Genomic DNA, 57,671 nt, shown 5'->3' on the forward strand with positions numbered 1-57,671 from the left:
ACCGGCGACTCCGCCCGCCGCCTGGGCAACGAACCCCTCTTCCAGCAACTCGGCCAGGAAAACGTCATGTCACTGAACATGGCGTTCGGCGAGGAGCTCGACGACGACGGCAAGGCCACCCCGGAATCCGCCAAGCCGAAGTCGGCGAAGAAGATCGTGGCGACCTGCCCGCACTGCCTCAACACGCTCGGCAACGAGTACCCGCAGCTGGGCGGTGACTACGAGGTCATCCACCACACCCAGCTCCTCCAGCACCTCATCGACGAGGGCAAGCTCATCCCGGTGACACCGGTCGAGGGCCTGATCACCTACCACGACCCCTGCTACCTGGGCCGCCACAACAAGATCTACACCCCGCCCCGCGAGATCATGACCGCCGTCCCCGGCCTGCGCCAGCAGGAAATGCACCGCCACAAGGAACGCGGCTTCTGCTGCGGCGCCGGCGGCGCCCGCATGTGGATGGAAGAACGCATCGGCAAGCGCATCAACAACGAACGCGTGGACGAGGCCCTCAGCCTCAACCCCGACATCGTCTCCACCGCCTGCCCGTTCTGCCTCGTCATGCTCACCGACTCCGTCAACGGCAAGAAGAACGACGGCCAGGCCAAGGAATCCGTCCAAGTCGTCGACGTCGCACAACTCCTCCTCGACTCCGTGAAGACACCGACCGACCCGGCGAGTGAGCCGGACGCCGAAGAGGCCACGGAGCCCGAACCCGCCAAGTAGCGGCACGTCGGACGCACCGACGCGAGAGAGGGCCGGAACCGCGACATGCGGTTCCGGCCCTCTTCGTCTGTGTCCGGACGTCTGTGTCCGGACGTCTGTGTCCGGCCCAGTGCCTGTGGCCCGGCTACGCGTCGAAGTCCAGCCGTACGTGGGCCGAGGCCGGACGCGCCTGGCACGGCAGCGTGTAGCCGGCGTCCTCTTCCTCCTGGGTGAGCGCGTAGCGCCGGGCCAGGACGACCTTGCCGTCGACCACCCGCGCGCGGCACGAGCCGCACAGGCCGTCGCGGCACGAGTACGGGGTCTCCGGCCGGTGCCGCAGGACCGCCGCGAGCAGGGAGGGGTCCTGCGGGGTCATCTCGGCCTCGGTGCTGCGGCCGTGCAGCGTGGCCGTGATCCGGGCCCCGCCGTCGCCCGCGGCCGTGCCCCGGCGGTCCGTCCGGGCGTCGCGCGCGTCCGGCTCCGTCGTGAACAGTTCCCGGCGTACGCGGGACGGGTCGGCGCCCAGCTCCCGCAGGACGTGCTCCACCGATTCCACCAGGCCCCACGGGCCACAGAGGTAGAAGTGCGTGCGGGCGTCGTGCGGCCCCGCGCCGAGACCGGCCAGCAGGCGCGGCAGCTTCGCGGCGTCGATCCGGCCCGACAGCACCTCGGACTCGCGCTCCTCCCCGGACAGCACGTGCAGCACGAAGAACCGGCTGGTGTAGCGGTCCTTGAGGTCCGCCACCTCCTCGGCGAGGAGGATCGAGCGCGCCGTGCGGTTGGCGTGGACGAGCGAGACCTTGCACCCCGGGTCGTCGCGCAGCGCGGCGGTCGCCATGCTCAGCAGCGGGGTGATGCCGCTGCCCCCGCCGATCAGCACGTGGTGCGCGCCGGGCCGGTCCGCGAGCGTGAAACTGCCCTTCGGCGGGCCTGCTTCGAGGGTGTCGCCCGCGCTGAGCCGCGTGACGGCGTACTCGCCGAAGCCGCCGGGGCCCAGCTGTTTGACGACGATGCGCAACGTCCCGGGTGGCGCGGAGACGGGCGGCCCGCAGATCGAGTAGCTGCGCCGGATCTCCGCGCCCTCACCCCCGTCCGCGCCCGCGAGCCGGTGGCGTACCGCGATGTGCTGGCCGGGGCGGTGGGCGAAGGTGGCGGCCAGTTCGCCGGGGACCCCGAGCGTGACGGCCACGGCCGTGTCGGTGAGCCGGTCCACCCGGCGCACCGGCAGCGCGTGGAAGCCGGGTCCGGCCGGGGCCGGGCCGGGCGGGTCGGGGCTCTGCGTTCGCTCCATGAGGGTACGGACAGCTCCGTCTCGTGGTGTCATATCGCCTTCATGTGGCCGAAGGTCTCCCGGCAGGAGAGGCAGACCAGCACGGACTGGCAGCGCGTCGCCCCGAAGGGGCTCTGCGGCCGGGTGGCCGTCGAGCCGCAGTGCGGGCAGCCCACGCCGGTGCCGAGCCGCAGGTGGAGCGGCGCGGTCCGGCTGCCCGGTGGTGAGATGCCGTTCTCGGCGAGCTTGCGGCGGCCGTCCGCGGTGATCCAGTCGGTGGTCCAGGCGGGCGCGAGGACGGTCCGCACCCGCCCGTCCGGATGCCCGCAGCGGGCGAGTTCGGCCCGGATGTCCGCCACGATGGTGTCCATGGCGGGGCAGCCGGTGTAGGTGGGCGTGACGGTGACCTCCACGGTCCCGTCGGGGCCCGCCGTCACCTGGCGCACCACCCCCAGTTCCCCGAGGGTGATCAACGGCAGCTCGGGGTCGGCCACCGCGCCGACCCGTTCTCGGACCCGCTCGGGGGACAACCGCTCGCGTACCGCCGTCACCACGTGCCCCCGGGGTACTGCCGGTGCACCGCCTGGAGTTCGGCGACCAGCGGCCCGAACCCCTCGGTGTGCAGGCCGTCCCGGCCGCCGCGGGCATGCCAGTTCGGCACGGGCAGGGTCAGCCCGGCCTTCTCCAGCACACCGCCGACGGCCGCGTCCCACGGGGCCCGCAGGCCCGCCGGGTCCACGGCGACACCGTCCGCCACGAGCCGTGCGGTCACCGGGTCCGAGGCGAACAGCTCGGCGGTGTACGGCCAGACCTGTTCGAGCCCCGCCTGCATCCGGCGGTGGCTCTCCTCCGTTCCGGTGCCGAGCCGGACCGTCCACTGCTCGGCGTGCGTGCAGTGGTACGCGGACTCCTGGACCGCCTTTCCGGCGAACGCGGCGAGTGCCGGGTCCGCGGAGTCGGTGAGCGCGGTGTACAGGAGCCTGGTGTGGTGCGTGAGGCAGAGCTGACGCGCGAGGGTGAGCGCGTAGTCCCCGTTGGGGATCTCGGCGAGCAGGACGTTGCGGAACTGCCGCTCGGTGCGGGTGAACGCGAGGGTGTCCTCGTCGCCGTGGCCGGTCAGCTCGGCGGAGTACGCGAGCAGGGTGCGGGCGTGGCCCAGGAGGTCGAGGGCGATGTTCGACAGCGCCAGGTCCTCCTCGATGGAGGGCGCCCTGGTCACCCAGGCGGAGATCCGCTGGCAGAGGATCAGGGCGTCGTCGCCCAGGGCGAGGGCGTACCGCGCGGTGTCGTCCTCCAGCGCGGCGGTGTCCCGCGGCGCGATGGTGTCCCGCGGCGCGGACGGGGCGGGCGCGGTCACGGTCTCAGTGCCCATGGTCGCTGCCGCCCGCCGGCGCCGCGTACTGCTCGGAGAGCCGGTACGGCTTGCCCGTGCCGCTGCTGAACAGCGGCTCCTTCTCGTCCGGCGCGGTGGCGCGGATGTCCGAGGAGCGGACCACCCAGATCGACGACGGTTCCCCGCGCCGCGTGTACAGGTCGCGCGCGTTGGCCATCGCCAGGTCGGCGTCGGCGCCGAGTACCGAGCCGACGTGCTGGTGGCCCAGGCCGCGGCGGGTTCTGACGAAGACCTCCCAGGGCGTCTCGGCCCTCGTGGTCGGGTACGTACTCATCACGGTGTCCCTCTGCTCTGGTCGGCGGCCGGTGCGCTCGCACGGGCCGCCTCGTGTGCCTCGTCCCGGGCGGCGGCCGCGAGCGCGGCCTCCCGTACCCAGGCCCCGTCCTCGTGCGCGGCGACCCGGTGCGCGAGGCGCTGCCGCGCGCACTGGGAGTCGTCCGCGAGCACCTCGCGGTACTGGTCCCAGCTGACGGGCGTGAAGTCGTGGTGGCCGCGTTCGGGGTTCCAGGCGATGGCCGGGTCGGGCAGGCTCAGGCCGAGCTCCTCGGCCTGGGGCACGCAGATGTCGACGAACCGCTGGCGCAGCTCGTCATTGGGGTGCCGCTTGATGCCCCAGGCGATGGCCCGCGCGGTGTGCTTCGCCCCGAAGGCAGCCGCGCGGTCCTTGCTGGCCGGGGTGTCCGGCGGCCCGAACATCAGCGCTACGGCCGGCAGCCACCAGCGGTTCACCGCGTCCTGCGCCATCTGCCGCTGCTCGGGCGTGCCCTGGCACAGCGCGCGCAGGGAGTCGAAGCCCTGGCGTACGTGGAAGGTCTCCTCCTGGCAGATGCGCAGCATGGCGCGGGCGTACGGGCCGTACGACGTGCGGCACAGCGGCACCTGGTTGATGACGGCGGCGCCGTCGGTGAGCCAGGCGATGGCCCCGGTGTCCGCCCAGGTGAGCGCCGGGTGGTTGAACGTGCCCGCGTAGCGCTGGCGGCCGCTGTGCAGGGCGTCGAGCAGTTCGCCGCGGCTGACGCCGAGGGTCTGCGCCGCCGCGTAGAGGTAGAGCCCGTGCCCCGCCTCGTCCTGCACCTTCGCGAGGAGTACGGCCTTGCGGCGCAGCGAGGGCGCGCGGGCGATCCAGGCGCCCTCGGGCTGCATGCCGATGATCTCCGAGTGGGCGTGCTGGCCGATCTGCCGTACGAGCATGCGCCGGTAGCCGTCGGGCATCCAGTCGTGCGGCTCGACCCGTTCGTCGTTGCGGAGCAGTTCGTCGAAGCGCTCCTGAAGGCGCTCGGGGAGCGCGGTGTCAGCGGTCAAGTCAGGCCTCCCGTCCGGTGCCTGCGGGCTCGCGTCCGGCGACCGCCGCCGGGGGCGCGGCGGGCTCGTCCCGCTCCTGGAGTCCGCTGAGGAAGCGCGTGTGGAAGCGGCGCAGCGGACCGGGCGCCCACCAGTTGGCCTTGCCGAACAGTGCCATCAGCGACGGCACGAGCAGGGCGCGTACGAGGGTGGCGTCGATGATCACCGAGACGGCCGTGCCGAAGCCGAGCTGCTTGATGAAGATCAGCCGGGACAGTATGAGGGCGCCCATCGGGATGCAGAAGAGCACCGCGGCCAGCGTGACCGTGCGGCCGACCTTCTCCAGGCCGCCCGCGATGGCCTCACGGTCCGGGAGCCCCTGGTCGACGCCTTCCTTGATGCGGGAGAACAGGAAGACGGTGTAGTCGGTGGACATCGCGAGGGCCACGGCGAGCAGGATGATGAGCATCGTCGGCTGGAGCGCGTCCTGGCCGGTGAAGTCGAAGGCGCCCGCCAAGTGCCCGTCCTGGAAGGCGAGGACGAGCAGGCCGAGGGTGCCCGCGAGGGTGAGCAGGTTGGTGATGACCGCCTTCAGCGGGAGCACCACCGAGCCGGTCATCGCGAAGAGGATGAGCAGCGTGGTGAGCGACATCAGGATGATGCTCAGCGGCAGGTGGTCGCCGAGGCTGCTCATCATCGCGTCGTAGAGCGCGGTGTTGCCGGTGGACACCGTCGGGTACGGGGCGTCGACGGCCTTGACCGCGTCCAGGGTGTCCTGGGCCTCCAGCGACAACGGCGCGTCCTTGAGCGCCAGTTGGGTCTCCCACATGCCGTCGCCGATCGGGCGGGGCGCGGTCACGGCGGCGACGCCGTCGAGTTCCGAGAGCTGCTCGCGGTAGTCGGCCAGCTTGGCCCCCGCGTCCTTCGGCGCCTCGGAGATGAGGTGGACCGGCGACTGGAGCGAGCCGGGGAAGTCCTTCTCCAGCGTCGCGTACACCCGGCCCGCGTCGGAGTCGGCGGGCATCGAGGCGGAGTCGATGCCGGTGAACTTGGTGCCGAAGGCGGGCAGCGCGAGGACCACGAGCACCGCGCTCGCGGCCACCGCGGCACTCACCGGGCGGCGCATCACGCCGTGCGAGAAGCGGTACCAGCGGCCGCCGGACTCGTTGCCCGCGCTCAGCTCCTGGGAGCGCTGCCAGCTCTTGGGCGCCCACTTGTTGATGCGCCCGCCGAGCGCGGTGAGCAGCGCGGGAAGGCCGAGCAGCGCGAAGATCAGCGCACCGAGGGAGGTGGCGATGCCTGCGATGCCCATCGTGTAGAGGAAGCGCTGCGGGAAGACGAGCAGCGAGGCCAGCGCCACGGCGACGGTCAGGCCGCTGAACAGGACGGTGCGGCCGGCCGTGCGCATGGTCCTGCCGACGGCGTCGCGGGTGTCGTGGCCCGCCCGAAGCTCCTCGCGGAAGCGGGAGATGATCAGCAGGCTGAAGTCGATGGACAGGCCGATGCCGAGCGCCATCACGAGGTTGAGGGCGAAGATCGAGAGGTCGAGCACGGTCATCACCGCGCCGAGCACGCCGAGCGCCACGGCGATGGCGACGAGGGCGCCGCCGAGCGGGATCAGCGCCGCGATCACGCCGCGGAAGATGAAGAGCAGCAGGATCAGCAGGATCGGGAAGGCCAGTGCCTCGGCCTTCCCGAGGTCCTCGCTGGAGATCGCGCTGGCCTCGACGTTGGACGCGGTCGGGCCGCCGAGGGTGACGCTGTCGCGCAGCTGCTTGTCCGCGTCGAGGGCGTCCTGGGTGGCGGTGACGGCCTTGGTGACGGCGTCGCCCGGCGCGAAGCCCTTCACGGAGGCGACGAAGTACGTGCTCCGGTGGTCCTCGCGCACCATCGCGGGGTTCTTGGCGGAGACGAAGTCCGCGACGTCCGTGACCTCGGGGCGCTTCTTGATCAGGTCGATCGCGCGCCGCAGCCGCTCCGGGCGCTCGGCGGACCGGGGGTCCACGGGCTTGTCGAGATCGACGAGGACGACGTAGCCCTGTTCGAGGCTGGCGCCGGTGGCCTTCTCCACGTCGCCGAGGACCTTGACCGCGGCCGACCCGGAGTCGTCGTAGTCGTCCACGCCCATGGTCATGGACTTCATCTGGGATCCGCCGGCCGCCAGACAGACGAGCGCGAGAAGTCCGACCGTCCAGAGCAGACGCCGCGGTCCCCTCTCCAGCAGGTGCAACAGCCTTTCGAACACTTCTCAAACTCCCTTTCGCGGAGGGGGGCGTGACAGGGCTGAGGGCGGGACACCCCCGTCGGTGATGAGGTCGCGGAACGGCCGTGCAATCCACGGCGGGGCTATGGGGTACGCCACACCGTCTTTTCCGGCCGGCGAGGGATAGCCGGGGCGGTGCGGCGGACTCTTCTGTGGTGCGTGCCGCTTCGGCGCGCAGGCCCTGTGCCCGTTTGCGGGCCACTTCCTTACGTACCGCTTCCGCATCGCCCGAGCGCCCCACCGCTCCCGTACCGCTTCCGTACCGCCCGAGCGCCCCGCCGCGCGCTCGTGGCCCTCGCTCGCCCCGCCTGCCAGGAAGGACCGCGCCACCATGTCTTCTGACGTCCGCGCACGCGCCGCCGCGCCGCCCCCCGAGGGGGACGACGGCGCGGATCCCGCGCTGCGGCCCTGGCTCTCGGCGCTGCGCGAACTGGTGCCGATGCCGGAGCGGTTCCGGGAGCTGCGGGTGGGGCGGGACGAGGCGCGTGCCCTGCTCGGCTGCGACGACGCGCTCCTCGACCGGCTCGCGGCGGGCGGCCTCGCCCACGCGGGGTCCGGCGCCGGCCTCCGCTTCGACTACCACGACCTGGCCAACACGGCCCTCTACTCCGGCGCCGTGAGCAGCGTCCCGCTGGCCGGGCAGCGGATGATGCTCCGGTTCGCCTCTGGCGCCCCCGAGACCTGGACCCCGCCACGCCACTGGACGCTGGACTGGCGGCTGCGCTGCCGCGAACCCCGCTGCCCGGGTGGCGGCTGGCGGATCGCGCTGCCCACGCCCGAGGTCTTCGGCGGCAGCGTCGACGCGCTGGAGTGCGAGCAGCCCGCCGTGCGCGAGGGCGGCGAACTCGTCGTCGAGAACGCCGCGGCACTGCGCCTGACCGGCCGGGTCACCACCTCCGGCCGGCGCGCCCCGCTGCTCTCGGCGACCGCCAGGCGCCACTTCGACACGCTGGTAAGCGTGTTGCGCGACGGGCCCTACCGCTTCCAGTGGATGCATCCGGCTCTGCGCACCGACCCGGCCGAGACCGAGCGGCTCGGGATCATGGACTGCACGGTCTGCTCCCTGGAGCTCCGGCGCCGGGCGGAGGCGGACGGGCTCACCGCCCGTACCCGCCGCGGCCGCTACCTGGGGGTGCTCGACGCCGAGCACGCCTGGTGCGAAGTCCTTGACGAGGACGGCGTGTTCAAGCCCGTCGACCCGGTCTTCGCCGTCCTCTCCGAGCGGCACAGACCGCCCCACGAGGAGTTCTCCGATTTCTGCGCCGGCTCCGTCCCGAGCCGGTTCCTGCCCTGGTCCGTGCCGGCCGGTGAACCGCTGGCCGTGCACGACTGCCCCGTCGGCGACGGGTCCTGGGACAACACCTTCAGCGGCACCACAGCGAAAGGCAACGCATGAGCACCGTACGGGAGATGCTCGTCGAACTGACCGGCCTGACGGAGTTCGGCGGCGAGATCACGGACGACGCCAACCTCAGCGCGAGCGGCGTCGACTCCGGCGACCTGGTCCGCCTGGTCCTGCTCATCGAGGAGCGCACCGGCGTGGAGGTCACCGCGGAGGACATGGACGACCTGTCCTCCATCGCCGACTACGAGCGCATGATCGCCGCGCGCCGCCCGGCAGCGGGAGCCGCCTGATGTGGCTCGGCCAGGTCCTGCACCGCAACCGGCAGTGCTTCGGGGACCGCACGGCGCTGATCGACGCCGAACGCTCGGTGACCTGGACCGAGTTGGATGAGCGCACGGCGAGGCTCGCGCGCGCTCTCGCGGCGCGCGGCGTCTCCAAGGGCGACCGGGTCGCCGTCCTCTCGCTCGACCGCGTCGAGGTCATCGAGTCGTACTTCGCGCTGGCCAGGCTCGGCGCCCTCTTCGTACCGCTGAACCACAGCCTCACGGCGACCGAGGTCACCGGCATGGTGCGGCGCACCGGCGTCAGCGTGATCCTCGGCGAGGCCGCGCTCCTCGACCGCCACCCCGGGCTGCCGGTGCGGATGCGCCTCGCGGTGGACGGCCCGGAGTACGCGGAGCTGACCGCTCCGCAGGCCGGGGACGCCGCGGACGCCGATGACGCCGCCCCGGACGACGGGGACCTCTTCCGGTTCCCGCACGTGGCCGACAGCGACCTCGCCGCGATCCTGCACACCTCGGCCACCACGGGCCGGGCCAAGGGCGTCACCGTCGACCACGGTTCGTTCCGCGGCATCTCGCTCGGCTGGCTCGCCGTGGCGGCGCCGTCCGACGACATGGTGCTGGTCAACTGCTGCCCGCTCTACCACGGCAGCATGACCGTCATCCTGACCTACCTGGCGGCGGGCGCCACCGTCGTACTGCTGCCGGGCTTCACGCCGCAGCGGGCGCTCGCGGCGATGGAACGCCACCGTGCCACGCACGTCTGGCTCGTCCCGCAGATGCTCCGCTTCCTGCTGCAGAGCAAGGGCATGGCGAGCGCCGACCTCGGCTCCCTGCGCGAGGTGATGTACGGGGCGGCGCCGATGCCCGTCGAGGTGCACGCCGAGGCCGCCGAGCGGCTCGACTGCGGCTTCCGGCAGGTGTACGGCATGACCGAGGTGGGCGGCCCGTTCGCCACGCTCGGCCCGGCCGACCACCTCGCCGCCACCACCGACGCGCCGCTGCCCGCGGGACGGGTCATCCCCGGCATGTCGGTACGCGTACTCGACGAGGCCGGCGAGGAACTGCCGGTCGGCACCGTCGGCGAGATCACCGTGCGCGGCCCCGGCCTGATGCGCGGCTACTGGAACAATTCGGCCGCCACCGAGGAGATCACCGTCGACGGGTGGATCCGCACCGGCGACCTCGGCCGCGTCGACGGGAGCGGACTCATCCACCTCGTCGACCGGCGCAAGGACCTGATCCTGCGCGCCGGGCAGAACGTGTACCCCGCCGAGATCGAACGCGCGCTGCTCACGCACCCGCTGGTGCGCGACGCGGCCGTGGTCGGCGTCCCGGACGCGGACTACGGCGAGGTCCCGAAGGCGTACATCGTGACCGGCCCCGCCGGGGCGGGCGACAGCGCCCCGGACGACGGCACCGCGCCGGACGACACCGCACCGCCCGTCACCCGGGCCGAGCTGACGGCCCACCTCGCCGAGCGCCTCGCGCCGTACAAGCGCCCCCGGCATCTGGAGTTCATCGACCACGTGCCGCGCAGCCCCGCGGGCAAGATCCTCAAGCGGCTGCTGCGCGCCTGAGCCGGAAGGAAGGCAAGGCCATGACCAGCGCACCTACGCTCGACCTGCGCTACACCGCGGAGCGCACGCTCCGCGTCTCGGACGACACCGAGCTCTACTACGAGATCCAGGGGGACGAGGGCCCGCACCTCACCCTGGTGAACAACTTCTTCATCATCGCCCCGATGTGGCGCAACTTCACCGCCGAGCTGGCCAAGCGGAACCGGGTCCTCACCTACGACCTGCGCAACCAGGGCGCCTCGTCGGTCTCCCCGGACATGACCTGGGACGACCACGTCGAGGACCTGCGGGTGCTGCTCGACGGTCTCGGCATCGAGCGCACCCATCTGCTCGGTACCTCCGCCTCCGGCTTCATCTGCCGGGACTTCGCGGCCCGTTACCCCGAGCGCGTGGACGGCCTCATCCTCACCGGCCCGTCCTGCACGCCCTCGGACGGCATCCGGCGCAGGGCCACCGAGCGCGCCTGCATCAACTCCCTCGAACTGGGCGGGACGCAGGCCCTCTGGGACCACCTGTACTCGGTCGTCTTCAGCGAGGCGGCGATGCGCGAGATGGGCGCCACCGGCTACCTCGGACTGCGCTCGGCGTTCACGGCCATCCACCCGCCGGACCCGATGCTCACCAACCTCAAGTGCGCCACGCAGGTCACCGACGGGCCCGAACTCCTCGCCGCCATCAAGCAGCCGACGCTGCTGCTGCTCGGCGACAAGGACGACATGTGGAACGAGGCGCTCGGGGCGGAGGCCGGGCGGCTCATCGAGGACTCCGAGGTCGAGTGGATGCACGACGTCGGCCACCTCCCGTACATGGAGGACGGCGACGGTTTCCAGGCCCGCGTCCAGCGCTTCCTCGACTCGCTGGCGGCCCGCGAGGCGGCCGTCGCCCCGCAGACCGGTGACGAGCGGGTTCCGGACACCGCCGGTGGCGCGGCCGAATCGCCCGGTGCGGCGGCCACCGCGCCGGCCACCGTCCCCGAGGGCGGCGACGCGCTGCTCGCCGTGCTCTGCACACTGCTGCGCGAGGTCGTCGCCGACCGGGCCGACCTGCCCGCGACGGGCCTCGCCGAGACCCCGCTGAACAGCATCGGCCTGGAGTCCTGGGCGTTCACCCTGCTCCTCGGCCGGATCGAGGAGCGGCTGGCCGTCGAGTGGGACATGGACGTCCCGCCGGAGGTCTTCGAAAGCCTCGCCTCCATCGCGGCCCACCTGCGCGCCCACCACAGCCCCACCCTGCCCGACACCTCCCAGGAGTCCGCACAGTGACCGCCACCACGACTTCCGTCACGCCCGTCACACCCGCCGTACACGTCATCACCGGGGCGACCGGGTTCGTCGGCGGCGCCTTCGCGCTGGAACTGCTCCAGCAGACCTCCGACCACCTGGTGTGCCTGGTGCGCGGCGCCGACGACGAGGCCGCGACCCGCCGCCTGCACGACGCCCTCGGCCACGCGGCCGAGATGTACGACGTCCCCGGCCTGCTGCCCGCGATCCTTGAGCGCACCCGCGCGATAGCCGGGGACATCACGGACGAGGCGCTGCCCGGCTCCGCCGACCGGTTCCTGGCCGCCGCGGGAGGCACCGCGCCCGGCACGTTCTGGCACGTCGCCGCCTCCCTCAAGTACGAGGACCGGCACGCCGACGAGATCAATCTGATGAACGTCACCGGCACGCGCAACGTGCTGGCGCTCGCCAAGGCCCTCGGCGAGCCGGTGTTCAACCACGTCAGCACCGCGTACGTGGCGGGCAGGCGCACCGGCCTGATGCACGAGGAGTTCCCCGGCGACACCGAGTCGGCCAACAACGTCTACGAGGCCACCAAGACCATCGGCGAGCAGGAGGTCGCGGGCTCCGGCCTGCCGTGGCGCGTGCTGCGCCCCTCCATCGTCATCGGCCACTCCGGCACCGGCGCCGCCACCAGCTTCACCGGCATGTACGGCTTCGTCTCGTCCGCGCTGCGCTTCCGCCGCGCCGTGGAGAAGGAGTTCGGCAACCTGCTCCAGCACCGGCGGGTGCCGATCATCGCCGACCCGGACATCGAGTGCGACCTCGTCCCCGTCGACCTGGTGGCGAGGAACGCCGTCGCCATCGGCCGCGAGGGCGCGCTGAGCACCGTCTACCACCTCAACAACGGCGGCTCTCCGACGGTCGGCGAGGTCATCGAGGAGGTCTTCGCCCTCGCCGGACTGCGCGAGCCCCGCTTCGTCTCCAACCGGGGCCTGCTCACCGCGATCGACCTGAAGCTCGACGAGGGCATCCAGTTCTACGCCTCGTACATGATCAACGGAAAGCGCTTCGACCAGACGAACACCGAGTCCGTCTGCGGCGTCGGCGCCCAGCGCTTCGACCTGGACCGCGCGGAGGTGCGCCGCTTCGTGCAGTGGTACCTGGACCGCATCGAGGCCGACGGCCGCAGCTCGGCGCCGGCCCGTGCCGCCTTCGCCTTCAAGCCCACGCGCCGACTGGCCACCACGGGCTGAGCCACTGATCACCGACCGCGCCGACGGTGTCCCCCACCGCCGTCGGCGCCCGGTGCCCTCGCTCCGCCGCACGCCGCCGTACGCCGCCACCCACGCCCGAGACGCCGCACCCGTCTCCCGTCCCCTCCAGGAGAGGAGACCGCGCATGCACCTGCCCGACGATCTGCCGAAGCCCGGGAAGCTGTTCACGCTGGGTCTGATCACCCAGCAGGCCGCGAAGAAGTACCCCGACTCGCTGTTCTACCTGGATCGGCCCTTCGACCTCGCGCCCGGGCTCGGCCTGCGGCCGACCTACGCGCAGGCCGCCGGGCTCGTCGAGGAGACGGCCGCCCGGCTGTACGCCGCGGGCGTGCGCCCCGGCGACACCGTGGCCGTCTTCAAGAGCCACAACGCCGACATCCTCTTCCTCGCCTGCGCCATCGGCCGGGTGGGCGCGGTCCCCGCGATGCTCGCGCCGTTCCTTGAGTGGCCGACGGTGGTGACGATGATGAGCCGGCTGCGGCCGGACCACTTCCTCACCGATCCGGCCGTCCTTGCGCGCGCCGGGGAGCACGCCGACGCGCTGCGCGAGCACACCCCGTCCGTCCTGCTCACCCACGGCGAGCAGGACGGGTTCGACTCGCTGGCCGCGATCGCGCCGGGCGAGGCACCGCCGTACCCCGACATCCCCGAGGACGCGCCCGCACTGATCACCCACACCTCCGGTACGACCGGGGTGCCCAAGCTGGTCGCCGCCGCGCGCCGGGGCACGCAGCTGCCCATCAACACCCAGGCGAAGATGGCGAAGCTGCTGCGCTACCGCGAGACGTTCGCCATGTGCATCTCCTTCGTGCACGCCCGCACCTACGCGGCCCTCGCCACCGCGCTCCAGCTCGGCATCGGCATCGCGCCGCTCGCGAGCGCGGACGTGGACAGCGTGCGCGAGGTGCTCTCCGAGTGCAGGCCGGGCTGTGTCGAGGCGCACCCCAACATGTACCTGCACTGGGAGGAGCTGGCCGGCATCCCGGACGGGCCCTTCGAGCGCGTACGCATCTTCATGAGCACGTTCGACGCCATCCACCCGCGCAGCATCCGCACCCTGCTCGGGGCGAGCAGGCGGCGCTCCCCGCTCTTCATCCAGACCTACGGGCAGACCGAGACCGGCCCGGTCACCATGCGCATCTACACCCGCCGCAACATCGAGAAGGCGGACGGACGTTGCGTCGGCTTCGTCTTCCCCGGCATGACCAAGGCCCGCATCCGGCCCCGCCCGCAGGACGAGGGCACCCGCAACGGCTACATCCAGGCCAGGTCATCCGGCGTCGCCCTCACCTACGTGGGCCAGCAGGAGCTGTACGACGAGCGGTGTGACGACGGCTGGTGGAACCTCCAGGACATCGGCTACAAGACCCGCTGGGGCTGTGTGCACCTGATGGACCGTGAGTTCGACCAGACCGACGGCCTGGAGAGCCTGCTGGCCGCCGAGGACTCCCTCATCGAGGCGCTGCCCGAGCTGACCGAGGCCGTCTTCGTCCGGGTCGGCGACACCGTACGGCCCGTGGTGAGCACCCGCAGGGACCAGCCGCTGGACCGCGCCGCGTGGAAGGCCGCCGTCGCGCACCTGCCCGAGTTCCCGGATCCGGTGCACGTGGCCTGGGAGCACATGCCGCACACCGCCACCTGGAAGGTGCAGCGGAACGTCCTCGCCGCCGGTCTGACGGACGGTTCCATTCCGGCTCTGGACGGGGTGCTGAACTGAGATGACCACCCATCCTCTGCCCGTTCCGCTCCCGCAGGAGTGGACCACCGGCGCCGGGGTGTGCGTCGAGCGCGCCCGCACCGCCGTCGACGGCGAGTCCGCCCTGCGGGAGCTGGAGAACGCGCTGGACACCCGCAGGGGCGCCGTCCTGCGCTCCGACTACGAATCCCCCGGCCGCTACCGTCGCCACGCCGTCGGCTACGTCGACCCGCCCGTCGAGATCGTGCTGCGCGGCCTGCGCACGGTGGAGGTCCGCGCGCTCAACGGGCGCGGCGAGGTGCTGCTTCCCGTGCTGCGCGCGGCGGCGCGGCGGACCTTGCGTGACGTCCGTGAGCTCGGTGGCGCCGACGAGCCGGGCTTCACCGGCCTGGTGCGCGCCACGCCCGGCCAGGACATGTTCAGCGAGGAGGACCGGTCGCGCAGGCCCGGCGCCTTCGACTTCGTGCGCGCCGTACGCGACGCGCTGTCCGGCCCCGCGGGTGACTTCCTCGGTCTCTACGGCGCCTTCGGCTACGACCTCGTGCTCGCCTTCGACCCCGTACCGCCACGGCAGCCCGGACGCTCGGCGCACGACCGCGACCTGGTCCTCCACCTGCCGGACGAGGTGACCGTCACCGACCGGGCCGCGGGCACCGCCTGGCGCCACCGCTACGAGTTCACCGCCCACGGCCGCTCCACGCACGGGCTGCCGCGGACCACACCCGCGCGGCCGTTCCGCGCCGGGAACCCCGCGGAAGGACCGGTCGGCGACCACGCCCCGGGCGAGTACGCCGCGCTGGTCGACGTCGCGCGTGAGCGGTTCCGCGCGGGCGACATGTTCGAGGTCGTGGCCAGCCGTACGTTCGACCGGCCCGTGCCCTGCCCGCCCTCCGAGCTGTTCCGCGCCCTGCGCGCCCGCAACCCCTCGCCGTACCAGATGCTGGTGAACCTCGGCGAGGGCGAGCACCTGGTGGGCACCTCGCCGGAGATGTTCGTACGGGTCCACGCGCGGCACACCGCCGACGGCACCGGCTGGCGCGTGGAGTCGGCGCCCATCAGCGGCACCGCCGCCCGCGGGCGCGACGCCATCGAGGACGCCGAACAGGTCAAGGCCCTGCTCGCCTCCGAGAAGGAGGAGGCCGAGCTGACCATGTGCACCGACGTGGACCGCAACGACAAGTCCCGGGTGTGCGAGCCCGGCACCGTCCGCGTCATCGGCCGCCGCCAGCTGGAGATGTACTCGACACTGATCCACACCGTCGACCACGTCGAGGGTGTGCTGCGCCCCGAGCGCGACGCGCTGGACGCCTTCCTCAGCCATATGTGGGCCGTGACGGTCACCGGCGCGCCCAAGCACGCGGCCGTCGCGTTCCTGGAGGAGCACGAACGCTCCCCGCGCCGCTGGTACGGCGGCGCCGTCGGCCGCGTCGGCTTCGACGGCACCCTGGACACCGGCCTCACCCTGCGCACCGTGCAGGTGCGCGACGGCCGCGCCCGGGTGCGCACCGGGGCGACCCTGCTCTACGACTCGGTGCCCGAGGCCGAGGAGCGGGAGACGGAGCTGAAGGCGAAGGCGCTGCTCGACGTGCTCACGGATCTGTCGGTCTCGGAGGCGGGGCGGGGCTCCGGGGTCGGGGAGGCCCGTGGGGCTGTCGGGGCGGGCGAGGTGACTGCGGCGACTGGGGTAGCTGGGGTGGCTGGCCGGGTCGCCTGCGGGGTGGCGGCTGTCGGGGCGGGTGGGGACGGGGCGGGTGGGGACGGCGGCTCCGCGTACCGTCCGCGCGTGCTGCTCGTGGACCACCAGGACTCCTTCGTGCACACCCTGGCCGGTTACCTCCGACAGGCGGGCGCCCGCGTCTCGACGTACCGCAGCGGCTTCGACAAGTCCCTGGTCGCGGACGTCGCTCCGGACCTGCTCGTCCTCTCGCCCGGACCCGGCCGCCCCGACGACCACGACACGGCGGGCACCCTGCGCGTCGCCGAGGACCACGGCATCCCGGTGTTCGGCGTCTGCCTCGGCATGCAGGCCATCGTGGAGTACCTGGGCGGGCGCCTCGCCGTGCTCGACCGCCCCTTCCACGGCAGACCGTCGCCGGTCTCGGTGGTGGACGGCGGCGGCGAGCTGCTGCGCGGTCTGCCGCCGCGCTTCACCGCGGGCCGCTACCACTCCCTGTACGCCGACGCCGGGTCCCTGCCGCCCGGCCTGCGGGTCACCGCCCGCTGCCCGGACGGGGTGGCCATGGCCGTCGAGCACGAGAGCCGGCCGCTCGCGGGCGTGCAGTTCCACCCCGAGTCCCTGATGACCCAGTTCGACGACCACGGACAGCTGCTGATCGGCAATGTCCTCGCGCGACTCGCACGACGGCCGCAGCCCGTCGGCGGCGTGCCCCGTGTGTGAGATGGAGAGAGGTTCCACGAGCATGACCGACACCATTGCCCCGGCCGTCGTCGATGCGGCCTCCGCCGAACTCCGGCGGACCTGGCTGGCCCCCGGCGAGCTGCACCCCGACGACCGCCGCGAGTTCGCCGCGATGCTGCGCTACTGCCTGGACGGCACCGAGGACGCCCGGATCCACCTGGAGTCCGTGCCCCGGGTCGAGTTCGGCGCCGCCGACGACGCGCACGCCGACCGTGTCGAGCGGTTCCTCGGCGAGGCGTTCAAGCGGTTCGCGGGCGCCCCGCAACGGGCCGACCGCACCCGCCTCGACCGCTGGGACCTGCCCGCCGAACCCGCGGCGCCCGCCGCCCCTGGCCCGCTCGGCGACACCCCCGCCGACGGCCGCATCGGCCCCGGCCTGTTCGTCAGCGGCCCCCGCAACGCGCTCCTCATCCGCACCCTGGAACGGCTCCTCGGACAGCGAGCCGCACGGCTCGGCGCCGCCGAGTACACGGTGCCCGCACTGCTGCCCTGGACCACGCTGGAGAAGGCCGGCTACACCGGCAACTTCCCGCAGCACATCACCGCCGCCGGCGTCGTCCGCCCCGACCTGGACGCCCTCGACCGCTTCGGCACCGCCACCGACCCGGCGGCCCGCGCGGCCGAGCTGGAGTTCACCCCGGTCGCCCTCGCGCCCGCCACCTGCCTGGGCCTCTTCGAGCGCTTCCAGGGCGCGCGCCTCGACGAGCCCCTGACCGTCACGGCCACCGGCCAGTGCAGCCGCTACGAGGGCAAGGCCACCGCCGACACCTCGCCGACCCGCCGCTGGTCGTTCAGCATGCGCGAGATCGTGTACGTCGGTGACCGACCCGGCGCCCGCGCCTTCCACGCCCAGGTCCTCGAGGAACTTCTCTCCCTCGCCGAGAGCCTCGGCCTGCCGTGCAAGGTGCAGCCCGCGTCGGACCCGTTCTTCACCAGCGCCCGCCCGCAGCTGGCCCAGTACCAGGCGGCGATGGACGTCAAGTACGAGCTGGTGGGGCGGATGGCGCACGACGGCTCCGGCGTCGCGATCTCCTCGCTCAACTACCACAACCAGCACTTCGGCAAGGGCTTCGACATCGCCTTCGCCGGGCAGCCGGGCTTCTCCGTCTGCTGGGCCTTCGGCCTGGAACGCTGGGCGGAGTGGCTCGGCGGCTACCTCGGCGACGACCCGGCGCAGTGGCCGACCCCGCTGCGCGAGCAGCTCTGACCTCGGGCGCCGGGGGGGCGTCGCTTTGGCAGCGGCGCCCCCCCGCCCCGCCGTCACACAGCGCGCCGGGTCAGCTCCAGGCGTCCTGGAAGTTCCGCCGGGCACGGTGCAGCCGGGAGCGAACCGTGCCGACCGGCAGCGAAAGGACGCGCGCCGTCTCCCGCTCCTCCAGGCCGTAGACCGCGCGCAGCGTGAGGATGTCCCGCTGGTGCGAGGGCAGCCGCTCCAGTACGTCCGCGATGGCGACGCCGAGCGAGGGGTCGGCCGGGGACGGCTGGTCGACCAGCTCCGCCGTCGCGACCTGCCCCGCGCGCCGTGCGGTACGCGCGGCCTCCCGTACCGTCACGGCACGCACCCAGCCGTAGAACGCCGCGGGTTCCTTGAGGGTGCGCAGCCCGCGGTACACGGCGAGCAGCGATTCCTGGACCGCCTCGGGCCGGTGGCCCGCGTCCACCGAGGAGCAGAGCCGCCGTACGAACGGCGTGATGTGGAGCAGCAGATCGTTCACCGCGCGGTGGTTCCCCGCCTGCGCGCTACGGATCAGGTTGGCGATTGGTTGGGCCATGGCCGTCTCGTTCATTCCCCCGCCTTGCATACTTGTCGCAATTACCGGTGAATTCGCGGGGGAGCACACTTACCGAAGGCAGCCGGAATGCCCGGCTCCCTTCTGTCCATCCCCCGTGCGTTCGAGGCTAGTGACGGAGATTCACAGAACAAGTGGGTGGCGCTGGCTGGATTCCGCCATGGCAAATCTTCGCCATCGAGTGGCGCGGAGCGAGGGGCGAGAGGCGAGGGCGGCGATAGGGGGCCGCAAAGGTGATGGTCCATACCGATAGTCACAAGCCCCGCGCCCGAAGCGTGATCTGACTCTCACTTACCGCCCTCACCTGCGAGGCCGCCTTAGAGTGACCACCTACGCGTCGGTAGCCGCTGGACAGTGCACAGCTCATTCACCGCGGGGGGCCGCTCTGTGAAAAACCGTGTAACCGGCATCAATGCACAGGTCTCCGAAGCCTCTCGGCTCGCCGTCTATATGGAGCTGCGCGAACGCGGAGGTTCCGATCCGGAAGAGCTGGCGGAAAGTTTCGGATTGTCACCCGCGGAAGCGCGGGCGACCTGGGATTCTCTGCGCCGCCTCGGATTGGTGAGCTGGCCCGCCGAGACGGGGGACCGGGTCGTACCGGTGGATCCGGAATTCGCCCTGATGCGCATGCTCCGGCAGCAGCAGGACATGGCGCAGCGCAGCCTGGAGGAATCCCTGCGGATGCACGAGGCGATGGAGTCGCTGCTCGAGGTGTACCTCCCGGCGACCGGCTCCTCCCAGTCGCGCGTCGAGGTCAGCGCCGCCGGCACCCTCGACGAGATGGTGCAGGCGCTGTACGACGTCACCGACTCGGCGCGCTCCACCCTGCGCACCGCCTACGCGGAGAGCAGCCTTCCGGCCCGGCTGCGCCGCAGGCTCGGCCCGCTCCGCCAGCAGATGTTCGACCGGGGCATTCAGATCCGCTCCATCAGGCTCCGCCGCGACTCGATGTCACCCGGCACCTACGACTCCTTCAGCCGCCTGGTGTCGGCGGGCGTGGAGCTGCGGCTCGCCTCGGTCATCCCGATCAACATGGTGATCATCGATTCCGACTACGCCGTGCTGCCCGCCTCCGCCGACGGTGAGGGGCGCGGCTGCCAGCTCACGATCCGCGGAGCGCCCCTGGTCAACGCGTTCTCCGCGGTGTTCGAGCACATCTGGCGCGAAGCGCCGCCACTCGCCCCTGAGGGCGAGCACTACCCCTCCGGTCACCCCTCCGGCCTCTCCAACGAACAGCGCACCCTGGTCCAGTTGCTGGCCGACGGCATGAAGGACGAGGCCATCGCCCGCACCCTCGGGGTCTCACCGCGCACCGCCAGCCGGCTCATCGCCGATCTGATGCAACGCCTGGGCGTCACCAGCCGCTTCGCCGCGGGCGCCCGCGCCGCCCAGTACGGCCTCCTCACCGACGCCCACCCCATGCAGCTGCCCCCGGTCCCCCGACCGGACCCGGAACCGGAACCGGCACTCGGCGGCTGACCGACCATCAGGGCAGCTGGCTCTCACTTGGAGCCAACTGGCCCTCACTTAGAGCCAGCTGACTCCGCTTAGAGCCAGCCGACTCTCACGCTGGTCACCACTCCTGAATCCGGGCCACCCGCGCCCGGACCGTCCACATCCGAGCCCACCGGGTCCGGACCCACCGGATCAACCTGTCGTCGGCCGAGTTCGCCGGCCCACACCCGCTCCAGCATCCGGCGGACGGTGCCCACGATGTCGGGCGCCGCTGCGCGCAGACCGTCCGCGTCCGCCGCCGAGATGTCGTCCGGGGAGATACCGGCCTCGTGCAGCAGGCTGGAGATGTCCGTGAGCCTGCTCGTCAGCCATGCCAGGGGATCGTCGGACAGTTCCTCGACGAAAGTCCGCGGACCGGGTTCCCAGCCGACGATGCCGGGGTGATGGTGCGTGCGGTCGAAGGTGTTCGGTGCGGCGTTCGCGTCCTGGAGGAGATCCAACCGCCACAGCGGGCGACCAATCGTGATGGGGCGCGCCGAATACATGGAACCGGGCAGCTCGCCACTTTCGAAGACTCGTAGCTCCAGCCGTACGCCGCGCTCGGCGGACTCCTGGCCGTCCAGCGGGTACGGGTTCAGGAAGTAGAGGTCGCTCACCACGACACCGACCCGCTCGAAGGCGAATGCGCACAGCACGCCGACCCCCTGGGCTTTTCGTGAACATGCGAATCCTGTGCTGCCGAGCCTACGGAAGCCTGCCGCTGCCACGCGGGCCAGAACCGGCCAAGACGAACTTCACTTCCACGCGACTCCGTATGCGTTCCTCTATACGCGTGGTGTGAAGCGCTGTTCGGGTGAGCTTGCGGCCGGCTCCGGCTCAGCCGGTCGCCGACGGGCAAGACGATCTCGACAGCGTCTTCCGAACAGAATGAGGACTCCCCATGCGTCTGCGTACCACCGTCGCCGCGACCGCCCTGGCCGTCGTCTCCGTCCTTGGCATGGCGAGCGCCGCGGCCGCCCATGACAACCCGTACCACGACGGGGCCACCGACCAGACCGGTGCCGCCATCGCCGGCTCCAACGGAAGTGGCCTGGCCTACCACCACAACCAGTCCTGGGACTCCGACCGCTGATCTGACAGCGGACGGAAGCGGCCGGAGCGGCCGGATCGCACGAGCGTGCGGCCCGGCCGCTCAGCGCTGTCTGGGCGCTCTCCCCGTCTGCGGGGCCCGGGTTCGGGCGGGGGCCTGGGTTCGGGCGAGGGCCCGGGTTCGGGCGCAGGCCTGGGTTCGGGCGCAGGCCCGGTGGTCAGCCGGTGCCGCCGAGGAGACCACCGTTCCCGCCGGTGGCTCCTGTCCCGACGGGCGGCGTGGACGGCTGGAGGGTGACGCCGCCGGAGCCATCACCGGCCTGGCATTCGAAGTCGTACAGCAGGCAGCTCGCTTCCGGCGTGGGACTGGCGGCCGGGCCGCTCGTCGGCTCGCCGGTGGGCCCTCTGGTGTGCTCGCTGGTGGGCCCGCCGGTGTGCTCGACCGGTTGAGCGGTCGGCCGGCGGAGCGGTTCAGGGCCGGGTCGGGGGCTCCCACCGAACACGGCGACGGCGATCGAGACGACCACGGCGCCGACGATGACCAGGACGACGGCGACGACGAGTCCGCCCGTGCGGCGGGAGGGCGCGGGAGCGCTCACTGACGGTTCCTTCCGGGCCGGGGCGCAGAGCCGGACAGTCGTCCTGAACGAAACATGCGTCGCCGTGCAGGCTCCTACCCGCAACCCCGCGCTATTCCACCTCCGGCACCACCGTCGCCTGCCATGCGCCCGGGCGCATACCTGTCGCCTTCCGGAAGAACGCCGAGAAATTGGACGCGTCGGGAAAACCGAGCGCGCCGGCGCAGCGGGCCGAGGTGAGGCGGTCGTGTGCGAGGAGCCGCTTGGCTTCCAGGACGAGCCGCTCGACGATGTACGCCTTCGCGGTCCGGCCGGTGACCTGCTGCACCGCCCTTGAAAGGGTGCGGGGCGCGTATCCGAGGGCCTGGGCGTAGTAACCGGCGTCGTGATGCTCCCGGAAGTGCGCCTCGACACTGGCCCTGAACATGCGGAACACCGGATGCGTCGCCCGCGCCTCGGTGTGCGGCGGCCGGAGCCGGGCGATGAGGGCGGAGAGCAGAATCCCGGGCAGCTCCGCCGAGGCACCACCGGGCGGGGCGGACGCTTCGAGAAGGAGATGGTCTCGCGCGGTGTCGACGAACGGCCAGTCGGCGTCGGAAATGCTCCAGTGCGCGACCAGGTCGGGGGCCGCGACGAGGTCCCGGGTGGCGGAGGTGACCGGCGCCGTCGGCACGAAAAGCACGACGTGCCCTGCCACACCGGCGATGTCATCCCATCGATGCACCGCTCCTGGGGCCACCCACACCGCGGACCGCTCCCGGAGCGGATGCCGGACGAAGTCCACCGTGACGGATCCGTGCCCGGCATCGACGACCGCCAGGACATGGAAGTCGGCACGCTGTGTCCCGCCGTCGTTGATCTCGCGGAGGCGGTCGAACGTCATCGTCTCGACAGCGGCGGCATCGCACCCGACGGGCTGGTAGGTCATCTGCCTGATCACGGCCATGAGTCCAGTTTTCACCATCGAGCGACCGCTCACGCCGATGCCCTGGCACAACCGCAGGCATTCAATGAGGACACGGAAAAACCGCCCCGCAATGCCGTGCCGATGGGCGCCGATGGGCGCCGATGAATGCCGAACGGAAGAGCCACGATGAACACGACACAGCAGCCGCTCCTGCCCGCTTATGACCACCGGCCGGGAACCGGACCCACCCTCGTGTTCCTGCACTACTGGGGTGGCTCCGCCCGCACCTGGGACCTCGTCGTCGACCGTCTTGTGGGTCGCGACATCCTCACCGTCGACTTCCGCGGCTGGGGTCGCTCCAGCGACATGACAGGCCCCTACACCCTCCGCCGGTTCGCCGACGACACACTCGCCGTGATCGCCGACGCGGGCCTCACCGACTACCTGCTCGTCGGCCACTCCATGGGCGGCAAGGTCGCGCAGCTCATCGCGGCGACCCGTCCCGCCGCCCTGCGCGGGATCATCCTCGTCGGCTCCGGCCCGGCGAAACCGGCCGCGCAGATCACCCCGGAGTACCGGGAAACCCTTTCCCACGCCTACGACTCCGAGGAGTCCGTCGCCTACGCACGGGACAACATCCTCACCGCGACCGCCCTGCCCGAACCGATCAAGGCACAGGTCGTGACCGATTCACGCACCGGCACCGACGCCGCCCGCACGGAGTGGCCGCTGCGCGGCATCGCGGAGGACGTCTCCGAGTACACCCGCATGATCGACGTCCCCGCCCTCGTCATCGCTGGAGAGAACGACCATGTCGAGCCAGTCCACGTCCTCGTCGACCACCTGCTCCCCTACCTCCCCGAAGCCGACTTCACGGTGCTCCCGGACACGGGCCACCTGATCCCCCTGGAAGCTCCAGCCGCCCTAACCAAGGCCATCACGGCTTTCGCCCCGACCACCTGACCATCCGATCGGCCTGCCCGTCGCCATGCACCAACTCCCCGAACCACTCGGCAGTGCCCTCACCGTCGAAGATCTCCGACCGCTCCTTGCCCCCACGACTGCCCCGGCCGCCACCGGACCATCCACGAGACCTGACCACCCTTGCGCCCACGCGCCACCACCCGCGCCAGAGTGGGCACACAGGGCACGAAAAAGCCCCTCCGACCTACGTTTCCGCAGGTCAGAGGGGCTTTCCGATTGTGGAGCCTAGGGGAGTCGAACCCCTGACATCTGCCATGCAAAGACAGCGCTCTACCAACTGAGCTAAGGCCCCAAGACGACACCTCGACCGGAAGAAGCGCCTCCCGCCGTGCATCGCAGACCAGAGTACCGGGTCACCCCCCGGATCCCGCAAAAGGATTGGGGCTCCCGGTCGACGACCACGCTCCGTAAGATGCACGACGTGGTTCGCGGCAGCGAACCGCGGTCTTAGGGGAAGCGATGGGGAGACGCAAATGGACGCCGCACAGCAAGATACGACCGCGAGAGCACGAGAGCTCCAGCGGAACTGGTACGGGGAGCCGCTGGGGGCGCTCTTCCGTCGCCTCATCGACGACCTCGGCCTGAACCAGGCACGCCTCGCCGGAGTCCTCGGCCTGTCCGCGCCCATGCTGTCCCAGCTGATGAGCGGGCAGCGCGCCAAGATCGGCAACCCCGCCGTGGTCCAGCGCGTCCAGCTCCTGCAGGAACTGGCGGGCCAAGTCGCGGACGGCAGCGTGAGCGCCGCCGAGGCCACCGACCGCATGGACGAGATCAAGAAGTCCCAGGGCGGCTCCGTCCTCACCAACACCTCGTCGACGGCGACGAGTTCCGGTGCCCCCACGGTCAAGCGCGTCGTGCGCGAGATCCAGTCGCTGCTGCGCTCCGTCGCGGCCGCCGGTGACATCATCGATGCCGCCGACTCCCTCGCCCCCACCCACCCGGAACTGGCAGAGTTCCTCCGGGTGTACGGCGCCGGGCGCACCGCGGACGCGGTCGCCCACTACGAGGCGCACCAGAGCTGAGCCGTCGACCGGGTCGCCGCCCGGCCCGGAAGGGGAGCGGAGCGCGACCATGGGTGAGGTCTTCGCCGGTCGGTACGAACTGGTCGACCCGATCGGACACGGGGGAGTCGGAGCGGTCTGGCGCGCCTGGGACCACCGGCGACACAGGTACGTGGCCGCCAAGGTGCTCCAACAGAGCGACGCACACTCCCTGTTGAGGTTCGTACGGGAACAAGCCCTGCGAATCGATCACCCCCATGTACTCGCGCCCGCCAGCTGGGCCGCCGACGACGACAAGGTCCTGTTCACCATGGACCTGGTCGGCGGCGGCTCGCTGGCGCATGTCATCGGGGACTACGGCCCGCTGCCGCCCCACTTCGTCTGCGCCCTCCTCGACCAGCTCCTCTCCGCACTCGCGGCCGTCCACGCCGAAGGCGTCGTACACCGTGACATCAAGCCGGCCAACATCCTGCTCGACGCCACCGGCGCCGGCCGCCCGCATCTGCGCCTGTCCGACTTCGGCATCTCGATGCGCAAGGGCGAGCCCCGGCTGACCGAGACCGACTACGTGGTGGGAACGCCCGGCTACTTCGCCCCCGAGCAACTACTGGGCTGCGAGCCGGATTTCACCGCCGACCTCTTCGCCGTCGGCCTCGTCGCCCTGTACCTCCTGGAGGGCGCCAAGCCGGACAGCAAGGCGCTGATCGAGTACTTCACCGAGCACGGCACACCACGGGCCCCGCAGGGTATGCCCGAACCTCTCTGGCAGGTCATCGCCACCCTTCTCCAACCGGATCCCCAGACGCGCTTCCGTACCGCCACGGGTGCGCGCAAGGCGCTTGCCTCTGCCGTGGAGATGCTGCCCGAGCCGGGCCCCGACGACGAGCTCATCGAGATCTTCGACCAACTCCCTCCCCTACCTGCCGGTTTCGGCCCCGCCGGCCCGGGCCCTCTCGCCCCCACGCCACGCACGGGCTCCCGCCCCCGCCATGCGCGCCCCACACCTGGGTCCACACGGCCCGGCACGTCGGCCGCGCCACCTTTGGCACCACCTTCTTCGGCCCCGCCTCCTTCAGCGCCGCCGTCTCCCGCCCCGCCGTCTTCAGTCCCGCCTTCCTCAACGCCGCCGTCTTCAGCCCCGCTTCCCTCGGCGCCACTGTCGTCCGTCCCGCTTCCCTCGGCGTCGCTGTCTTCGGCACCGCCTCCCTCGGCGCCACTGTCGTCCGCCCCGCCTCCCTCAGCCCCGCTGTCTTCGGCCCCGTCCCCTTTCACACCACCACCTTTCGCTGAGGCACCTTTCACCTCACCGTCTCTGACCCCACCGGACGTGGCGCCGCAACCGCTAGCCCCAGCGCCCATGGCCCCGCCGCCTCCACAGTCACCGGCTCCCATGCCACCGGCTCCGATACCACCAGCTCCGATGCCACCGATGCCATCGCCCTCGGCATCAGCTCCCACGCCCCCTCCGACGCCGGCCCCCACCGCCACCTCGACGCCGACTCTGATTCCCCTCGCCGACGACTCGCCTGAGCAGCCATCAGGTCTCGGGCCAGGCGCCCGACCGCCCTCCCGCTCGGGCACGGACGGCTTCCACTTGCCCCCGCCTCTGCTGCCCCCTCAGCCGTCCACTCCCCCCACTCCGATGCCGTTGCCTTTACAGGTGACGCCCGCGCCCGCGCCCGATCCCACGCAAGTCCCCTCCTCCCATCGGAACGCGCCCCCGCCCCCGCCCGCACCCCAAGACCCCGCACAAGCCCCGACGTCCTCGGCACACCGCGATCCCGCTCTCGCTCCTGCTCCCGCTCTCCCTTCTACTTATCGATACACCGCTCAAGCCGTCCAGGTTCCACCTCTGAACCACCCAATTTCCCGGCCCCACACCGCGGCTCGTCCCGGCCCACCGGAGCGTTTCGGGCCGCCCGCGAAAGTGGCGATCCCGATGCTGTTCGTCGCCCTGACCTGCCTCACCGTGGGGTTTTGGGCCCTCGCGCAGCTCTGACGGGCCCGACGGTGTCGCCGGATCCGAGCCGACAGCTTCACCAGCCTCGCGACGGCCCGAACTCCACGGACTCAGGAGCATCCGCTCCCCCGGCTCCGGCTCCGGCCCCGGTTCCCGTTCCGGCTCCGGGCCCAGCCGACGCCCCAGCCCCAGCCCTCGCCAAGGCCGCCGCAACAACCGCAGCCGACGCCCTGCGCCGCCCGATGAGCGTCCACATGCCAAGGACCCCCAGCAGCACCGCCCCGCCCCCGATCCCACCGGCGGCGACCATCACCAGCAGCCCGTCGGTCTCGGCATCCGCGTCTCTCCCGACCGCCGTCTCGCCGCGCTTCGCGGCCTCCGTGTCCCGCTCAGTGACGCCGAAGTCCTCGGCGGGGACGGGCGATCCCGCGTAGGCAGGACCCGGCTGCGGCGAACCGTCGACGTCCACCCGCAGCGTCAGTTCCAACGGAGCGTCACCGAACCTCTCCGCGACTTGCGGGCTGAGGTGGACCGACAGGTAGTACCAACCGGCGAACCTCATCGCGGACACCTTGTCGGCCAGGGCGAAGCGGTTCTCGTACGCCACCGGTGGCAGTGGATCCAGGGCAACGGACTTCTGTCGGCCGTCATACGCCGTATCGGCGTCACCGGCCTCGGCGCGCACCGGGTTGGACAGCGACATGACGAGAGCAGAGGAGACATACCCCGCACTCCGGCCCAGCCCGCGCCCCATCCGGTCTGAGCCACTCTCCGTCGCGCCCGCTCCGCCCCCCGCCCCGTCCCTCTCCGGAGCCACCCCGTTCGTACTGCCGAGCTCCGCAGCGACCGAGATTTGCTGCCCCCAGTCGACCGGCACTCTGTAGAAGAGGGTCTCGCCAGGCTCTATGCCGGATCCCCAGACACCTTTTGCCAGCCCTCGCGCCGTACTGAAGCTCGTGCCGCCCTCACGCGTCCTCCGCTCGCCCGACGGTGGTACAGGGGTCGCGGAGTCCCACGTCCTCGGTGGTTCCGACGTACTGCCCATTCTCAGCGCGGGTTCTGACGCCACGTGAAGTTCCAGGTCCCAGTCCTCCTGGACGGAACGCCGCACCGAACCCGAGGCTCTGGCCCGCTCGACGAGCACGTAGTAGGTACCGGCCTGGGCACACGTCCTCTCGTCTGGTCCGACCCTGCGTACCGCCGTGGCCGTGATCGGACGCGGGCTCTCCGAAGAGCCGAACCGTGCCTCTTCCGTCTCCATAGGGCTGCAGTTGTTGCCGTCGGCGTCCTGGACGGACACCTCGACCCCGTCGGCGTAGGAGACCTGGCTGCCGGGCTTCGGAACAGCGGTGACGGAGACGTACGCGCTGTCTCGTGCCTTGAGCTCAAGACGGTAGAAGCGCTGTCCCACGCGCGGGAGGGTGCTTTTGTACGTCTTCCCGGGCGCGAGTCGGGGCCCCTCGACATTATTCATCGCACCCTCGACCGTCTCGGCGTCGGCAGCGAAGGCGTAAGGGCGGGGTGTGCCCGCAGCGGCCCCGGCCTGTCCCGGGCACCCGGCCACCCCCCACAACGCGGCGACGGCCAACGCGGCCACGGCAGGCACGGCTCGACGGCGGCCCCGTCCTGTCGCCCCCGCCCCCCGGCACTCGCTCAGCCGCCGCCCCATCTCACGCCACCCCTTGCCGCTCGCGAACACCCAGCCGTCCCGCCCGTCCCGACGGTCCTGCCCGCCCGGCGCCACGCGGACACCCACACGAACTCGCCACCGGCGCGACCGCCGCGTCCCTTACGTTCGCTTACGCAAGCACCTCGTTCACGCATGCGAATCGACGGCGAATCGGCGACGGCTCCGCCATCCGTGATCCACCACCCCGGAGCCACGACCACAGACATGCCCGTCCCACCCGGCTCCACAGCCACTCCAGCCCCACCCGACCCCAAGCACCACAAAGCCCCGGCCGCAAATGCGACCGGGGCTTGTGAAGTGACTGTCGTCGATACTCACGAACCCGTGGGCACGGAGTCAGTCGCCTCCGTCCACAGATCCTGCTCGGCGCGATCCGCCTGGATCTGGCGGTACACGAGGAGCCCGCCGATGGCGGCCAGTGCGACCAGGAGAAGCTTCTTCACCGCGCGACCTCGTCTTTCCTTGACGTAGGGGACTTCTGGCGCCCGACTATACACACCGAGCAATATCGATCGGTGACCTGGATCGGTCTCAACTCCCGCCCCGCGCACAGCAGTCGATATGGGCCCCGGCAGCCCGCGGAGTTCCCCGCCTCGCTGTGACTTTCGCCGCTTTGCCCCCTTCTCGGCTCTCTTGCGGCCATCCGGGTGGTGTTCATCGGAACATCGACGTCACGCGAGCGTCGGTCCCTCACTCCCGGCCCCGCGTACACATCATGAGGAAAGTACGCAAATCGCCCAACCCGAATTGAGGGACCATGTCCGGCAACAAGGCCACGAAGCTGTGGACAACGATCGTCACCGCATTCCTCGCGCTCTTCGCCGCGCTGGGGCTCACCACGACGGCCACCGCGGCCACGGCCGTACAGGAGACCACGAACGCACGTGACACCACGGTGTGCGCGCCGACACCGATGATGGCGGCCCTCTGGTCGGCGGCGTACGAACGGTCCCTGCCACCCACGATGAAGCAGCGCATCCGCGCCGAGGCCCATGGTTCGTCCCCCAGCTGCCGGCACCTGCCCCCGTCGGACACGGAAGCCGAGGCTGAGACCACCGCGAACGAACCAAGGCTGGCCGCGGAACCGTAACCCCCCGGCCCCACCCAGGGCGCCCGCCCTCCCGAGCCTCCTCAGAAGACCCCCGGCCACCACAGGCCGGGGGTCTTCTCGTGCCCGCAGGGGCACGGTCAGGTGCGAGATCGTCAGAGGATCGGCCCGGAAAGGTGAGGCGGGAGGCATACTGGGCGCAGAGCGCGACAGGGGTGCCGGTCGATGACCGTGCGCCTAGGCGTCCCCGAACCCCGGACGGCGATCTCATCGGGCTTGGCCGTGTCCGGCTAGCGAGACCGGTCGTAACAGCGCGGAGAATTGCTCGGCTGGGGCCCCAGCCGTTCATGTTCCGGGCGGTGTTCGGCCAGCAGCACCGCCAGCAGCTGTTGGCCCTCTTCCTCCGTCGCGGCGGTAGAGGGCCTTTCAGCGCGCTCCCACCCGGCGCAACCATTCTCGCCGAGCTCCTGGAAGGCCCCTGACCGGCTGGTGTCAGCTGACACCAGCCGCAGATGACAAAGACCCCCAACCATGATCGGTTGAGGGTCTTCGTGCTGGTGGGGCTAACAGGATTTGAACCTGTGGCCTCATCCTTATCAGGGATGCGCTCTAACCAACTGAGCTATAGCCCCGCCGCGCTGCGGTGTGTCCCGCGCGCTGACCTCTGAAGATTAGCGCACCTGGGGGCCAGTCCCAAAATCGATACCCGCGCGCGGGGGAGCGGGCGCTACTCGTCCTCGGCCAGGGTCAGCTCGACGCCGCCCACGAAGCCCGCGGAGAGGTTGTAGATGAAGGCGCCCAGCGTCGCGAGGGCGGTCGCCAGGATGACGTCGATGACCGCGATGATCGACGTGAACATCAGGACGCGCGGGAGCGACAGGAAGGACTGCAGGTCGAAGCCGTTGGACTCATTCGAGCCCGTCGCCTCGGAGATCGTGCCGCCGACCGTGGAGAAGACACCCATGGCGTCCATGACCATCCACAGGACGGCCGCCGCGACGATCGTGCAGATGCCGAGGGCGATGGAGAGCAGGAAGCTGACCTTCATCACCGACCAGGGGTCGGTCCTGGACACGCGAAGACGTGCCTTGCGGGTGCGCGGCACCGTGCGCGCCCCGGTCCGCGGCCGGCGCACCGAGCCTGTCTGGGAGCCCTGCTGATACGCCTGCGGCGGGTGGTAGGGCTGGGAGGACTGCTCCCTGGCCTGGCGCTCCCCCGGCAGCGCCCCGCCCGCCTGCGCGCCCTTTCCGGCCGCGTACGACGTGTCGTACTGGCCGGAAGCCTGACTGGAAGCATGACCAGAAGTCCCTGGCCCTCGGGTGTCCGTCACAGTCCCCCCCTGGGATCCATGAGACTCATGAGAGTCGTGTGCATCAGTGGCGGAGCCACGGGCACCGTCCGTACCGGTAGTGCCGGTCCGCTTTGCCTCGGCGCCCGTGGCTCCGCTCACGATGATTCTCCTCGCGCTACTCGGCCGAGGAGTCCGTGCCCTCGTCCGTACCGGTGGCCGGCTCGGCAGCGTCCGATTCGTCGACGACGATGTCTCCGTCGACTTCCTCGGCCTCGCGCCCGGCCTCGGCGTTACGAGCGATACCGACCACGGCATCGCGCTTGCCCAGGTTGATCAGTTGGACGCCCATGGTGTCACGGCCCGTCTCCCTGACCTCGTTGACTCGCGTACGAATCACACCGCCGGACAGCGTGATGGCGAGGATCTCGTCGGTCTCCTCGACCACCAGGGCGCCGACGAGCTCGCCGCGGTCCTCCACGATCTTGGCGGCCTTGATGCCGAGGCCACCGCGACCCTGGACGCGGTACTCGTCGACGTTGGTCCGCTTCGCGTACCCACCGTCGGTGGCGGTGAACACGAACGTACCCGGACGAACGACATTCATCGAGAGAAGCTCGTCGCCGTCGCGGAAACTCATTCCCTTGACGCCCGAAGTGGCGCGGCCCATCGGGCGCAACGCGTCGTCCGTTGCGGTGAACCTGATCGACTGGGCCTTCTTGCTGATGAGGAGCAGGTCGTCCTCGGACGAGACGAGCTCGGCACCGATCAGCTCGTCGTCCGAACCGTCGTCCGTCTCGCGGAGGTTGATGGCGATGACGCCGCCCGAGCGGGGCGAGTCGTAATCCTTGAGCGGTGTCTTCTTTACGAGGCCGCCCTTGGTGGCGAGCACCAGGTAGGGCACGGCTTCGTAGTCACGGATCGCGAGGATCTCGGCGATCTGCTCGTCCGGCTGGAAGGCGAGGAGGTTCGCCACGTGCTGGCCGCGCGCGTCGCGTCCGGCGTCGGGAAGCTCGTACGCCTTGGCGCGGTAGACGCGTCCCTTGTTGGTGAAGAACAGCAGCCAGTGGTGTGTCGTCGACACGAAGAAGTGGTCGACGATGTCGTCCTGCTTGAGCTTCGTGCCGCGCACGCCCTTGCCGCCGCGCTTCTGCGAGCGGTAGTCCTCCGTCTTGGTGCGCTTGATGTAGCCACCGCGCGTGATGGTGACGACGATGTCCTCTTCGGCGATCAGGTCCTCCATGGACATGTCGCCGTCGAAGGGCACCAGGGCGGAGCGGCGGTCCTCGCCGAACTTGTCGACGATCGCCGCGAGCTCCTGGCTGATGATCTGGCGCTGCTTCTCGGGCGAGGCCAGGATCGTGTTGTACTCGTTGATCTTCGCCTGGAGCTCGTCGTGCTCGGCGACGATCTTCTGGCGCTCCAGGGCGGCGAGGCGGCGCAGCTGCATCTCGAGGATGGCGTTGGCCTGGATCTCGTCGATCGAGAGCAGGCCCATCAGGCCCTCGCGCGCGATGTCGACGGTCTGGCTGCCGCGGATGAGCGCGATGACCTCGTCGATGGCGTCCAGAGCCTTGAGGAGGCCACGCAGGATGTGCGCCCGCTCCTCGGCCTTGCGCAGCCGGTACTTCGTGCGCCGGACGATGACCTCGACCTGGTGCGTGACCCAGTGCCGGATGAAGGCGTCCAGCGAGAGGGTGCGCGGCACGCCGTCGACCAGGGCCAGCATGTTGGCGCTGAAGTTCGACTGGAGGTCGGTGTGCTTGTAGAGGTTGTTCAGAACGACCTTGGCGACCGCGTCGCGCTTCAGGACGATGACCAGGCGCTGGCCGGTGCGCGAGGACGACTCGTCGCGGACATCGGCGATGCCGCCGACCTTGCCGTCCTTGACCAGGTCGGCGATCTTCTGCGCGAGGTTGTCCGGGTTGGTCTGGTACGGCAGCTCGGTGACGACCAGGCACTGGCGGTTCTGGATCTCCTCGACCGCGACGACCGCGCGCATCGTGATGGAGCCACGGCCCGTGCGGTACGCCTCCTCGATGCCCTTTCGGCCCACTACGAGGGCACCGGTCGGGAAATCGGGTCCCTTGATGCGCTCGATAAGGGCATCGAGCAGCTCCTCGTGGGAGGCGTCGGGGTGCTCGAGGGCCCACTGCGCGCCCGCCGCGACCTCGCGGAGGTTGTGCGGCGGGATATTGGTGGCCATACCGACCGCGATGCCCGCCGAACCGTTGATCAGCAGGTTCGGGAAGCGCGCCGGCAGGACCGTCGGCTCCTGGTTGCGGCCGTCGTAGTTGTCCGTGAAGTCGACGGTCTCCTCGTCGATGTCACGGACCATCTCCATGGCCAGCGGCGCCATCTTGCACTCGGTGTACCGCATGGCGGCCGCCGGGTCGTTGCCCGGGGAGCCGAAGTTGCCGTTGGAGTCCACCAGCGGCATCCGCATCGACCACGGCTGGGCGAGGCGCACCAGGGCGTCGTAGATGGAGGAGTCACCGTGCGGGTGGTACGTGCCCATGACGTCGCCGACCACGCGGGCGCACTTGTAGAAGCCCTTCTCGGGGCGGTAGCCGCCGTCGTACATCGCATACAGGACGCGGCGGTGCACGGGCTTCAGGCCGTCCCGTACGTCGGGCAGCGCACGGGACACGATGACGGACATCGCGTAGTCGAGGTAGGAGCGCTGCATCTCCGTCTCGAGCCCGACGGGCTCGACACGCATGCCCACGCCGGGGACGGCGGGTTCCTCTTCAGGCGTCACAGGCGTCACAGGGGTGTTCTCGTCGGCCATTGCTGGTCAAAGTCCTTTCGAGGTGCGGCTTGTACGGGCCGACTCAGATGTCGAGGAAGCGAACGTCCTTGGCATTGCGCTGAATGAACGAGCGCCGTGCCTCGACGTCCTCTCCCATCAGCACCGAGAAGAGGTCGTCGGCCTGTGCCGCGTCGTCCAGGGTGACCTGTCCGAGCACGCGGTGTTCCTGGTCCATCGTCGTGATGCGCAGTTCCTCGGCGTTCATCTCACCGAGGCCCTTGAAGCGCTGGACCGAGTCGTCCCTGATGCGCTTGCCCGCTTGGCGGCCGAGGTCCACCAGGGCGTCGCGCTCGCGGTCCGAATACGCGTACTGGAAGTCGTCGCGCGACCACTTGATCTTGTAGAGCGGCGGGCGCGACAGGTAGATGTGCCCGTGCTCGACCAGCGGACGCATGAAACGGAACAGGAACGTCAGGAGCAGCGTGTTGATGTGCTGACCGTCGACGTCGGCGTCCGCCATCAGGATGATCTTGTGATAGCGGAGCTTCTCGATGTCGAAGTCCTCGTGCACACCGGTGCCGAACGCCGAGATCAGCGCCTGGACCTCCTGGTTGTGCAGGATCTTGTCGACGCGCGCCTTCTCGACATTCAGGATCTTGCCTCGGATGGGCAGGATCGCCTGGTACATCGGGTCGCGGCCGGACTTCGCCGAACCACCGGCGGAGTCACCCTCGACGATGAAGATCTCGCACTTCGTCGGGTCGTTCGACTGGCAGTCGGAGAGCTTGCCGGGCAGCGACGCCGTCTCCAGGAGGCCCTTGCGGCGGGTCAGGTCGCGTGCCTTGCGGGCGGCGACGCGGGCCGTGGCGGCCTGGATGCCCTTGCGGATGATGTCCGCCGCCTCGTTCGGGTTCCGGTCGAACCAGTCCGTGAGGTGCTCGTGGACGACCTTCTGCACGAACGTCTTGGCCTCGGTGTTGCCCAGCTTGGTCTTGGTCTGGCCCTCGAACTGGGGTTCGCCGAGCTTCACCGAGATGATCGCCGTCAGACCCTCGCGGATGTCCTCGCCCGTGAGGTTGTCGTCCTTCTCGCGCAGCAGCTTCTTCTCGCGCGCGTAGCGGTTGACCAGACCCGTCAGCGCGGCCCTGAAGCCCTCCTCGTGCGTACCGCCCTCATGCGTGTGGATGGTGTTCGCGAAGGAGTACACGCCCTCGCTGTACTGCGAGTTCCACTGCATGGCGATCTCGGCCGAGAGGAGGCGCTCCTTGTCCTCGGCCTCGACGTCGATGACGGTCGGGTGGACGACCTCGCCCTTGCGGGAGTTGAGGTACTTCACGAAGTCGACGATGCCGCCTTCGTAGTGGTACGTCACCGTGCGGGCCTCGGCGGCCTCGTCGTCGGTCGCCTCGGCCGAGTCCGCGTTCGCGGTCGCCTTCGCCGACTCGCGCTCATCAGTGAGTTTGATGGTCAAACCCTTGTTGAGGAACGCCATCTCCTGGAAGCGCCGTGCCAGCGTCTCGAAGGAGTACTCGGTGGTCTCGAAGATGTCGCCGTCGGCCCAGAAGGTGACCGAGGTGCCGGTCTCCTGAGTGGCCTCGTGCCGCTCGAGCGGGGCGGTCGGGGCGCCGCTCTTGTAGTCCTGCGTCCAGCGGTAGCCGTCGGTCCTGATCTCGACCGAGAGCTTCGTGGAGAGCGCGTTCACCACGGAGACGCCGACGCCGTGCAGACCACCGGAGACGGCGTAACCGCCGCCGCCGAACTTGCCGCCCGCGTGCAGCACGGTGAGCACGACCTCGACGGCCGGCTTCTTCTCCACGGGGTGCATGCCGACCGGGATGCCACGGCCGTTGTCGATGACGCGCACGCCGCCGTCGGCGAGGATCGTGACGTCGATCGTGTCCGCGTGTCCGGCCAGGGCCTCGTCGACGGAGTTGTCGACGACTTCCTGCACCAAGTGATGCAGGCCACGCTCACCGGTCGAGCCGATGTACATGCCCGGTCGCTTGCGGACCGCGTCCAGACCCTCGAGGACGGTAATCGCGCTGGCGTCGTACGCCGTGGCTGAGGCCTTGGCAGTCCCTGCCAGGGCCTCGGTGGACGGAATGTTCTCGTTGGGGTTGCCGGAATCGGCCACGAAGCGCCCTTTCTGGCACAGCACAAGCCAAGCGTCCGGCGGTGGCCGGAGCGGCTGCGTCGTTCAGCGATAGTCAGCGTTGCTCGGTGCGTCCCACAAGTGAGGCGGGATTAGCTTCCAGTCTACCGGTAGCGCTGACAGTGATGGGGGTTTGCCGGTACCTGAGTCCGCATGTGCCGTCCTGAACGGGACTCGGCCGACTCCCCATATGCGGAACGGGGCTCCAAAGGGCTCACAGCGGCACTCAGCGCTTCGGGCCGTCAACCCCCAGCTACCGTCGCCGACGGCCTCAGCCGTAGGTGTCGCCGGGACCCGTGCTTCCCGGTGCGCGCAAGGGTCCGAAGCGGTGCGTGGGGCCCTGGGGGCCGAGCACCTTGATGAGGCGTACGGTGCCGTGGCCCAGGTCCTCGTTGAGGCGCGCGACGAGTTGCGGGGCCATGAGGCGGAGCTGCGTCGCCCAGGCCGTCGAGTCGCACTGCACGGTCAGGACGCGCTCGTCCTCGTCGTACCTCTGCGGGACGCAGTGGTTGGCCAGGTCGTCGCCGACGATCTGTGGCCAGCGCCCCATCACGCCGCCCACCGCGGCCGGCGTCTCCCAGCCACGCTCGGTGATCAGACGGTTGATCGCGGAACCCAGCGGCAGCGGGTCGCGGCCGTCGGCGCGCGCGCCGGACCGCAGTCCGCCCCGCCGTGCCTGCTTCTTCTGCTGCGCGGCGTCCCCACGCGCGCGTGCCTGTTCTTTCGCGGCCCGCAGGGCGACCCGGGCGAGGTCGACACCGGAGGGCTCGGGGGTCTTCGGCGTGCCCGCGTCACCGGCGCCGCCCTTGGCGGGCTCCTCGGTGCTCATACGCGTTCCACCGCGCCGTCCGAGACCGCGAACCGGGTGCCGGCCAGGACACCCGGCACGTCGTCGCCCACAGCCGCGGTGACCAGCACCTGCTCGCCCGACGCCACAAGCTCCGCCAGACGCTCCCTGCGGCGCGCGTCGAGCTCCGCGAAGACGTCGTCGAGGACGAGCACCGGTTCGTTGCCCTCGGCCCTCAGGAGGTCGTACGAGGCGAGGCGCAGCGCCAGGGCGTACGACCAGGACTCGCCGTGGCTCGCGTACCCCTTCGCGGGGAGCTGGCCCAGCTTGAGGACGAGGTCGTCACGGTGCGGGCCGACCAGGGTGACACCCCGCTCGATCTCCTGCTTGCGGGCCTCTTCCAGGGCGGCGGTCAGCTGTTCGTAGAGCGCCTCGCGCGTGTGCCCGCTGCCGGGCGCCGAGGGCTTGTACTCCAAGGAGACGGGGCCGCCGCCGGGCGCCAGCTGTTCGTACGCCTTGTCGGCCAGCGGCTGGAGCGCCGAGATCAGGTCGAGCCGCTGGGCGAGGAGTTCGGCGCCCACGCGCGCGAGGTGCTGGTCCCAGACGTCGAGCGTGGACAGGTCCATGGAGCGACCGCCGTGGCGCCGGGCGAGGGCGGCCGACTTCAGGAGGGTGTTGCGCTGTTTCAGTACGCGGTCGTAGTCGGAGCGGACGCCCGCCATGCGCGGGGAGCGCGCCGTGATCAGCTCGTCGAGGAAGCGCCGCCGCTCCCCGGGGTCACCCTTGATCAACGCGAGGTCCTCGGGCGCGAACAGCACCGTACGGACGATCCCCAGCACATCGCGTGGTCTGACCTGCGATGACCTGTTGATGCGGGCGCGGTTGGCCCTGCCGGGGTTGAGCTCGAGCTCGATCAGCTGCTGGCGCTCGCCCTGGCGAACCGCGGCCCTGATGACGGCGCGCTCGGCGCCCATGCGCACCAGGGGGGCGTCCGACGAGACACGGTGGCTGCCCAGCGTGGCGAGGTAGCCGACGGCCTCGACGAGGTTGGTCTTGCCCTGGCCGTTGGGTCCCACGAACGCGGTGACGCCCGGGTCGAGAGGGACCTCGACCCGGGCGTACGACCGGAAGTCGGCCAGCGAGAGATGCGTGACGTGCATGGTGTGCGCCGACCTCCCCCGGCCTACTTCACTTGCTTCGAGGCCTGTGGGAAACCGCTGGAGTTCCCCACAGGCTGTGGATCAGTTCTCGCTCTTGGACTCCACCGCGTGGCCGCCGAACTGGTTGCGCAGCGCGGCGATCATCTTCATCTGCGGGGAGTCATCCTGGCGCGAGGCGAACCGGGCGAAGAGCGAGGCCGTGATCGCGGGCAGCGGCACGGCGTTGTCGATGGCGGCCTCCACCGTCCAGCGGCCCTCCCCGGAGTCCTGCGCGAAGCCGCGCAGCTTCTCCAGGTGCTCGTCGTCGTCCAGGGCGTTGACCGCGAGGTCGAGCAGCCAGGAACGGATGACCGTGCCCTCCTGCCAGGAGCGGAAGACCTCACGGACGTCCGTGACCGAGTCGACCTTCTCCAGGAGCTCCCAGCCCTCGGCGTAGGCCTGCATCATCGCGTACTCGATGCCGTTGTGAACCATCTTCGAGAAGTGGCCCGCGCCGACCTTGCCCGCGTGGACGGAACCGAAGTCACCCTCGGGCTTGAGCGCGTCGAAGATGGGCTGGACCTTCGCGATGTCCTCGGCGTCGCCGCCGTACATCAGCGCGTAGCCGTTCTTGAGGCCCCAGACGCCGCCTGAGACGCCGCAGTCGACGAAGCCGATGCCCTTGGCCTTCAGCTCCTCGGCGTGCTTCTCGTCGTCCGTCCAGCGGGAGTTTCCACCGTCCACGACGACGTCGCCGGGCTGCAGCAGCTCGGAGAGCTCGTCGATGGTGGCCTGGGTCGGGCCCCCGGCCGGGACCATCACCCACACCACCCGCGGGCCCTTGAGCTTGCCGACCAGCTCTTCGAGGCTGGCGACATCCGCGAGGTCCGGGTTGCGGTCGTATCCGATGACGGTGTGACCTGCGCGGCGGATGCGCTCGCGCATGTTGCCGCCCATCTTGCCGAGGCCGACGAGACCGAGCTCCATCAGAGGTTCCTTCACTAGCGAGGTGGCGTTACGGCACTTTCGTACCTGTGCCCGAGCCTACGCCCGGACACACGCTCACACCTGTGGGCTCAGCCGCTCAGACGTACGGGCATGATCAGGTACTTGTAGGCGTCGTCCGCCTCCGCGTCGACGGCCGGCCTGCCGCTCAGGAGCGCGGGCTTCGTCGACGTCGTGAACGACAGCTGGGCGACCGGGGAGTCGATGGCGCTGAGGCCGTCGAGCAGGAAGGTCGGGTTGAAGGCGATCGAGATGTCGTCGCCGTCCAGCTGGGCGTCGACCCTTTCCACAGCCTGTGCGTCGTCGCTGGAGCCCGCTTCCAGGATCAGCACGCCCTGCTCGAAGCTGAGCCGCACCGGGGTGTTCCGCTCGGCGACCAGGGCCACACGCTTGACGGCCTCCACGAAGGGGGCGGTCTCGATCACGGCCACCGAGTTGAACTCGGTCGGGAAGAGCGTGCGGTACTTCGGCAGGTCACCCTCGAGGAGACGCGTGGTCGTACGCCGTCCGGCGCCCTCGAAACCGATCAGGCCCTCGCCGGCACCCGATCCTGACAGGGCCAGGGTGACCGTGTCGCCGCTCGTGAGCGCCTTGGCGGTGTCCAGGAGCGTCTTGGCGGGCACCAGGGCCACCGCGGACGCCTCGGGGTTCTCCGGCTTCCACAGGAACTCGCGGACCGCGAAGCGGTAGCGGTCGGTGGAGGCCAGGGTGACCGTGTCGCCCTCGATCTCGATGCGCACACCGGTCAGCACGGGCAGCGTGTCGTCGCGGCCCGCGGCGATGGCCACCTGGGAGGCGGCCGAAGCGAAGACCTCACCGGGGACGGTGCCCGTGGCGGTCGGCATCTGCGGCAGCGCGGGGTACTCCTCCACAGGAAGTGTGTGGAGTGTGAACCGGGAGGAGCCGCAGACGACCGTCGCCCGTACACCGTCTGTGGAGATCTCCACCGGGCGGTTGGGGAGCGCGCGGCAGATGTCCGCGAGCAGCCGGCCCGACACCAGGACGGTGCCTTCCTCGTCGATCTCCGCGTCCACCGAGACACGCGCCGAGACCTCGTAGTCGAAGCTCGACAGGCTCAGTGCGCCTTCCTCGGCCTTCAGCAGCAGGCCTGCGAGGACGGGCGCAGGCGGCCGGGCCGGGAGGCTGCGCGCCGCCCAGGCCACCGCCTCCGCGAGTACGTCGCGTTCAACCCGGATCTTCACCGTTAGCCGCCCTCCTGCTGTTGCTGGCTGCTCTCGCCCGCTGGACCTGTGGCCCTCGTCGTCTGACTCGGTGTCTCTCAGCCATGCCGTGGGAAGGACACCGGGGAACAGTCTGACGCACCGCACTGACAGTCGTTGCCTGTCGGGGTCAAGTCGTGGCGAGTGGTGCTGGAGCTCCGGAGAGCGAGTTGTGCACAGGCCCCACTTCGAAACGAATTCCCCGGACTCTCTAGTTGTCAGTAGTAGTAGGGCCTGTGGAAACCGTGGATAACCGCGAAAGCGCTGGTCAGGCCCGGTTTTTTATCCACTGCGCCTGTGGGCGGGACCGGTGGACAACCAGGTGTCTCTGTGGACGGGCGAAAGTTCTGCACACCCGGTGCACAGGCAGGGGCCACTTCTCCCCAGCACTGTCCCCAGCTTTACCCAGCTTCCCCACAGGCCAACCAAGCACCTTGGTGTGACGCCTTTCACTCGACCCGGTGAGAGAGCGCGTTGCGTTGCCGAACAGTGGACAGCCGTGTGGAGAAGCTGAGGAAAGCTGGGGACAACGCGTCGCAGCCTGTGGGTCGCCGGTGGACAACTTTCTCCACAGGCTGTGGACGAAGATTTCCTCCACAGGCTGTGGAGACTCGTCGTCCACGAATCCACAGCCGACTGACCTGGCCTGATGATCTCTCAGCAGGGCTCCCTGTGGACAGGGTCTGGACAACTTCCCGGTCCCCAGGGTGTGGACGGCAGAAAGTCGGCACATCTGTGGAGAACAGCCGTATGAGCAGGGGAAATCGAACAGCGAGAGGCGGCCGTACGACATCTCTGTACGGTGCGCCGCGCCCGGAACGGAACCCGGCAGCCCTCAGAACGGGACCCTGCAGCCCTCAAAGCACCCTCCATGCGCGCGTGAATCGCCCTCCACGCGCGCGTGGACAACGAAAAAGGGCGCCCCAGGAGTTGGTTGTCCCGGAACGCCCTCAGTGACGTGTCGCGGCCGACGTCAGCCGTTCTTGATGCGGTTGGTGAGCTCGGTGACCTGGTTGTAGATGGAGCGACGCTCCGCCATCAGGGCGCGGATCTTGCGGTCCGCGTGCATGACGGTCGTGTGGTCGCGCCCCCCGAACTGGGCGCCGATCTTCGGCAAGGAGAGATCGGTCAGCTCCCGGCACAGGTACATGGCGATCTGCCGGGCCGTCACCAGCACCCGGCTGCGCGACGATCCGCACAGGTCGTCCACCGTCAGACCGAAGTAGTCGGCGGTCGCCGCCATGATGGCCGTCGCGGTGATCTCCGGGGCCGCGTCCTCACCGCCCGGGATCAGGTCCTTGAGGACGATCTCGGTGAGCCCCAGGTCCACCGGCTGCCGATTCAGCGACGCGAACGCGGTGACCCGGATCAGCGCGCCCTCCAGCTCACGGATGTTCCGCGAGATCCGCGACGCGATGAACTCGAGCACCTCCGGCGGGGCGTTGAGCTGCTCCTGCACCGCCTTCTTACGGAGGATCGCGATCCGCGTCTCGAGCTCCGGCGGCTGGACGTCGGTGATCAGTCCCCACTCGAAGCGGTTGCGCAGCCTGTCCTCAAGGGTGACCAGCTGCTTGGGCGGCCGGTCACTGGAGAGCACGATCTGCTTGTTCGCGTTGTGGAGGGTGTTGAACGTGTGGAAGAACTCCTCCTGCGTCGACTCCTTGTCCGCGAGGAACTGGATGTCGTCGACGAGCAGGATGTCCATCTCGCGGTAGCGCTTGCGGAAGCTGTCGCCCTTGCCGTCGCGGATGGAGTTGATGAACTCGTTGGTGAACTCCTCCGAGCTCACGTAGCGCACTCGCGTGCCGGGGTAGAGGCTGCGGGCGTAGTGCCCGATCGCGTGCAGCAGGTGCGTTTTCCCGAGCCCGGACTCGCCGTAGATGAAGAGCGGGTTGTACGCCTTCGCGGGCGCCTCGGCGACGGCGACCGCGGCCGCGTGCGCGAAACGGTTCGACGCGCCGATGACGAAGGTGTCGAAGAGGTACTTCGGGTTGAGGCGAGCGGTGGGCTCGCCGGGGCCCGTCGCGGGCGCCGGCTGTGCGGCGAGCGGCCCGGGGGCGCCACTGGACGAGGTGGGCCCGACCGGCCCGCCCCTGTGCACGCCATGGCCGCCGTGGCCGCCGCCCCGGTGGCCGCCGGGCGGCTCGGACATGTCGTGGCGCTCGCGCCGGTCCTGCGGCTCGGAGCGCTGCTCGTACGGCGAACGTTCCTGCGGCGGCTGCGAGCGGTAGTCGTGCTGCGGCTGCTGCACCGGATTCGCGTACGGGTCGCGCTCGGGGAAGCCGAGCCGCGGTTGCTGCCAGCCGTAGTCGTCCTGCGGCGGGGGCTGCTGCGGCCAGGCGCCGGGGGACGGGCGCTGGTACTCCGGGTAGGCGGGGCGTGCGGTCGGCATCTGGTCGGACCGGGAGCCGCCCTGGTGGTCGTCCGAGGGCCGGCGGCCGTAGCTCTCGTAGGAGTCGTGCCCCTGGCCGGAGGAAGGCGGCAGCTCGGGCTCTTCATACCGCTGCTGGTGATGCTGCTGGTGTTGCGGAGAGGGGTGCTGCTGGTGCGGCGGAGCCGACGGGCCACCGGGTTCACCGACGGAGTCGTCGACGGTGATGGCGATCCGGATCGGGCGGCCGCACTCGCGGCTCAGGGTCTCGCTCACCACGGGCGCGAGACGGCCTTCCAGTACGCCCTTGGCGAATTCGTTCGGGACGGCCAGCAGCGCGGTGTCGGCGACGAGCGCCAGGGGCTGACAGCTCCGGAGCCACCGCTCGTCCTTCGCCTCGACGCCCTGCCCGCGGCCCTCACCCAGCAGATGTTCCAGAACTCGTGGCCACACTGCGGCAAGATCGGCAGGTACGTCAGCCACAGGGCACGCTCTCTCACGGGGTCCCACGAACGTGTGGTTCTCGGGACGGAAATCGGGATGGGGAGAAGGAAGGGAACGAATCGGAGTTCCGTCACGGTAGTCAGGGCGACCCGTAGGGTTCAAGTTGTTGTCCACAGGCTGTGCACAGTGTCCTCCTCTGGCGGCCGGTTTGACCGGATGGCGTAGCCCCGCGTACCGTGACCAGGTCGAGTTGTCGATGGCTGCTGCCGCCTGCCTCCGATGGGCAAAGATCACGATCTGTGATTGTGAAGCGGTGCACTCGGTGCGTATTCGCGAGCTTCTCGTGGGCGCACGGTGACAGCCAGGCGATGTCCCGCCACCACACGATCATTTCTGGAGCCCCCGAGTGAGCAAGCGCACCTTCCAGCCGAACAACCGCCGTCGCGCCAAGACCCACGGCTTCCGCCTGCGGATGCGCACCCGCGCCGGCCGCGCGATCCTCGCCAACCGTCGTGGCAAGGGTCGCGCCAGCCTGTCCGCCTGATATCAGTCAGGTCATGACGTCGTGCTGCCTACCGAGCATCGGCTGAGGCGGCGCGAAGACTTCGCGACCGCGGTACGCCGAGGACGCCGGGCCGGACGCCCGCTTCTCGTCGTCCATCTACGTAGCGGCGCAACGGACCCGCACGTGCCAGGGGAGAGCTCTCCCCCGACACGTGCGGGTTTCGTCGTCAGCAAGGCCGTGGGCATCGCGGTCGTACGCAACACCGTGAAGCGCAGACTGCGTCATCTGATGCGCGACCGGTTGGCCAAGGTGCCCCCCGGTAGCCTGGTAGTAGTACGAGCGCTGCCCGGAGCGGGCGACGCCGACCATGCACAGCTGGCCCGAGACCTGGATGCCGCCTTGGAGCGGTTGCTGGGAGGGGGCGCGCGATGAAGTACCCGCTGCTGGCTCTGATCAAGCTGTACCAGTGGACGATCAGTCCGCTTCTGGGCCCGGTGTGCAAGTACTACCCGTCGTGTTCCCGCTACGGCTACCTGGCCATCGACCGGCACGGTGCGATCAAGGGAACGGCGCTCACTGCCTGGCGCATCCTGCGGTGCAACCCGTGGTCGCTCGGTGGTGTCGACCATGTTCCGCCGCGCAAGCGTCCGCGGTGGCACGAGATGCTGCGCGCTGCCTGGCGCGAACGCAAGGGCGGGCCCTCCGCCGCAGGTGCGCCGACCGGGGACCTTCCCCCGGGAACGGCTGCCGAGACCGAGACCCCGTCCCATGCTCAAGGAGCTTGATTAGTGGACACGATTGCCAGTCTCTTCAGCTTTATCACGACACCAGTTTCGTGGGTCATCGTCCAGTTCCACTCGGTGTACGGGAAGATCTTCGGTCCCGACACGGGCTGGGCCTGGGGTCTGTCCATCGTGTCCCTGGTGATTCTGATCCGGATCTGCCTGATTCCGCTCTTCGTGAAGCAGATCAAGGCGACTCGGGCGATGCAGACGCTGCAGCCCGAGATGAAGAAGATCCAGGAGCGCTACAAGAGCGACAAGCAGCGCCAGTCCGAAGAGATGATGAAGCTGTACAAGGAGTCGGGTACCAACCCGCTCTCCTCGTGCCTTCCCATCCTGGCGCAGTCGCCGTTCTTCTTCGCCCTGTACCACGTGCTCAACGGCATCGCGACCGGCAAGACGATCGGCGTCATCGACGATCAGCTCCTGGAGAGCGCGCGTAAGGCGCACATCGTCGGCGCCCCGCTGGCGGCGAAGTTCACCGACAGCGCGGACAAGGTCGCCTCCCTCGGTGCCACTCTGACGGATGTCCGGGTCGTCACCGCGATCATGATCATCATGATGTCGGCGTCGCAGTTCTTCACGCAGCGCCAGCTGATGACGAAGAACGTGGACACCACGGTCAAGACGCCGTTCATGCAGCAGCAGAAGATGCTGATGTACGTCTTCCCGGTCATGTTCGCCGTCTTCGGCATCAACTTCCCGGTCGGTGTCCTCGTCTACTGGCTGACCACCAACGTGTGGACCATGGGCCAGCAGATGTTCGTGATCCGCCGCAACCCGACTCCGGGCTCCAAGGCCCAGGCCGCGTTCCTGGAGCGCCTGCAGAAGCAGATCACGCACACCAAGAAGGTGCGGGGTCGTGGCAACACGAACGTCATCAAGGCGATCGTCGCCAAGGGCCGCGACCGCAACGAGTTCGAGCGCAAGTTCATCAACGGTCTGACCAAGGCGGGCCTCTCGGCCCAGGCCGACGGCACCGTGGTGGAGGCTGACACCGCCGTCGTCACCGAGACCGAGGACGGCACTCCTGTCGGCGGCGCCGCGAAGCGCCAACAGCCCAAGCGCCAGAGCAAGTCCAAGCGTCAGTCCGCCACGACGCAGGCGGCGGCCGGTGCCACCAAGGCCGATGTCTCCTCCGAGACGAAGACTTCGCTGGAGAAGACCGAGGCCGAGCCCGAGGACGACGCCCCCAAGACCAAGCCGACCGGTGGCGCCAGCAAGCAGGGCAGCCAGGGCAATCAGCCCGGCGCCGGTCAGCGCAGCCGAGCCAAGTCGGGACAGCAGCGCAAGGGCCAGCAGCGGCCCAAGCACCCGTCCTCCAAGAAGTAGAAGGAGCCCATCCAGTGACGGAAGGCACCACCACCTCCGCCGCAGCTGAGGCCGGCGACACCCTCACCCACCTCGAGCAGGAGGGTGAGATCGCGGCGGATTACCTCGAGGGTCTGCTCGACATCGCCGACCTCGACGGCGACATCGACATGGACGTCGAGGCCGACCGGGCCGCTGTCTCGATCATCAGCGACTCCAGCAGCCGCGATCTGCAGAAGCTGGTCGGGCGTGACGGCGAGGTCCTGGAAGCTCTCCAGGAGCTCACGCGTCTCGCCGTCCACCGCGAGACCGGCGACCGCAGCCGCCTGATGCTGGACATCGCGGGTTACCGCGCCAAGAAGCGCGAGGAGCTCTCGGAGCTGGGCGCCAAGGCCGCGGCCGAGGTGAAGAGCTCCGGCGAGCCGACCAAGCTCGAGCCGATGACGCCGTTCGAGCGCAAGGTCGTGCACGACGCGGTCAAGGCCGCCGGCCTGCGCAGCGAGTCCGAGGGCGAGGAGCCGCAGCGCTTCGTCGTCGTACTCCCTGCCTGACCGGCACAGCGTCTCCTGGCCCCGTCTGCTCGCAGGCGGGGCCGATCTTTGTCAGCCTGATAGACAGCCACCCCCAGTGCGGTACGGAAGGACGGTCCCCGTGACGGAGGCAGCGGAGCTCCCCCCGGCGCCGGAAGAGGCCCGGACGGTTTTCGGCGATCGCTTCTCGGACGCGGTCCGGTACGCGGAACTGCTGGCCGATGCGGGAGTGCAGCGGGGACTGATCGGCCCGCGCGAGGTGCCACGGCTGTGGGAACGGCACCTGCTGAACTGCGCCGTGCTGTCCGAGGTCGTGCCCGAGAACGTCAGCGTGTGCGATGTCGGCTCGGGCGCCGGGCTGCCGGGTATCCCGCTGGCCCTAGTCCGGCCGGACCTGAAGATCACGCTCCTTGAGCCGTTGCTGCGGCGTACGAACTTCCTCAACGAGGTCGTGGAGCTGCTCGGTCTCGACCATGTGACAGTTGTGCGGGGGCGCGCTGAGGAAGTCCTCGGCAAGCTGCCGCCGGTCCACGTGGTGACCGCGCGGGCCGTCGCACCGTTGGACCGCCTGGCGGCCTGGGGCGTACCGCTGCTCCGCCCGTACGGGCAGATGCTGCTCCTGAAGGGCGATACCGCCGAGGAGGAGGTCAAGGCGGCGGGTGCTGCCCTGAGCAAGCTCGGCGCGGTGGGCACCTCGGTGCTGCACGTCGGTCAGGGCGTGGTGGACCCGCAGTCCACGGTTGTCCGCGTCGAGGTCGGGGAGAGCCCCGGCGGTGTACGTTTCGCGGCCAAGCGGGCCAAGGCCGCTCGCACCGGCCGTACTCGTCGTCGCCGATGAACGCTCCGGCTGCCGTTGTTGATCCGTCCTGACGACGAGCCGTACTCCACAAAAGCTGTCAAACGTACGCATACCGGGGTGTCGCGCCAGCGGCACCCCGGCTGCCGTGCATCGTGTTTCACGTGAAACGTCGCTCACTGCTGCATGGCATCATCAGTCGCGGCCGCGCTGCGGAACCTCGCGACCGCCGACCACTCGGTTCCCTCGATAAGGGCACGGAGTTGTCCACAGAGGTGGATTCGTCCACAGAAGACCCGGCCTCGCTGGTTCATGACCCTCAAAGCATGGGAGGCTCTGTTCATTGCGAGCCTGATGTCGAGGAGAGTGAATCCTTGCGGTCCGACGCCAACATCGCGGGACCGATGACCGATCCGGTCCCCGGTCCCCGTACCGAGTCGGCGGGGGAGGATGTTTCACGTGAAACACCGCCCCCGATGGACGACACCCCCATCGGTCGTGCTGCCCAACTGGCTGTGGAAGCGCTTGGCCGCGCAGGCGAAGGTCTGCCGCGTCCCGAGCAGACCCGCGTCATGGTGGTCGCCAACCAGAAGGGCGGAGTGGGCAAGACGACGACGACCGTCAATCTCGCCGCCTCGCTCGCTCTGCACGGTGCCCGCGTCCTGGTGATCGACCTAGACCCGCAGGGAAACGCCTCCACGGCTCTCGGTATCGACCATCACGCCGAAGTACCGTCCATCTACGACGTCCTGGTCGAGAGCAAGCCGCTCTCCGACGTCGTCCAGCCGGTGACTGATGTCGAAGGACTCTTCTGCGCCCCGGCCACCATCGATCTCGCCGGTGCGGAGATCGAGCTGGTGTCACTGGTGGCGCGGGAGAGCCGACTGCAGCGGGCGATCCAGGCGTACGAGCAGCCGTTGGACTACATCCTCATCGACTGCCCGCCGTCCCTCGGCCTTCTGACGGTCAACGCGCTGGTGGCGGGCGCGGAGGTGCTGATCCCGATCCAGTGCGAGTACTACGCGCTGGAAGGGCTCGGTCAGCTTCTGCGCAACGTCGACCTGGTACGGGGCCACCTCAACCCGAACCTGCACGTGTCGACGATCCTGCTCACCATGTACGACGGCAGGACCCGTCTTGCCTCCCAGGTGGCGGACGAGGTGCGCAGCCACTTCGGTGAAGAGGTCCTGCGGACGAGCATTCCGCGATCGGTTCGCATCTCCGAGGCCCCCAGCTACGGCCAGACGGTGCTCACCTACGATCCGGGATCGAGCGGTGCCCTCTCCTACTTCGAAGCGGCGCGAGAGATCGCACTGCGGGGAGTCGGAGTGCACTACGACGTCCAGCACGCCCACATGGGCGCTCAGAAAGACCAGCACAGCATGACGGAGGGGATGCAGTGAGCGAACGACGGAGGGGATTGGGCCGAGGCCTCGGTGCCCTGATTCCTGCAGCCCCGACGGAGAAGCAGCCCTCGCACAGCGCGGGACCCTCGACCTCTCCCTCGGCAGTTCCGGTACTGACTGCCGAGCGCGGCGTGGCGGCCGCGAAGGTGACGTCGCTTCCCCAGAGCCCTGTTGCACCTGTTTCACGTGAAACAGCGGAGCCGCCCCAGCAGTCCATGGAGGTGCCGGAGACAGTCGCTGGCGCACACTTCGCCGAGCTGCCGCTGGACGTCATCACGCCCAATCCGCAGCAGCCGCGAGCGGTGTTTGACGAGGACGCTCTCGCCGAGCTGGTGACCTCCATCAAGGAGGTCGGCCTGCTCCAGCCGGTCGTCGTACGGCAGGTGGGTCCCGCGCGCTATGAGCTCATCATGGGCGAGCGGCGCTGGCGAGCCTGCCGGGAAGCCGGTTTGGAGCGCATCCCCGCCATCGTGCGGGCAACGGAGGACGACAAGCTCCTTCTGGACGCGTTGCTCGAGAACCTGCACCGGGCCCAGCTGAATCCGCTGGAAGAGGCTGCGGCCTACGACCAGTTGCTCAAGGACTTCAACTGCACGCATGACCAGCTGGCCGACCGCATCGGCCGGTCCCGCCCGCAGGTCTCCAACACGCTGCGACTGCTGAAGCTCTCGCCGACGGTGCAGAACCGGGTCGCTGCCGGGGTCCTCTCCGCAGGGCATGCCCGTGCGCTGCTTTCCGTCGAGGACTCGGAGGAGCAGGACCGGCTCGCGCTCCGCATCGTGGCCGAAGGTCTCTCGGTGCGTGCTGTCGAGGAGATCGTGACCCTCATGGGTTCGCGGCCACAGCGCGCTCCGAAGGCCAAGGGGCCGCGTGCCGGCGCCCTGGTCTCGCCGGCGCTGAACAAGCTCGCCACCCGGCTCTCGGACCGATTCGAGACGCGGGTCCGGGTGGACCTCGGTCAGAAGAAGGGGAAGATCGTCGTTGACTTCGCCTCTCTGGAGGACCTGGAGCGCATCCTCAGCTCACTCGCCCCGGGCGAAGGGCCGGTGCTGAAGAACGGGCTTGCCGAGGTGAACTCGGAAGACGCGTCCGAGAACGGCAAGGGCTGAGCCTCGTAGGTCGGCACTGCGAGAGCGGGCCGTGTCCGGTGTGTACCGGAACACGGCCCGCTCTTTGCTTTCCTACGGTTTCGGTGCAATCACATCGTGGATACGATGCGTTCAGGTATGGCGCATCCACCTGACGGCACCTCATAGGGGAGGCAGGGGCCATGCGATCGATGGGCCGCACCGGACTGATGACCGCAGGCCTCGGGCTGGGAGCGGTCGGCGGCTTCGTCGGCAGCCTGATCAGGGAACACAGCGCTCTGGCAGCCGCCCGCAGCGCGGCGGCCGAGGGAAGTGAGGAACCGCCTTCATGGGGCGTCGGCTCGTACCGCTCACACTGGACAACCTCCCGGATCTCCCCAATCGGTGCCGGGCGTGCGTCTTCTGGGAGCTGGACCCGGTCAGTGGCCAGGCCGCGGTAAAGACCGGCACCGCGGAGCTGGAGAAGGAGGCGTGGATCTCCGGCGTCCTGCTGGAGTGGGGGTCCTGCGGCCGAGTCGTCTACGTCGACGACGTGCCGGTCGGATTCGTTCTCTACGCGCCTCCGGCGTACGTACCGCGCTCCACGGCATTTCCCACGAGCCCTGTTTCTCCCGACGCCGTTCAGCTGATGACGGCCTGGATCATGCCCGGCTACCAGGGGCAGGGGCTGGGCCGAGTAATTGTCCAGACGGTCGCGAAGGATCTGCTGCGGCGGGGGTTCAAGGCCATCGAAGCGTTCGGGGACGCGCGGTGGGAGAAGCCGGCGTGTGTGCTTCCCGCGGAGCATCTTCTGGCGGTGGGCTTCAAGACGGTCCGCCCGCATCCTGCCTATCCGAGGATGAGGCTCGAACTGCGCACGACGCTCTCCTGGAAGGAGGACGTCGAGATGGCGCTCGACCGACTGCTGGGAGCGGTGCAGAAGGAACCCGTCCTCCGGCCGTTGTGACCACAGGAGTCGGATGAGGTCCTAGACGCACGAACCCCTGAGGTTAGCCGAAAGACGAATGGACCAGCCCTGCGGAGGGACTGGTCCATTCGTGTTTCACGTGAAACATCGACGCTGATTACTCGGCGATGAAGTCCGCCAGGTCCTTCTCGATGGCGCCCTTCGGCTTGGCACCGACGATGGTCTTGGCGACCTCACCGTGCTGGTACACGTTCAGCGTCGGGATGGACATGACGCCGTACTTGGCGGCCGTGCCCGGGTTCTCGTCGATGTTGAGCTTGACGACCTCGATTTTGTCGCCGTGCTCGGCCGCGATCGCCTCCAGGGCGGGCGCGATCTGGCGGCACGGGCCGCACCAGGCGGCCCAGAAGTCCACCAGTACGGGCTTGTCGCTCTTGAGGACGTCCTCCTCGAAGGAGGCGTCCGTTACCTGCTTCAGGTTGCTGTCGGCCACTGCGGGGCTCCTCGTTACTCGGGGTGTTGCGTGGGTGGAGTCGAAATCAGACGCTGGCGGTGGGGGTCTTCTCCGGCTCAGCGGCTTCGGCGTCGGACAGCGCCGCCAGGAAGCGCTCGGCGTCGAGAGCGGCGGAGCAGCCGGTGCCGGCTGCCGTGATCGCCTGACGGTACGTGTGGTCGACCACGTCACCGGCGCCGAAGACACCGGTCAGGTTGGTCCGCGTCGAGGGCGCGTCGACCTTCAGGTAGCCCTCGTCGTCCAGCTCGAGCTGACCCTTGAAGAGCTCGGTGCGCGGGTCGTGGCCGATCGCGATGAAGAGGCCCGTCACCGGCAGCTCGGAGGTCTCACCCGTCTTGAGGTTGCGCAGCGTCAGACCCTCGAGCTTCGGGTCGCCCTTGATCTCGGCGACCTCGCTGTCCCAGATGAACGAGATCTTCGGGTCGGCGAAGGCGCGCTCCTGCATCGCCTTGGAGGCACGCAGGGTGTCACGGCGGTGCACGATCGTCACGGACTTGGCGAAGCGCGAGAGGAAGGTGGCCTCCTCCATCGCGGTGTCACCGCCACCGATCACGGCGATGTCCTGGTCCTTGAAGAAGAAGCCGTCGCAGGTGGCGCACCAGGAGACACCGCGGCCGGACAGGGCGTCCTCGTTCGGCAGGCCCAGCTTGCGGTGCTGCGAACCGGTCGTGACGATGACGGTCTTCGCGCGGTGTACGTTGCCCTGGGTGTCCGTCACGGTCTTGATCTCACCGCTGAGGTCGACGGCGACGACATCGTCGGGCACGAGCTCGGCACCGAAGCGCTCGGCCTGAGCCCGCATGTTGTCCATGAGCTCAGGGCCCATGACGCCGTCCTGGAAGCCGGGGAAGTTCTCCACCTCGGTGGTGTTCATCAGCGCACCGCCGGCGGTGACGGCGCCCTCGAACACCAGCGGCTTCAGCGACGCGCGCGCGGTGTAGAGCGCCGCCGTGTAGCCGGCGGGCCCGGAGCCGATGATGATCACGTTACGGACGTCGGTCACGGCTTGATTCCTCGTCTCTGGGGACTGCTGCGTAGTGCTGGTGGGGCCCGTCTCAGGGCTCTCACCCCACCCAACGGATCCTACGGGGCATGCATTCCCCGACATGGCCGAGCGCACGGAAGCACGGCAGAAGGAAGAGTGCCATGTGCCACAAGACCGCTGGCAGCGGCGTCGAGCGCCTACCGGGCAGCGCGGCAAAAAGCCTGCGGGGGTCAGCCCTGCGAGTACGTGTGCGTCATGAGAACCCTGCCTGCGGCGGGCGAGGACCTGCCCACACAGGCGGCATCGACGACGTACGCGGAGACCTTGGTGCTGTCGGAGGCATGGGGCACCACGACGAGGTAGGCGCGCTTGCCTTCGTACGAACCCTGCTCGGCAGCGAGCGGCGTCCTGTCGCCGATGCCGCGCTGGATGCACTCGGGCACCTGGACCGCCTTCAGCGGAGAGTTCTTCTCCGGGGAATTCGGGCTGGAGCGTGTGTCGAAGGACGGCGTGGAGACCTCTGACTTCCCCGGGGGCTCTTTGACGCTGCTCTTGTCGAGGAGAGCGGCTATCTGTCCTTCGAGCTTTCCTTCGGAGAAGGAGTTCGCGGAGTCCTTGTGCTTCTGGGCCGCTCCCGTCGTCTCCGGGTCACCGCCCATGGTCTGGATCAGCAGGGTCCCCAGGCCGATGGCAGCCGCCGTGAAGACAGCACCTAGCACCGTCGTACGCCTCCGCGTGGTTCGCAGACGGCTACCGCGCCCTGGGCCGGTGGCAGCACGGGGGTGTCCTGCGGGCCTGTCGGTTGCTCCGGAGAGAGCAGGGGCGGACGCTGTTTCACGTGAAACACGTGCGGCGGCAGGAGGCGAAGGAGCGGCTGCGGACTCGGAGACCACATCCTCCGGGGCAAGGTCTTCGGAGGTGTTGGCGTCCAGCAGCGCTTCGGCCGCCAGTGCCGCGTCGATGCGACCGGCGACATCGTCCGGCATCCGCGGTGGGCCGGGGAGAGTGCCGAGCAGGCCGCGGATCTCCTCCAGGGAGGCGTAGACGTCTGCGCAGAGTTCACAGCCGTCCAGATGCCCTCGTACGTCGCTCGTGCGTGACGGGGGGAGCAAGCCCTCGCTCAGATCGGCGATCTCCGCGACGTCCGGGTGCCCGTCCGAGTCGGTCGTGGTTGTCACGCTCGCCCACCTCCGCCCTTCACAGCAGCTGAATCGCTCGATCCCGTATCTCGTGGTCCCGCTGCCGGTGGGACGGATGCCCCCTGCGTCCGGTTCCTTCCCGTGCCGGGCCTCTTGCCATCGTCGGCGTCGTCGCTGTCCGCGTCACTCGGAGGGGGCTCCGTACGCAGATGAGTGAGGAGCGGCAGCAGTCTGGCTCTGCCGCGTGCACAGCGGCTCTTGACCGTGCCGGTGGGGACGTCCAGGACGCGGGCCGCCTCCGCCACCGGGTAGCCCTGCATGTCGACCAGGACGAGTGCGGCACGCTGGTCATGGGGGAGGGTGCCCAGCGCCTCCTGGAGCTCCCGGTGCAGGTCGTCGCGCTCGACCGGGGCGGCCGCTGATTCCTCGGGCTCCAGGAGCTGCTCAAGGCGCTCGGCGTCGTCGATGGGAGAGGTCTTGCGCGAGGCCGCCTTGCGAGCCCGGTCGAGGCAGGCGTTCACGGTGATCCGGTGCAGCCACGTCGTCACTGCGGACTGCCCGCGGAAGGTGTGTGCCGCGCGGTAGGCGGAGACCAGGGCGTCCTGCACCGCGTCGGCCGCCTCCTCACGGTCCCCGAGAGTGCGCAGCGCCACCGCCCACAACCGGTCACGATGACGCCGCACGAGCTCACCGAAGGCGTCCTTGTCACCGGCGACGTGACGGGCGAGGAGGTCCTTGTCGCTCAGGTCACCGTGCGCGGTGCCGTCCATCGCCGAACCCCCTCCCCCAGAGCCGTGGCGGGCCGCTTCTTCAGCCCCTGAGCTTCACGTCCGTGATGGCTTGCTTGTATCCCGCCTGGTAGTACCCGTCCTGCCCGGAGTTCGGCACGTCGGTGATCCAGAGGAGTACGTACTGCGACTTCACGGGCTTCCTGGCCTTGATCGTCGCCGTCTTGCCCGATGTGGTGGCGGCACCGATCTTCTTCATGGACTTGATGTCCGTCGAAGGGATCAGCGAGTCCGTGGCGTACAGCTCGACCGTGGTGTGGTCGCCCCCATAGCGAAGGGCCACCGACGCCTCCGACACATCTCGTTCCGATCCGAGGTCGTAGACGATACCTACACCGGGCTTGTACGGGGCAAGACGTGGTCCCTCGTTGAACGTCTTGGTGCGCCAGAGCGTGGACGGGTCATTGTCATAGGTTTTGGGGACGTCCCCCGGGGCCTGGGCGCTGCCCTTCAGGACCAGCTCCTGGCCCCCCTTGATCTGGATCGGCTTCATGGGCTTGGGCTGGCCCTTGTCGCCGCCGCCTCCGGTGGTGTGCGACGTGCCGGAGTCGTTGGAGTTCTCGCGCTTCATCAGCGCGTCCGCCAGCTGCCAGCTGCCCAGGCCCAGCGCGGCGATGAGCAGCGCGGAAACCCCCCACTTGAGGACCTTGCCGGTACGGCTCTGCAGCGGAGGCGGGGGTGTCGGTACGGGCTGAGTGACTCCCGGATGGGCCGCGGGACGACCGTACGTGCCCTGCTGGTACGTGGTGCGCTGGTACTCGGGGGGCGCGGTGAACACGGGCTCCGGCGGGCGGATGCGGGGCATCTCGCCGATCGCCTTCACCAGTTCCTCCGGCGTCGTGCACGGAGGGTCCTGGCGGGACGCGGTCGCACCGTCATTGACGAGCGCGCGCATGGCGAGCTCGGAAAGCCCACGATGGACGCCCGCGCGCACCTGGTCGGGGGCGATGAGACCGACGTCCTTGGGGAGCCCGGAGAGGCCGTACGCATCATCCTCGTACGGCCAGCGCTGCGTCAGCGAGGCGTACAGGAGAGCACCGATGGCTTCCGTGTCGGCGCGCTGAGGGGTCTCGGAGCTGATGCCACGCAGCGCGGCGTTCACGGCGAGACCGCGGATGCGGTACTGCCCGGTGGAGGTGCGCAGCACGGCGCTGGGAGCCAGCCGCAGATGTGCGAGGCCCTCCCGGTGGGCCGCGGCCATGGCCTGGGAGACCTGGTTGACGAGCTGGTAGGCGTCGTGTGCCTCGAGCGGACTCGCAGCCAGGAGCGTGGTGAGCTCCGTGGCGTCCGGCAGCCACTCATGGACCACGTAGACGAGGTCGTTCTCCTCCACCGCGTCCAGGACCTGCACGAAACGTGGGTCGCCGAGCAGCGCCGAGGAACGGGCCGCGGCGAGAACCGAGCGTGCCCGCGGATGGTCGGCAGGCAGGAGATGCACGCCGACGGCACGCCGGAGCTTCTCGTCGACCGCGCGCCAGCTGCTGAAACCGTCCAGACGGGTGACGCACTCTTCGAGTCGGTAGCGTCTGGCGAGTTTGTGGCCACTGTGCAGTTCTGGGGGTGCGGACGCCCCGCGGCTCGTGGGCTTGTCGTTCTCCGCCCCGTCTTCTTCTGCTGCCGTGTCCCGCTCCCGGGTCTGGGCCACCCCGTCGGCCGTGGCCTGCTCCGCCTTGGCGGTCAGCGGCTCATCACCGCTGTTGTCTGCCACGTCGACGGCAGCCGTGCTCCGTTCTGCCACCGTCGTTCCTGCCTCCCCATCCGTTGCGCTTCGTCAGACGCCAAAGCCAATTGTGCCCACAGTCTGGCGCTATGCACGACACACGGTGGCCGACGATGGTTGTGCGAGGCCGACCATCTCAGCGACCGAGACGGCCGCGGACCATGCCGACCATCGAGTTGAGCTCCGCGATACGCATGCGCTTCGCGGCGATGAAGAAGACGCCGAGCAGCACCACGCCTCCGGCGATGAGCGCCCCCAGCGACCCGATGACGCCCTGGCCGAGCGCCTTGGTGACCATGTACGCGGCGCCGCCGCCGAGCACCGCCCCGGGCAGCGCGGCAATGCCCAGACGAGCGTAGGTACGCAGGACATGGGCACCGTCCAGGTCACCGCCGAGGCGCTTGCGCAGCCTGCGCCAGGCGACGCCCACGCCGATGGCGTACGCGAGACCGTAGACGGCGGCCATGCCGGTCACCGCCCAGCGGGTGGGCAGAACCACGTAGCAGGCCGCTGAGGCGGCGGCGTTCACGGCAGCGACGATCACCGTGTTGTAGAAGGGCGTCCGGGTGTCCTCGTAGGCGTAGAACGCGCGGAGCACGACGTACTGCACGGAGTACGGGATGAGGCCGAGGCCGAAGGCCATCAGCATGAAGCCCATGTTGGTGGCCTGGGCGCTGCCCGAAGAGCCGAAGATCAGGGTGCACATGGGGATGCCGAGCGCGACGAATCCGAAGGCGATCGGAACGATCGCGACCGCCGTCGTGCGCAGCCCCTGGGAGATGTCGTCGCGAACGGAGCCGGTGTCCCCGTCCTGTGCGGAACGGGAGAGCCGGGGCAGCAGGGCCGCCATCAGTGAGACCGTGATGATGGCCTGCGGGAGGCCCCAGATGAGCTGCGCGTTGGCGTAGGCGGCGAAGCCGATGCCGCTAGTCGAGGGCAGGTCGACGGTGGACGCGGTGGCCAGCTGGGTGACGACGAGGGCGCCCGCCTGGTTGGCAAGGACGAACAGGATCGTCCACTTGGCGAGCTTGGCGGCCTTGCCCAGGCCGTGTCCGCGCCAGTCGAAGCGCGGGCGCAGACTGAACCCGGTCTCGCGCAGGTACGGGATCATCGCCAGGGCCTGGACGACGAGACCGAGAAGGACACCGATACCGAGGAGGCGCTCGGCCTCCGGAGGGATGCTGGTGACGGTCATGCCGGATGTCTCTGACGTGCCGTACACCCAGATGAACATGCCGAGCGTGAAGATGATGACGATGTTGTTGAGGACCGGGGTCCACATCATCGCGCCGAACTTGCCGCGCGCGTTGAGGATCTGCCCCATCACCACGTGCACGCCCATGAAGAAGATCGAGGGCAGGAAGTACCGCAGCAGCGTGGTGCCGACATCGGTGGCCGCCGCGTCATCGGCGACCGGGACAGACATCATCCGCACCAGCTGGGGGGCCAGCACGATGCCGAGGACGGTGAGCACGCCGAGCGCGACCGTGACGAGGGTCAGCAGACGGTTGGCGTACGCCTCGCCGCTGTCCTCGTCCTCCTTCATGGAGCGCACCAGCTGCGGTACGAACACGGAGTTGAGACCGCCGCCGACGGTGAGGATGTAGATCATCGTCGGAATCTGGTAGACGACCTGGAAGGTGTCGCCGAGCAGGCCGACGCCGAGCGCCGAGACGATCAGGGCGGAGCGGATGAAGCCGGTGAGGCGCGAGACGAGCGTGCCCGCCGCCATGACGGCGCTGGACTTCAGCAGGCTCGACGCGCGGCCGCCCGACTTGGCGGCGGGTGCGGGTGCGGGTGCGGGCGGCGGCGGGGTGGGGTCGGCTGCCGGTGCCGGAACGACGGGCTGCTCGCCGACGGGCGGATAGCCCCCGGCCGCGGGCTGCTGGTAGCCGGCGCCCTGCGGATAACCCTGGCTCTGCTGATAGCCGTCGCCCTGGGGGTAGCCGTTGTCCTGGGGATACTCCCCCTGGGGGTAGCCACTCTGCTGATAGGCACCCTGCTGGTAGCCGCCCTGCTGATATCCGCCTTGCTGATAGCCGCCTTGGGGATGAGCGTCCTGCTGATAACCACTCTGGGGGTACGCGTCCTGCTGGTAGCCGGCGTGCCGGCCCTGGTAGCCACCGGGCTGCTGGTCGCGGAAGAGATGAGCGAAGGCGTCCGGCTCGTGGCGCTCCTCGCCCGCCTGGGTGACCAGGTCGTCGACGCCCACGAACTGCGTTGTCCGGGCATCGTCACCGTACGGGAGGTGGCGGGTCGGCCCCTCCGGCTCGGGGGCCGGGGTCTGCGCCCACCTGCGGGGGTCGGGTGCGTACTGCGAGGTGGGTGGCTGAGCGTAGAGCGGCTGCTGCGGGTAGGTGCCGGGCGGCGGCGGGGGATGTGCCGCGCGGTCGTAGAGCGCCTCGGTCACGGGGTCCTGGGCGGAGAGGTCCTGCGCCCGGTAGGGATCCTGGTCGTAGGCGTCCTGGAGATACATGTCCGGCGCGGGCTGCGGTGGCACCTGCCCGTGCTCGGGGGAGCCGGGCGGTGGGCCCTCGGGCGAGGCGGAACCGCCCGTGCCCTGGCCACGGTCACCGTCGTACGGCGCGTTCATGGTTACCCCACCTCATCGTCCCCGGGCCCACGGGCCACGACATCGCTCAACGGTCCACTCTCTCACCCGTGTCCGACGGGTCGGTGCTTTCCGGGGCGGTGTCCGGTGTCGGGTCACTCGGCTGCTCGGGGCCGTCCTCCCCCGGCTCGGTGCCGGTTTCACCCTCCGGGCCGTCGTCAGGGCCCTCACCCGGGCCTTCCTGGGCCTGTTTCCGGGC

51 protein-coding genes and 2 tRNA genes (1 of these 53 running past the window's edge) are annotated in these 57,671 nt (G+C 69.8%); 24 read left to right on the top strand and 29 right to left on the bottom strand.

Annotated elements, in window-relative coordinates; genetic code table 11:
• Window positions 1-726, top strand: a 726-nt coding sequence (locus tag AC07DI_RS25305; protein WP_478906213.1) for a (Fe-S)-binding protein, incomplete at its 5' end; no start/stop codon positions are given.
• Window positions 727-850: 124 nt separating this feature from the next.
• On the opposite strand, the gene AC07DI_RS25310 is transcribed toward AC07DI_RS25305, so the two are convergent.
• From AC07DI_RS25310 to AC07DI_RS25335, 6 genes are read right to left on the bottom strand one after another with little or no spacing between them, the layout of a single operon-like run.
• A complete protein-coding gene (locus AC07DI_RS25310) occupies window positions 851-1,996 on the bottom strand; it encodes a 2Fe-2S iron-sulfur cluster-binding protein (RefSeq protein ID WP_384252431.1) in 1,146 nt (381 codons plus the stop codon).
• A 29-nt stretch (window positions 1,997-2,025) separates the two neighbouring features.
• Window positions 2,026-2,529, bottom strand: coding sequence for a 1,2-phenylacetyl-CoA epoxidase subunit PaaD (gene paaD, locus AC07DI_RS25315; protein ID WP_384252433.1), 504 nt, complete (start codon window positions 2,527-2,529; stop codon window positions 2,026-2,028).
• Window positions 2,523-3,347, bottom strand: coding sequence for a 1,2-phenylacetyl-CoA epoxidase subunit PaaC (gene paaC, locus AC07DI_RS25320; RefSeq protein ID WP_384252436.1), 825 nt, complete (start codon window positions 3,345-3,347; stop codon window positions 2,523-2,525). Before paaC ends, paaD begins: the two co-directional genes overlap by 7 nt.
• Window positions 3,337-3,642: a 1,2-phenylacetyl-CoA epoxidase subunit PaaB gene (gene paaB / locus AC07DI_RS25325; RefSeq protein ID WP_478906214.1), complete on the bottom strand. Its 306-nt coding sequence runs from the start codon at window positions 3,640-3,642 to the stop codon at window positions 3,337-3,339. The genes paaC and paaB overlap by 11 nt, the downstream gene beginning before the upstream one ends.
• Window positions 3,642-4,670 (bottom strand): 1,2-phenylacetyl-CoA epoxidase subunit PaaA, encoded by a 1,029-nt coding sequence (paaA, locus tag AC07DI_RS25330; RefSeq protein WP_384252440.1) that lies wholly within the window; start codon window positions 4,668-4,670, stop codon window positions 3,642-3,644. Before paaA ends, paaB begins: the two co-directional genes overlap by 1 nt.
• Window position 4,671: 1 nt before the next feature.
• Window positions 4,672-6,894 carry an MMPL family transporter gene (locus AC07DI_RS25335; RefSeq protein WP_478906215.1) on the bottom strand — a complete coding sequence of 741 codons (2,223 nt, stop codon included), beginning with the start codon at window positions 6,892-6,894 and terminating at the stop codon, window positions 4,672-4,674.
• Between the two features lie 349 nt (window positions 6,895-7,243).
• Between AC07DI_RS25335 and AC07DI_RS25340 the strand changes: the two genes are divergently transcribed.
• The 8 genes from AC07DI_RS25340 to AC07DI_RS25375 all read left to right on the top strand — a co-directional run bounded on the left by AC07DI_RS25340 (window position 7,244) and on the right by AC07DI_RS25375 (window position 17,937).
• The gene (locus AC07DI_RS25340; RefSeq protein ID WP_478906216.1) at window positions 7,244-8,308 is read left to right on the top strand and encodes a hypothetical protein; all 1,065 of its coding nucleotides are present in this window, start codon (window positions 7,244-7,246) and stop codon (window positions 8,306-8,308) included.
• A complete protein-coding gene (locus tag AC07DI_RS25345; protein WP_384252447.1) occupies window positions 8,305-8,547 on the top strand; it encodes an acyl carrier protein in 243 nt (80 codons plus the stop codon). Before AC07DI_RS25340 ends, AC07DI_RS25345 begins: the two co-directional genes overlap by 4 nt.
• Entirely contained in the window at window positions 8,547-10,118 is a 1,572-nt protein-coding gene (locus AC07DI_RS25350) for a class I adenylate-forming enzyme family protein (protein WP_478906217.1), read from the top strand. Before AC07DI_RS25345 ends, AC07DI_RS25350 begins: the two co-directional genes overlap by 1 nt.
• 20 nt (window positions 10,119-10,138) lie before the next feature.
• Complete coding sequence (locus tag AC07DI_RS25355) at window positions 10,139-11,380, top strand: alpha/beta fold hydrolase (RefSeq protein WP_478906218.1); 1,242 nt, start codon at window positions 10,139-10,141, stop codon at window positions 11,378-11,380.
• Window positions 11,377-12,594, top strand: coding sequence for an SDR family oxidoreductase (locus AC07DI_RS25360; RefSeq protein WP_384252454.1), 1,218 nt, complete (start codon window positions 11,377-11,379; stop codon window positions 12,592-12,594). The genes AC07DI_RS25355 and AC07DI_RS25360 overlap by 4 nt, the downstream gene beginning before the upstream one ends.
• Before the next feature lie 145 nt (window positions 12,595-12,739).
• On the top strand, window positions 12,740-14,332 hold the full coding sequence (locus tag AC07DI_RS25365; RefSeq protein ID WP_478906219.1) for an AMP-binding protein: 1,593 nt from the start codon (window positions 12,740-12,742) through the stop codon (window positions 14,330-14,332).
• A 1-nt stretch (window position 14,333) separates the two neighbouring features.
• A complete protein-coding gene (locus tag AC07DI_RS25370; RefSeq protein ID WP_478906220.1) occupies window positions 14,334-16,709 on the top strand; it encodes an anthranilate synthase component I in 2,376 nt (791 codons plus the stop codon).
• A 22-nt stretch (window positions 16,710-16,731) separates the two neighbouring features.
• Entirely contained in the window at window positions 16,732-17,937 is a 1,206-nt protein-coding gene (locus AC07DI_RS25375) for a class-II aminoacyl-tRNA synthetase family protein (RefSeq protein WP_384252462.1), read from the top strand.
• Between the two features lie 70 nt (window positions 17,938-18,007).
• On the opposite strand, the gene AC07DI_RS25380 is transcribed toward AC07DI_RS25375, so the two are convergent.
• A complete protein-coding gene (locus tag AC07DI_RS25380; protein ID WP_384252465.1) occupies window positions 18,008-18,502 on the bottom strand; it encodes an RNA polymerase sigma factor in 495 nt (164 codons plus the stop codon).
• A 579-nt stretch (window positions 18,503-19,081) separates the two neighbouring features.
• Between AC07DI_RS25380 and AC07DI_RS25385 the strand changes: the two genes are divergently transcribed.
• The gene (locus tag AC07DI_RS25385; RefSeq protein WP_478906221.1) at window positions 19,082-19,999 is read left to right on the top strand and encodes a helix-turn-helix transcriptional regulator; all 918 of its coding nucleotides are present in this window, start codon (window positions 19,082-19,084) and stop codon (window positions 19,997-19,999) included.
• A 68-nt stretch (window positions 20,000-20,067) separates the two neighbouring features.
• On the opposite strand, the gene AC07DI_RS25390 is transcribed toward AC07DI_RS25385, so the two are convergent.
• The gene (locus AC07DI_RS25390; RefSeq protein ID WP_478906222.1) at window positions 20,068-20,670 is read right to left on the bottom strand and encodes a hypothetical protein; all 603 of its coding nucleotides are present in this window, start codon (window positions 20,668-20,670) and stop codon (window positions 20,068-20,070) included.
• Between the two features lie 245 nt (window positions 20,671-20,915).
• On the opposite strand from AC07DI_RS25390, the gene AC07DI_RS25395 reads away from it, so the two are divergent.
• On the top strand, window positions 20,916-21,107 hold the full coding sequence (locus AC07DI_RS25395; RefSeq protein ID WP_384252473.1) for a hypothetical protein: 192 nt from the start codon (window positions 20,916-20,918) through the stop codon (window positions 21,105-21,107).
• Window positions 21,108-21,282: 175 nt separating this feature from the next.
• On the opposite strand, the gene AC07DI_RS25400 is transcribed toward AC07DI_RS25395, so the two are convergent.
• Window positions 21,283-21,663, bottom strand: a complete 381-nt coding sequence (locus AC07DI_RS25400) for a hypothetical protein (RefSeq protein ID WP_478906223.1) — start codon at window positions 21,661-21,663, stop codon at window positions 21,283-21,285.
• Window positions 21,664-21,754: 91 nt separating this feature from the next.
• Window positions 21,755-22,588, bottom strand: a complete 834-nt coding sequence (locus AC07DI_RS25405; RefSeq protein WP_478906224.1) for a helix-turn-helix domain-containing protein — start codon at window positions 22,586-22,588, stop codon at window positions 21,755-21,757.
• A gap of 147 nt (window positions 22,589-22,735) precedes the next feature.
• Here AC07DI_RS25405 and AC07DI_RS25410 point away from each other — a divergent pair, with 147 nt between their 5' ends.
• Complete coding sequence (locus AC07DI_RS25410; protein WP_478906225.1) at window positions 22,736-23,512, top strand: alpha/beta fold hydrolase; 777 nt, start codon at window positions 22,736-22,738, stop codon at window positions 23,510-23,512.
• Window positions 23,513-23,752: 240 nt separating this feature from the next.
• Here the strand turns inward: AC07DI_RS25410 and AC07DI_RS25415 are convergent.
• Window positions 23,753-23,825: transfer RNA gene (locus AC07DI_RS25415), tRNA-Ala, on the bottom strand.
• Window positions 23,826-24,006: 181 nt separating this feature from the next.
• On the opposite strand from AC07DI_RS25415, the gene AC07DI_RS25420 reads away from it, so the two are divergent.
• Together AC07DI_RS25420 and AC07DI_RS25425 are read left to right on the top strand one after the other, a co-directional pair.
• Window positions 24,007-24,555 (top strand): helix-turn-helix domain-containing protein, encoded by a 549-nt coding sequence (locus AC07DI_RS25420; RefSeq protein WP_384252483.1) that lies wholly within the window; start codon window positions 24,007-24,009, stop codon window positions 24,553-24,555.
• A 49-nt stretch (window positions 24,556-24,604) separates the two neighbouring features.
• Window positions 24,605-26,533: a serine/threonine-protein kinase gene (locus AC07DI_RS25425; RefSeq protein ID WP_478906226.1), complete on the top strand. Its 1,929-nt coding sequence runs from the start codon at window positions 24,605-24,607 to the stop codon at window positions 26,531-26,533.
• 37 nt (window positions 26,534-26,570) lie between these two features.
• On the opposite strand, the gene AC07DI_RS25430 is transcribed toward AC07DI_RS25425, so the two are convergent.
• Window positions 26,571-27,197, bottom strand: a complete 627-nt coding sequence (locus AC07DI_RS25430; protein ID WP_478906227.1) for a hypothetical protein — start codon at window positions 27,195-27,197, stop codon at window positions 26,571-26,573.
• Between the two features lie 1,301 nt (window positions 27,198-28,498).
• Complete coding sequence (locus AC07DI_RS25435) at window positions 28,499-28,627, bottom strand: DLW-39 family protein (RefSeq protein WP_003999697.1); 129 nt, start codon at window positions 28,625-28,627, stop codon at window positions 28,499-28,501.
• 314 nt (window positions 28,628-28,941) lie between these two features.
• Between AC07DI_RS25435 and AC07DI_RS25440 the strand changes: the two genes are divergently transcribed.
• On the top strand, window positions 28,942-29,274 hold the full coding sequence (locus AC07DI_RS25440; protein ID WP_478906228.1) for a DUF6344 domain-containing protein: 333 nt from the start codon (window positions 28,942-28,944) through the stop codon (window positions 29,272-29,274).
• 513 nt (window positions 29,275-29,787) lie between these two features.
• Here AC07DI_RS25440 and AC07DI_RS25445 read toward each other — a convergent pair.
• From AC07DI_RS25445 to dnaA, 9 genes are all read right to left on the bottom strand, one after another.
• Window positions 29,788-29,864: transfer RNA gene (locus AC07DI_RS25445), tRNA-Ile, on the bottom strand.
• A 95-nt stretch (window positions 29,865-29,959) separates the two neighbouring features.
• Window positions 29,960-30,682 carry a DUF3566 domain-containing protein gene (locus AC07DI_RS25450; RefSeq protein ID WP_384252493.1) on the bottom strand — a complete coding sequence of 241 codons (723 nt, stop codon included), beginning with the start codon at window positions 30,680-30,682 and terminating at the stop codon, window positions 29,960-29,962.
• 16 nt (window positions 30,683-30,698) lie between these two features.
• Entirely contained in the window at window positions 30,699-33,311 is a 2,613-nt protein-coding gene (gene gyrA, locus AC07DI_RS25455) for a DNA gyrase subunit A (RefSeq protein ID WP_384252495.1), read from the bottom strand.
• A gap of 43 nt (window positions 33,312-33,354) precedes the next feature.
• Window positions 33,355-35,430, bottom strand: a complete 2,076-nt coding sequence (gyrB, locus tag AC07DI_RS25460; protein ID WP_478906229.1) for a DNA topoisomerase (ATP-hydrolyzing) subunit B — start codon at window positions 35,428-35,430, stop codon at window positions 33,355-33,357.
• A 265-nt stretch (window positions 35,431-35,695) separates the two neighbouring features.
• The gene (locus AC07DI_RS25465; protein WP_384252500.1) at window positions 35,696-36,253 is read right to left on the bottom strand and encodes a DciA family protein; all 558 of its coding nucleotides are present in this window, start codon (window positions 36,251-36,253) and stop codon (window positions 35,696-35,698) included.
• On the bottom strand, window positions 36,250-37,371 hold the full coding sequence (recF, locus tag AC07DI_RS25470; RefSeq protein WP_478906230.1) for a DNA replication/repair protein RecF: 1,122 nt from the start codon (window positions 37,369-37,371) through the stop codon (window positions 36,250-36,252). Before recF ends, AC07DI_RS25465 begins: the two co-directional genes overlap by 4 nt.
• An 81-nt stretch (window positions 37,372-37,452) precedes the next feature.
• Window positions 37,453-38,337 (bottom strand): phosphogluconate dehydrogenase (NAD(+)-dependent, decarboxylating), encoded by an 885-nt coding sequence (gene gnd / locus AC07DI_RS25475; protein ID WP_384252505.1) that lies wholly within the window; start codon window positions 38,335-38,337, stop codon window positions 37,453-37,455.
• 89 nt (window positions 38,338-38,426) lie between these two features.
• Complete coding sequence (gene dnaN, locus AC07DI_RS25480; protein ID WP_384252507.1) at window positions 38,427-39,557, bottom strand: DNA polymerase III subunit beta; 1,131 nt, start codon at window positions 39,555-39,557, stop codon at window positions 38,427-38,429.
• Window positions 39,558-40,548: 991 nt separating this feature from the next.
• Window positions 40,549-42,429: a chromosomal replication initiator protein DnaA gene (gene dnaA, locus AC07DI_RS25485; protein WP_478906231.1), complete on the bottom strand. Its 1,881-nt coding sequence runs from the start codon at window positions 42,427-42,429 to the stop codon at window positions 40,549-40,551.
• Window positions 42,430-42,796: 367 nt separating this feature from the next.
• Between dnaA and rpmH the strand changes: the two genes are divergently transcribed.
• The 9 genes from rpmH to AC07DI_RS25530 all read left to right on the top strand — a co-directional run bounded on the left by rpmH (window position 42,797) and on the right by AC07DI_RS25530 (window position 49,754).
• On the top strand, window positions 42,797-42,934 hold the full coding sequence (gene rpmH, locus AC07DI_RS25490) for a 50S ribosomal protein L34 (protein WP_006381191.1): 138 nt from the start codon (window positions 42,797-42,799) through the stop codon (window positions 42,932-42,934).
• A 21-nt stretch (window positions 42,935-42,955) separates the two neighbouring features.
• Complete coding sequence (gene rnpA, locus AC07DI_RS25495) at window positions 42,956-43,327, top strand: ribonuclease P protein component (protein WP_384252513.1); 372 nt, start codon at window positions 42,956-42,958, stop codon at window positions 43,325-43,327.
• Window positions 43,324-43,680, top strand: coding sequence for a membrane protein insertion efficiency factor YidD (gene yidD / locus AC07DI_RS25500; protein ID WP_384252516.1), 357 nt, complete (start codon window positions 43,324-43,326; stop codon window positions 43,678-43,680). The genes rnpA and yidD overlap by 4 nt, the downstream gene beginning before the upstream one ends.
• Before the next feature lie 3 nt (window positions 43,681-43,683).
• Window positions 43,684-45,009 carry a membrane protein insertase YidC gene (gene yidC, locus AC07DI_RS25505; protein WP_384252519.1) on the top strand — a complete coding sequence of 442 codons (1,326 nt, stop codon included), beginning with the start codon at window positions 43,684-43,686 and terminating at the stop codon, window positions 45,007-45,009.
• Window positions 45,010-45,023: 14 nt separating this feature from the next.
• Window positions 45,024-45,539, top strand: coding sequence for a Jag family protein (locus tag AC07DI_RS25510; RefSeq protein WP_384252522.1), 516 nt, complete (start codon window positions 45,024-45,026; stop codon window positions 45,537-45,539).
• A gap of 100 nt (window positions 45,540-45,639) precedes the next feature.
• Window positions 45,640-46,356 carry a 16S rRNA (guanine(527)-N(7))-methyltransferase RsmG gene (rsmG, locus tag AC07DI_RS25515; protein WP_384252524.1) on the top strand — a complete coding sequence of 239 codons (717 nt, stop codon included), beginning with the start codon at window positions 45,640-45,642 and terminating at the stop codon, window positions 46,354-46,356.
• A gap of 284 nt (window positions 46,357-46,640) precedes the next feature.
• Window positions 46,641-47,717: a ParA family protein gene (locus AC07DI_RS25520; RefSeq protein ID WP_384252527.1), complete on the top strand. Its 1,077-nt coding sequence runs from the start codon at window positions 46,641-46,643 to the stop codon at window positions 47,715-47,717.
• Window positions 47,714-48,829 (top strand): ParB/RepB/Spo0J family partition protein, encoded by a 1,116-nt coding sequence (locus AC07DI_RS25525; protein ID WP_478906232.1) that lies wholly within the window; start codon window positions 47,714-47,716, stop codon window positions 48,827-48,829. Before AC07DI_RS25520 ends, AC07DI_RS25525 begins: the two co-directional genes overlap by 4 nt.
• 307 nt (window positions 48,830-49,136) lie before the next feature.
• Window positions 49,137-49,754, top strand: coding sequence for a GNAT family N-acetyltransferase (locus AC07DI_RS25530; protein ID WP_384252533.1), 618 nt, complete (start codon window positions 49,137-49,139; stop codon window positions 49,752-49,754).
• Between the two features lie 118 nt (window positions 49,755-49,872).
• On the opposite strand, the gene trxA is transcribed toward AC07DI_RS25530, so the two are convergent.
• The 7 genes from trxA to AC07DI_RS25565 all read right to left on the bottom strand — a co-directional run.
• On the bottom strand, window positions 49,873-50,208 hold the full coding sequence (gene trxA, locus AC07DI_RS25535) for a thioredoxin (RefSeq protein WP_478906233.1): 336 nt from the start codon (window positions 50,206-50,208) through the stop codon (window positions 49,873-49,875).
• Window positions 50,209-50,254: 46 nt separating this feature from the next.
• Window positions 50,255-51,232 carry a thioredoxin-disulfide reductase gene (trxB, locus tag AC07DI_RS25540; protein ID WP_478906234.1) on the bottom strand — a complete coding sequence of 326 codons (978 nt, stop codon included), beginning with the start codon at window positions 51,230-51,232 and terminating at the stop codon, window positions 50,255-50,257.
• A gap of 212 nt (window positions 51,233-51,444) precedes the next feature.
• A complete protein-coding gene (locus AC07DI_RS25545; RefSeq protein ID WP_478906235.1) occupies window positions 51,445-52,392 on the bottom strand; it encodes a hypothetical protein in 948 nt (315 codons plus the stop codon).
• Window positions 52,389-53,123 carry an RNA polymerase sigma factor SigM gene (gene sigM / locus AC07DI_RS25550; protein WP_478906236.1) on the bottom strand — a complete coding sequence of 245 codons (735 nt, stop codon included), beginning with the start codon at window positions 53,121-53,123 and terminating at the stop codon, window positions 52,389-52,391. Before sigM ends, AC07DI_RS25545 begins: the two co-directional genes overlap by 4 nt.
• A gap of 40 nt (window positions 53,124-53,163) precedes the next feature.
• Window positions 53,164-54,879 carry a protein kinase family protein gene (locus AC07DI_RS25555; RefSeq protein ID WP_478906237.1) on the bottom strand — a complete coding sequence of 572 codons (1,716 nt, stop codon included), beginning with the start codon at window positions 54,877-54,879 and terminating at the stop codon, window positions 53,164-53,166.
• Window positions 54,880-54,997: 118 nt separating this feature from the next.
• Window positions 54,998-57,454, bottom strand: a complete 2,457-nt coding sequence (gene murJ, locus AC07DI_RS25560; RefSeq protein WP_478906238.1) for a murein biosynthesis integral membrane protein MurJ — start codon at window positions 57,452-57,454, stop codon at window positions 54,998-55,000.
• A gap of 46 nt (window positions 57,455-57,500) precedes the next feature.
• Window positions 57,501-57,671: the end of a DUF6049 family protein gene (locus AC07DI_RS25565; protein WP_478906239.1), read on the bottom strand. 2,211 nt of this gene lie beyond the right edge of the window; 171 of the gene's 2,382 nt are visible here — the last part of the coding sequence; its start codon lies off the right edge, out of view — the gene reads right to left on this strand; it ends in the stop codon at window positions 57,501-57,503.

Source organism: Streptomyces sp. NPDC044106 (genome assembly GCF_056433985.1).

Bases quoted from the DNA above. Each gene is read 5' to 3' on its own strand.
- AC07DI_RS25310 (WP_384252431.1), bottom strand. From the start codon at position 1,996: ATGGAGCGAACGCAGAGCCCCGACCCGCCCGGCCCGGCCCCGGCCGGA.
- paaC (WP_384252436.1), bottom strand. From the start codon at position 3,347: ATGGGCACTGAGACCGTGACCGCGCCCGCCCCGTCCGCGCCGCGGGAC.
- paaB (WP_478906214.1), bottom strand. From the start codon at position 3,642: ATGAGTACGTACCCGACCACGAGGGCCGAGACGCCCTGGGAGGTCTTC.
- AC07DI_RS25340 (WP_478906216.1), top strand. From the start codon at position 7,244: ATGTCTTCTGACGTCCGCGCACGCGCCGCCGCGCCGCCCCCCGAGGGG.
- AC07DI_RS25345 (WP_384252447.1), top strand. From the start codon at position 8,305: ATGAGCACCGTACGGGAGATGCTCGTCGAACTGACCGGCCTGACGGAG.
- AC07DI_RS25350 (WP_478906217.1), top strand. From the start codon at position 8,547: ATGTGGCTCGGCCAGGTCCTGCACCGCAACCGGCAGTGCTTCGGGGAC.
- AC07DI_RS25355 (WP_478906218.1), top strand. From the start codon at position 10,139: ATGACCAGCGCACCTACGCTCGACCTGCGCTACACCGCGGAGCGCACG.
- AC07DI_RS25365 (WP_478906219.1), top strand. From the start codon at position 12,740: ATGCACCTGCCCGACGATCTGCCGAAGCCCGGGAAGCTGTTCACGCTG.
- AC07DI_RS25370 (WP_478906220.1), top strand. From the start codon at position 14,334: ATGACCACCCATCCTCTGCCCGTTCCGCTCCCGCAGGAGTGGACCACC.
- AC07DI_RS25375 (WP_384252462.1), top strand. From the start codon at position 16,732: ATGACCGACACCATTGCCCCGGCCGTCGTCGATGCGGCCTCCGCCGAA.
- AC07DI_RS25380 (WP_384252465.1), bottom strand. From the start codon at position 18,502: ATGGCCCAACCAATCGCCAACCTGATCCGTAGCGCGCAGGCGGGGAAC.
- AC07DI_RS25395 (WP_384252473.1), top strand. From the start codon at position 20,916: ATGCGTCTGCGTACCACCGTCGCCGCGACCGCCCTGGCCGTCGTCTCC.
- AC07DI_RS25405 (WP_478906224.1), bottom strand. From the start codon at position 22,588: ATGGCCGTGATCAGGCAGATGACCTACCAGCCCGTCGGGTGCGATGCC.
- AC07DI_RS25410 (WP_478906225.1), top strand. From the start codon at position 22,736: ATGAACACGACACAGCAGCCGCTCCTGCCCGCTTATGACCACCGGCCG.
- AC07DI_RS25420 (WP_384252483.1), top strand. From the start codon at position 24,007: ATGGACGCCGCACAGCAAGATACGACCGCGAGAGCACGAGAGCTCCAG.
- AC07DI_RS25425 (WP_478906226.1), top strand. From the start codon at position 24,605: ATGGGTGAGGTCTTCGCCGGTCGGTACGAACTGGTCGACCCGATCGGA.
- AC07DI_RS25430 (WP_478906227.1), bottom strand. From the start codon at position 27,197: ATGTCGCTGTCCAACCCGGTGCGCGCCGAGGCCGGTGACGCCGATACG.
- AC07DI_RS25440 (WP_478906228.1), top strand. From the start codon at position 28,942: ATGTCCGGCAACAAGGCCACGAAGCTGTGGACAACGATCGTCACCGCA.
- gyrA (WP_384252495.1), bottom strand. From the start codon at position 33,311: ATGGCCGACGAGAACACCCCTGTGACGCCTGTGACGCCTGAAGAGGAA.
- AC07DI_RS25465 (WP_384252500.1), bottom strand. From the start codon at position 36,253: ATGAGCACCGAGGAGCCCGCCAAGGGCGGCGCCGGTGACGCGGGCACG.
- recF (WP_478906230.1), bottom strand. From the start codon at position 37,371: ATGCACGTCACGCATCTCTCGCTGGCCGACTTCCGGTCGTACGCCCGG.
- gnd (WP_384252505.1), bottom strand. From the start codon at position 38,337: ATGGAGCTCGGTCTCGTCGGCCTCGGCAAGATGGGCGGCAACATGCGC.
- yidD (WP_384252516.1), top strand. From the start codon at position 43,324: ATGAAGTACCCGCTGCTGGCTCTGATCAAGCTGTACCAGTGGACGATC.
- AC07DI_RS25520 (WP_384252527.1), top strand. From the start codon at position 46,641: ATGGGAGGCTCTGTTCATTGCGAGCCTGATGTCGAGGAGAGTGAATCC.
- AC07DI_RS25530 (WP_384252533.1), top strand. From the start codon at position 49,137: ATGGGGCGTCGGCTCGTACCGCTCACACTGGACAACCTCCCGGATCTC.
- sigM (WP_478906236.1), bottom strand. From the start codon at position 53,123: ATGGACGGCACCGCGCACGGTGACCTGAGCGACAAGGACCTCCTCGCC.
- murJ (WP_478906238.1), bottom strand. From the start codon at position 57,454: ATGAACGCGCCGTACGACGGTGACCGTGGCCAGGGCACGGGCGGTTCC.